The following is a 57671-nucleotide window of genomic DNA, read 5'->3' as shown; positions in this document are numbered from 1 at the left end:
GACACAACCTGATATCGCGGAAACTATTTGCTAATTGAAAATTACGGATATTCAGACATGCGAAATCATTTGCAGCAACTGAAAAATTGAAATGGCAAACACTTTGTACTCGTTCATGAGTTTCAGGATGGCATAAGAGATATTTATGCCATTCTCTGAGGTTTACATAGCTAAGTCCACCTACGATGTTACTCCAACGAACATGCTTTTTTAGGTGCAGGCAGCCTCAACAATCGGCTGCCTGAAACACCTTTGTTTATTGCGCTATTTGCCAAAGCGATATCCAACAGAAAACCTTAGCACTCTGTTTTTGGAAGAATAATCATCTATTGTCATGGCAGACACGTTTGAGAGCCCGAGATCGTATGATAACCCGACCTGGATCATATTGAACTCTACACCTGCTCCAAAAGTTGCCCCTACTTCCATACGTTTGTACATATCATCTTCGCTTGATCCCCAAATTACTTTTTCATCAACTTTTTGGCCGCCAACGTCTCCTTTGATTTTCCCAGATAAGCCGATGCCGAGGTAGGGGCCCGCGGTGGCGAAGATTCTCATATCATTTTCCATCTTTTGAGAAACTTTCAAATTGACAGGGATATCGATATAGTTTAGCCGAATACTGGCATCAATGTCAGTACCCAAAATACTCTGGTTGTATTTCGCCCCTTTTTGATCGAATAGAACTGCTGGCTCAACAGCGAGCCAGGTGTTGATCGGAAATTCTACTGCCATACCAACATGGAAACCAGGATTCATGTTGTAGTCGGGATTGATACCCCCGCCGCCTTTCTCTTTGACATTGCCGAGATTTAAACCGGCTTTGGCGGTAAATGTCTGAGCCTGCACTTTTGAAATGCATAAAGTGGCTGCAAGCAGAAGTAGATAGGTTAATTTGTTTTTCATGGGATTGATGGGGGAGTAGATATAATTTAAAAAATTAAGCTGCAAACCATACAGAGAAACTTGCCCAAGTTTTTTTTGAACTCATTTGTATCCGTTAGTCAACAGCGAAATATAATGAATATTCTAAGTTAGATTTTACAACTGAATGTTAAGTTTCTAATATTTAAATTATTCCGATTATTCTTATGTAAACTCGTCAGCCCAGCACCCAAGTAAAATATACCTGGCTAATTCTTTTAAGAGTAAATTAATATCTATGCGTTACACCTTCTTCAGTCGTTGGATAATTTTCTTTTTACTTCTGGCATCGGGCCTGCTGGCTTATGGACAAAAGACAGCTGTACTTACCGGAAACGTGACAGATGCCACGACGGGGAAACCCATGCCGTTTACCCACGTTTACGTAAATGGATCAACGCAAGGGGCGATTACCGACGAACGTGGCTTTTACAGGTTAACAGGCGTGCCACTGGGTACGGTTGAAATCGCTGCTTCGTTTGTTGGTTATCAGCCTTTTTCTCAAAAAATACGATTTGAAAATACATCTCCGCAAAAAGTCGATTTCCGGCTGCAAGCAAGTGAACAGATGCTGGATGCCGTAACAGTAAGGGGCAATTCGAAGCGGTCGGAAAAACTTTTACGCCAGTTTAAACAGCAACTTTTTGGCGAACCATTTGGCAGACAGTGCCTGCTTGTCAATAGTGAAGTTCTCAACTTTAAAGAAGATAAAGATAATCTGTATGCGACGGCTAATGAGCCGTTAATTATTGATAATCGGGCCCTGGGATACAGGCTAATCTATGATTTGCAACACTTCGATGTTACTCCGTCAGGGAAGGTTTATTTTGCCGGTACTGCCCGCTTTGAAGAACTCAAACCTGAAAGCGAACGCCAGGCCGACCAATTCCGGCGTAATCGGCTGACGGCCTACAGAGGATCTACCCGGCATTTGATGAGCAGCTTAGTAGACGGTTCTTTCGAGCAGGCTGGCTTTCTGGTTTATCAGGAAGATGTCACTAAGCAAATCTCTGTCGAACGCAGGAGCATTACACTAGCTGCCGCGATAAAGGAATACAATCGTTTGGTCCCCATCCAGATTGAAAAATTGATTCAACCAGGCCGGTTAACGAACGAACGCAGATTGGTTTCGCCCATGAAACTCATTGTGTTTTATACGAAAGCATCCTCGGCCTTCTCGCCTTATCCGGATGCCCGATACGCCTATACAGAAATAAAACTGCCCGGTGGGCAGATGCAAATGACTATTGATGGGGTGATTACGATGGCTGAGGGTATGGAAGCGGAGGGCTCAATGGGTGATGACAGGTTATCTACGATGTTACCCGCTGACTGGAAACCCCAGGGCATTGAGCAGGAGCAACTTGCTACCGGACCATTGGCTACTCTTGGAAAACTTGCGCCGTCTGATACCTGCCTTCAAAGTATCAGTGCGACTTTCGATGAGCGATTCAAGTTGCTGGCTCCAACAACGTTTGTGCACATTGATAAACCTTTTTATGCCACTGGGGACCGGGTCTGGATGAGCACCTACTTACTCGACGCCACTAGTCACCAGCGGGTCGGTGGTGAAACAGCTATGCATGTCGACCTGCTTACATCAACAGGGAAACTGGTTCAGCATCAGTGGGTACATATTATTGACGGACGCGGCCAGGGCAATTTTCGTCTGTCTGATACGCTTGTGACAGGAATGTATCGTCTACGCGCCTATACCGATGAAGATGATGGGCAGAGACGTCCCGCTTTCGAACGGTCGGTGGCGATCCATAATTTGTTTCGCAGCGAAATAGCAATGCATAATGATTCTGTTAGTCAGCCTTTGGATATTCAGATTTTGCCAGAAGGCGGTCGCTGGATTTCAGGATTGCCAGCCCGTCTGGGTGTTAAAATTGTACGGTTCAATGGTCAGGGGTTTTCCACTGAGGGACGTATTGTTGACGATTTGGGGGGTGAGGTAGTTCGTTTTAAGACCAATCACCAGGGAATGACCAGCCTGGTAATGGAGCCTATGGCGCAGCGAACATACTACGCAGACTTAACCTTCAATAACCAGGTGCAACACGTTCCTTTGCCTAAACCCGAAAACGATGGCCTGTTGCTTTCAGCCGATGCGATCAGCGACACCACCCGTCTGGTATTGGCGATTACGAGTTCTCGACGTACCGCTACTGACTCAGCGTACATTCTGATTCAGCAACGTGGCGTGTTAGTCGATCAGCGAAAAGTTTTTTTGCAAAAAGGGGTGGCCAGGATAAGTTTGCCAATGACGGGCTGGTTACCTGGTCTTGCGCAAGTCACCCTTTACGATTCAAAAGCTAAGCCACAATGTGAACGAATGTTTTTTGTATCAGATTTTATTTCGCCGGTTAGCGTGACATTGAAACTCAATAAGAACAAATATCTACCCCGTGAACAAGTTCTTCTGAGCGTCAATCTGAGCGATAACGGATCACCTGCGTCGGCGGCTCTATCAGCGTCGATTACGGATATGAGCAAGGTACCTGAGGATGCTGCCAACGCTATGCTGCCAGCGCATCTGCTCCTAACAGGAGAACTGCGGGGACATATCGAAGAGCCCAACCAATATGTCATGAACCACGGAACAGAAACCCGTAAAGCACTGGACGACCTGCTGCTGACCCAAGGCTGGCGAAGGATTAGTGGCACGCCGGAAGCAGATTCGCTCGGTGGGGTATCGCTTGGCGGCCGCATTTTGAATGCAAAAAATCAACCGATACCTGGCGCGAAGATTATTGTCGCGTCCACAAGCCCGGGACAATCGTTCTTAAAATCGGCAGGCGCTGACGAACAGGGACGCTTTCGGCTAGGTGGAATGGCCATTGCGGATACAGTACAATTAATGCTTCAAATCGCGGAGCATAACGGAAAAAAAATGTCTGCGAAAGAAGCCTTTCTGGTTGAGGAAGGTTCTGGCAAACAATGGGAATTTGGTAAAATGGCTACTCAGCCAAACTGGCCAATGCTGGAAGCGCAACTGATGGCTGCACGGATACGACAAGATGCAGATACCGATCTTTACCGGGAGAAAACAGCTGAGCTGCTAAATGAAGTGACTGTTCGAGTGCAGAAATACAAGGAAAGGCCTGAAGATATTCAAATGCGTAGTCTGCACAATAATGCCGATGCTGTGCTCACGTTCAATGAAAAATCGCCAAAATACTCAAATCTATACGAAATGATTCAGGGGAGATTTGCGGGCGTGACGGTCGTGAGAACGACGTCAACGCCGGGCGGTCCACCATCTCCCCCGGGATATCAGGTTTCCATTCGGGGAATGAATAGCTTTAAAAGTGGAACACAACCATTGTTTTTAATGGATGGGGTGCCAGTTCAAGACCCCGATAGAAACGCTTTGATGAATTTTAATCCAAGCGATATTGAACGTATCGAAGTCCTTAAAAATGCTGGTACAGCCGGTATATATGGGGTTCGGGGCGGTAATGGTGTTATTGCTTTTTACACCAAAGGTGCCAGGTACATGCAGGAGGGACCAGATCATAGCGAGGGGATAACGCCGATTCAAATCATTGGCTATCCAAAGGTGCAACGTGAATTTTATGTGCCTCGCTACGACATTGAGGGAACGGCCGGCACAACTTCCGGCCGTGTTGATGACCGGGATGTGATTTACTGGAAACCAATAATACAAACTGATAGTCAGGGAAACAGCCAGCTGCGTTTTCCCCTTTCAGACGTAGTACGAACGCTACGCGTTGTAATTCAGGGTGTCACATCTGACGGTCGTCCAGTGCTGGGCGTAAATTTTTTACAGGTTCAATAATGTCGTGAATACATCCCGGATATCGTAATTTTGTTCTGATCAAACCACAAATAACAATTCTCCAATTTTCTTTTTTATGAAATGTTTTTCTGTCTGTGTTTTGGCTATTGAAAATGCTGTTTCAAAATACTCTTTTGCTTTTATTTTATTGTCGTCCCGGCAAAGTTCACCGAGTAAAATATAATAGAAATGATTGTCGGATAAATTCAACTTTTCTGCTTCAACGATTGCGGTTTGTTTGCTTGTTACTTTTGATAGCGCAAATGTCCTGTTAAGCGCAGCAATAGGCGAATATTCAATCTGCAACAAGTGGTTATATAGTTGCAAAATGTTTTCCCATTTTTCAGTTGAATCCGTTTTAATGGTATGCCAATAGGCAATCCCCGCCTCTAAATAATATTTAGAAATGATGTGCCAATTTGAAGCCTGTGTAAGAAAGTAGTTGCCTTTCATAATTAGTTCTTCGTTCCAGAGATTTTTGTCTTGCTCTTCATACAAAATAATTTCTCCATTTTTAGCAGCCCTTGCATCTAAACGGGAAGAATGAAAGCACATTAAAGAAAGTAGGGCATTTGTTGAATGCTGATTTGTCCGCTCATTTTCGATGAGCAAATAAGTCAATCTCATTGCTTCCAAACAAAGGTCTTTGCGAACGATAGTATCCTGTCTTTCAGAATAGTAACCTTCATTGAAAAGCAAATATAACGTTGTTAAAACGGTTTCTAATCGCTTTTCGATTTCTGTGATATCCGGATATTTAATTTGTATATTTTCAAGTCTTAGTTTTTCTTTGGCTCTAAAAAGTCGTTTGTTAATTGTTTCTTTGTTCGTTAAAAATGCGTCTGCAATTTCGTCAATTCCAAAACCACAAAGTATACGCAGGGCAAGGCCTATTTGGGATTCGACCGAAATAGAAGGTTGGCAGATGGCAAACAGCATTTGTAATTGACTATCGGTTATGTTTTTTTCTGATAAATCAATTTCTATTTCTTCTGTTGTTATGTTTGTGTATTGTAGTTGCTTTAAAATTTTTTCAGCAAATATTTTATTGTGATTAAAATAGTTTTTTGCTTTATTTTTTGCAACCAGATAAAGCCAGGCGGTCGGGTTTGGGGGTATACCTTTATAACTCCATGTTTCAACCGCCAGTAAAAAAGTTTCGCTGGCAATGTCTTCCGCAATTTCAATATGCTCAATACCAAAAAGTTTACAAAGCACAGCAGTGATCTTACTATACTCTGATCTGAATAAATGAGGTATTAATTCCTGTTGTTCCATTTAATCGGAAAGACCTTGATTCTCAAGGACCTTTTTTAAAGTAAATCAGTGCTTTGCAATTTGTCTGACTTCAACAGTATTTCCTTCTCCCTGCAGAACTGGTGAGCCTTTTGCAAATTCTACCGCTTCATCTACGTTTTCCGCTTTGATGATGATATAACCACCCAATGTTTCTTTTATTTCTCCAAATGGACCATTGGTGACGATGCTGTTATGGCCTACAACTTTTGCATGATCAAAAAGTAAGCCCGTTCCGCTAACAAATTTGTTCTGAGCTGTTATGCCTCCAATCCAATCCATTTGTTGTTTCATCCAAAGCTGCATTTGCTCAGGAGAGACTTTTGCTGTTGCATTTTCGTGTCTGAAAATTAAAATAAATTCGTCCATTTGTCTGGATTTTAAGTGGTTATTGAGTTTATATCACTATAACAAATGAAGTTTAATCAATTGGACATTGCAGATCTAATTTTTTAACCGAATCCGGCTATTGTTTGACTGTCGGAAAATTCAAAGTGGCAGGTAAATATAGATAAGATGAAAAGCGTTTCAAAAGGTTACCTCTGTTAGCTTTTCAACGTCAGTTCTATAAAAGGTCAGGGAACTACCGTAATGGTCGGAATACCCGTTGTGATTCTTCCCTAGTTGGTTACCTGATAATAGCCATAGGTCTATTGTCAGAAAGGAAATGATCCTCAATATAATCAGGTAGGCTGCGGGGTATCTGGCAAAGGCAAACCTGAACAATTTTGACCATAAATCGAAGCTTTTCTGCAAAATAGTTCTTTTTGGAGGTACATCGCAGATTGTTAACAAATTGCAGAAACGATTTTATCCAGCTGGATCAAAAAAGATCAAAAGGCTGTTCCATAAAGGTTATTGACAATTAACCAACTGACAGCATATGAAAGGAAATATTAACGGAATATTAGAATCGGCACTATACTTCCCGGATCTCAACCGTGCCAGCGAGTTCTATAAGAATTTGTTTGGATTTGAAGTTTTACTAAGCTCAGACCGGCTGGTGGCATTAAGTGTTGCAGGAAAACAAGTTTTGCTATTGTTTCAAGAGGAGGGCTCTATTAAAGAGGTTCAGCTCCCGACCGGGGGCATTATACCCGCGCACGATGGAAAAGGACCGGTTCATATAGCATTTTCAATTGATAGTGGTGCGATCGATTACTGGAAGGAACGTCTCACTAGCCGCAATATCAACATTGAAAGTGAAATCTCCTTCAATCAGGGATATAGTCTGTATTTCCGCGACACCAATAATCATTTGGTTGAACTTGCCACACCTGGGATTTGGGAAGGACTGGTAGTCTAGTCGGAACTTAACCATACCTGCAAACGAGAATTTTGATGCCTTGATCAATTGTTTCAAGGAGGCCATAAGTCCGGAAAGCGGTAGGTACGCACTTCAAATCAAGCTACAAGCTACAACGAGCCAGATTTTCACCGGCTTGTTGTAATAACAATTATATTCTTTCAAATGACTCAACACATAGCGGGTCGACGTAAACTTTCGGTAACACTTTTCTGAGTGATACAAATACTATGAAACATTCTATTAAAAAAAACCGTCATTTTTGTGACAATCTATTTGTGGCTGCGAATAATTGATTACGAAACGGATGATGTAGTCTAAAGACAAAACGAATGTTACTTTCGCGAGATACTGCTGGTTTTCTTAATGTGATTGAGGCCAATAAAGGAATCATTTACAAAGTTGCCAATGCGTACTGCTATGATGTGGAAAACCGAAAAGATCTGATTCAGGAAATTACTATTCAGCTCTGGCTCTCCTTTCCAAAATACGATGAGCATTTCATGATCACTACCTGGATGTACCGAATCGCTTTGAATGTTTCGATATCATTTTACAGAAAACAGACAACAAGAGATAAGCTCCGCCAGCCGATGACTTCTGAAATACTCAGTTTGGTAACCGACGATGGTCCGTTAGAACCCGACTTCGATTTATCACTCCTATACCATTTTATCAAAGAATTGAATGAGCTCGACCGGGCACTTATCCTGCTTTATCTTGAAGAGCGAAGTCAGCATGAAATAGCTGAAATATTAGGAATATCGACTTCAAACGTCTCTACGAAAGTCGCCAGGATTAAAGAAAAATTGAGAAAGAAATTTTCAACATTGAAATCTTAAAAACATGGAAGATACCGAGCTGATAGCCTTATGGCGGTCTTACGATCAAAAACTTCAGGAAAGTCTTACTTTGAACCGGCAGAATGCTGCCGATATCACACTTATTAAAATCAAGTCGCTGGTAGGCTCTATGGCACCGATGAAAACATTTACAATAATGACCGGCATGCTTTGGGTTGCATTTTTAAGTATTGTGTTGTTCAGTACTTATTCTTTTGCAAGCCCATTTTTCTGGTTTTCAATGTTTATTCACGCATTGACAGTTACGGTTGTGATCGGGATTTATATCTACCAGGTGATCTTGATTTATCAAACAGACATAAGTGAATCACTTTTTAAAACGCAATACAGGTTGGCAAGCTTAAAGAGTTCTACACTTTTGATCGCGCGACTGATGTTTTTACACGCCCCGGTCTGGACGACTTTTAGTATCCAGGATAAAATGTTTGAAAATCCTGTATGGCTGTTTTCACAGGGAATAGTTACCCTGATCTTTTTTGTGGCAGCGATATGGCTATTTATCAATATCAACTACGAGAACCACGAAAAAAAATGGTTCCGGTTTATTTTTAGCGGTAAAGAATGGATTCCTGTCATTGAATCCATCAAAATGCTCCGCGAAATTGACAATTTTCAGAAACGGAGTTAAGGTGGACTTTCCTGAGGGAGTGTAGTTAATAGACCTTTGCCTGACACGGGTACTCGTTGACCTTACCTTTTAATCTCATGATTCATTCTTAATAATTACCATGCAAACTGGAAGCGTTTTGGTCACTCAGACCCAGGATATTTAACTCAAAATTTATTTGATAAATGTCACGCTATGCCGAACCTCTGACCGGTAAGAAACGTGCCGTTTACCTTATATAATATTTAACTGCATTCGTATATAAATTAATCTATAAATTTTATAGACTTTATCAATTACTTTGCTTTTTTTGCAATGCATGTAAGCTGATTGTTTCTGTGTCAAGACCTACTTTCTTCTGTACGAACATTCGTTATCAATTATCGATACTCATTACGCTTTTTTTAGCGGGCATATTGCATGCGCAATCGTCAGATACTTTGCGCCAAGAGTTGACAATTGATTTTGAAGTAAGGCCGCGCGCAGAATATCGTGATAATTTTATGTGGACTCCGGCAGATACTGTTATGCCAGAGCTTTTTACAACGCAGAGAAATCGCCTTGGAATTACCTATCGAACAAATTGGCTCCGATTACATGTTTCTCCGCAGGAAATTCATGTCTGGGGAAAATCCGGAAGATTATCAAAGGTAGGTAGTGTGAATTTTTTTGAATTATATGCCGAACCAAATATCACCAAATCAATTTCGGTCAGAATTGGCAGACAGGCATTATCACTGGATAATGGCCGGATATTTTCAGCAGCGCCATGGGCTCAGCAAAGCCGTGCCCATGAAGGAATACGTTTTATTTACAAAAAAGCGTTGGAAACAGATCTGACAATTGCATTTACCCGGCCATATGCCCGGAATTTTGATCCTGTTTATTCTCCTGTTGCCTCGCATAGTTATAAATATCTCCTGATTCATCACCTTAAATACAAGTTCGATAATCAAATTACGCTGACCACGATCAATGCAGTAGATATATTTCGCAGAACTATCGGAAACAAACAATATTATCCGCGCATCTCCAATGGCGGGCGACTTGAATATACCCATGGGAGGGCGTATGCGACAGTTAGTGTTTACTATCAATATGGCGAGAATGCCGCTTCGGAAAAAATTCACGCCTATTATTTTCAGCCTGAAATCAGTTACAATACGGGCAGAACGCTTTTCAGATTAGGTGCCGAAATTCTGAGCGGTGAGAAAAATACGGTTTCTAAGGGAGTTTCGAATTCATTCGTTCCGCTTTATGGCGTTGCCTGGAAGTTTATGGGCAATATGAATTTGTTCACCCGTTTCCCAGTCGATGTCAACAAAAAGGGGCTATTTAATCCGTACTTGTTCACCATATTTCAAGCTGGTAAGAAGCTTTCCTTGCGTGGTGATGTACATCTATTTTACTCAGAACACCTACTAGTAAGTGGAGGCGACGAAGTTGACGGTAAATATCTGGGATTTGAAAGTGACTTGTCTTTGAATTACAGGCCGGCGAAAGCAGTGGAAATCATCTACGGGTATTCTTTCACCTTGGCTACAAGACGCATGGAATTGCTGAATAAGGTTAATGATGCCGGAAAAATACCAGTATGGAGTTATCTTATGGTTTCTTATGCTCCGCGTTTATTAGCGAAAAGGTGGTCAAAAAGAAGGCAGGGACTTCGTTAGTTTGTAATAATCGAGAGAAGCGGTAGATTTAAATCTTGTTTAAAATTCGGTATATTCACTAGTCAAATTATGATTGGAAATTTTGTTAGAAAATTAAGTAAATCATCTAAATATGGCAAAGAACAAAACCGTTGAAACAGAAAATAGTGTAGCAGTATATTTGCAAAATATTACCGATGAAAAGAGGCGTCAAGATTGTTCTGAAATTATCAGTTTAATCCGGCACCATACCGGTCTTGAACCGAAAATGTGGGGGACTGGTATTGTAGGTTTTGGAAGTTATCATTATGTCTACGCTAGCGGCCATTCGGGAGACGCACCATTGGCAGGAATTGCGGCAAGGACCAATGCAATATCCTTATACCTTGCGTCAGATCCCGAAAAGAGAGAAATTTTATTGCAGAACTTAGGCAAATATAAGATGGCAAAAAGCTGTATTTATATCAAAAAAATTGAAGATATTAATATTGACGTACTATTAGAAATGGTCGATAATTCAATTGAATTTTTACAAAAAAAGTACTGATCAAATTACTTTTATTTCAATTTTCTGAATTAAACAGTAAAACTATGGATAGAATATTTTCCAGACCTATTTACCAGGTTTAAAGGCCGGTCTTTTCTCAAATGTCAAATTTCTGATTGCTTCCTGTTTTGCTTCTTCAGTTTCTTCGAAATAATTTACAACATACATCAAAGGAACAGTAATTCTGTCTGCTGCATTGGAAAGTTGTATCACTGCCCTATCTACAGATGATTCATCGAATCCTATAAAATTGCCCGTAACAGCCTCAGCTGGCGGGTTTGAGTATGATATTGTCCGGTCGATAAATTTTTCAGCACGTCTCTGTAGGCCGGTAAGCTGGGGTTCTGTCATGATTTCTATGGTTAATATTCGATTTTAATCTTTTAAAGGTAACACACTGGCTTGAAAATGGGATAACAAAAATCGATTTTAGTAACTAGCGGCTAATTAATCAAAGCATAACCTGGACTTAACGGGAGGGTAACAATGCGAAACTACTTTTGCACTCAGTTAAGACAGGAGGAAATAGCCATAACAAGCATTGGAATTCTTCTCAAAAGGTAATAATTATTTGTAACGTATATATATTAACGTTTGAATTTAGATTTGATATCACTGCATTCATGTAAATGTAAAATAAAATTTGCCTTACCTATTTCAAATCCATCTATTGCTGTTTAAAAAAACCTCCTCCTTATTGACTGCCAGCTTTCTGAAATAAATTCAGCAGTGGCTCCATGCTCAGAATACTTACTACTCTAACATAAATTACAAACAAACAAAATGAAACAATTATTTACAGGCTTATTCCTGCTGTGTTCGCTGCTCTGTTTTACGACGCCGAGGGTGTATGGGCAGGGAAATGAAGCAACCGTTATCGGGAAGGTAACCGAAGCAGCGGGTCCAATTCCGGGTGCCACCGTTTTGGTCAGAAACGAATCTACTGGCTTCCAGGCCGGTACCGTTACCGACATCAATGGTGACTACATTATCAAGCAGTTACCATTGGGCTCGCCTTACTCTATTACTGTTTCTTTCATCGGATTTGGGGAACAAAAGAAAACAGGTTATTCTTTGAACCAGGGCGATCAGTTAAAGTTGAATTTCGTGATGGAGAATAGCGCAACGGAACTGCAAGCTGTTGATATTAAGGCAAACTCATTGAAAAACACAGTGGTATCATTGGGTGCATCAACGCCGATTACGGCAAAGGACATTACTAAGTTACCAGTAAATGGTCGTAGTTTTGGTTCTCTCATCGAACTGTCACCGTTGAGTAACGGATCAAGTTTGGGTGGACAACTTGCGTCTTCTACCAACTTTACATTAGACGGTATGACTTCGCGCGGAACCATTGCTGGTGGATCTACGCAGGGCGCATACTCCGTTTCTATGGAAGCAATTCGTGAATTTAAAATTGTAACCAACGAATACGACGTTACTATGGGCCGAGCGGGTGGTGGTACAATTAGTACAGTAACAAAATCCGGTACTAACAAGCTTTCAGGTAGCGCGTTTACCTTTATGCGTACAGACTGGCTTTCAAGTCCTTTTGATTTGAGAGGTAATAAAAGGGTGCAGGACTTTTCTACCTACCAGTATGGAGCGTCATTAGGCGGAGCAATCAAAAAGGACAAAGTCCACTTTTTCGTAGCATGGGATCACCAGGCCGACTCGCGTCCTTTATACATTGCGAATATTCAATCCCCTGCGGATGAAGCTGCTAACAAGGTAACGCAGCAGACTTTGGACAGATTTTCAAACATCGCCAGAGCAAAATATGGGGTTTCCAACAATCCTCAGTTTGGTGCTTTTGGTAAGAAAAAAGGAACCGACGCCATTTTTGCAAAGATCGACTGGCAGTTGAATTCGAAGAACCTTTTGTCAATTCGCAATAATATGGTGATTGAAAATGATATGCTTTCCGAAGGTGACAACAGCAATATCAATGCTTATGAATCTTACATTGATCGTAAAAGATTCGATAACAGCATCATGGCCTCGTTGCGGACAATTATTAATTCTAAAATGACGAATGAGTTGAAATTGCAACATTTCTATGAGGACCAGGCTATCATACCTAGCTCAGAACTTCCTGCTGCCGGGATTCCACGTGCTATCGTAGAAAACGTTTCTTCTGTTTCTGGATCGAATACTTATAACGCATCGATCCAGATCGGTGGCCAGCGTTTTTCTCCTGAATGGTTTAAAGGAACGGTAGTTCAGATGGTGGATAACTTTTACTATAATACAGGAAAGATCAACTTCACTTTCGGTCTGGATTTGATGTTCAACCGTATGAAGTCAGTTTACGGAAGTGAAATGAACGGACGTTTTTATTTTACAGGTCTGGATAATTTTGAGAATCAGACGCCTTATCGTTATGCAAGAGAAATCAATTTGCTGGATGACCCTAGTAATGTTGTAAACTCTATGAGCACAGGTGTTTATGCGCAGATGGATACAAAACTGGCGCTTGGACTTGAAATGATGGCAGGTTTACGTTTGGATAATACACAATATCTGAATAGCGCGAATTTCAGTCAGGTGGTTTTCGACGAACTTGGCTTACGCACTGATAACGTAATTAACACAACCCAACTACAGCCTCGTGTACAATTTACGTGGGATGTAAATGAGCGTAGCAAAGATATCGTTCGTTTCGGTGCGGGTGTTTTCGGCTCAGCGCTGAATCCTTATTCGATGATCAACAACATGCTGTTTGACGGAACAAGAGTTGCATCTGTTGATATACAGGGTGCTCTGGTCCCTAAACCAAACTTCCCGGGCTACCGTGCAGATCCTTCAACCGCACCGGGTGCAGAACTTTTCAATATTCAGGGTGTTGAAAGATTGATAACCATCAACACGAACAGCAAAGACGCTAAAATTCCGGTGGTGTACAAAACCAACTTCTCCTACAACCACTTCTTCAGTGATCGTATGCGTGTGGGTGTGAGCGGATATGCCTCATGGGCTCGCAACAATTATATGTATGTAGACCGTAATATGGTGGAAGATCCATTCTTCCGTATTGCCGCAGAAGCTAACCGTGGCGTATTTGTGCCAGCCAGCAGTATTACGCCAAGAAATGGTGCAACAAACTGGTTGGAAAGCCGCAAAACCAAAAACGTTGGCCGCGTGCTTGAACTGAACAGCGAAGGGAAGAAAAACCAATATGCTGTGGTGATCGACGGAACATACCGATATTTCAAAGATGGTCAGATTACTGCTTCCTATACATTGAATGATTCAAAGGATAATACTTCTTACAACGGAAACGTAGCCAATACAGCAACGCTTGACCTGATGGTTGCGGATGATCCACGTGATTTGAGCAAAATGAATTATGCAAACAACCAGTTCCGTAATAAAATTGTATTCTACGGAACGGCTCCAAGTATTTATGGTGTAACGATCGGTCTTCGGTATTCCGGAATCGGAGGAACGCGCTATTCTATGGCAGTGCAAGGCAATATGAACGGTGACTTCGTATCGTCGAATGACCTTGCTTACATTTACAATCCGAACAGCCCTGAAACACCAGAATATATCCGCAAAGGAATCCAGGCCATCCTGGATAATCCGGAAGCAGAGCAGAGCATTAAGGATTATATCACGAGAGATATGGGCAAAATAGCAGAGCGCAACGGTGGTGTCAATGGTTTCTACGGGGTATTTGATTTGCGCCTTGCGAAACGCTTCAAGCTGTTCGGTGGCCATGGTCTGGAAGCTTCTGTTGATGTCTTCAATGTCGCTAACCTTTTGAATCATGACTGGGGTGTAGGTAAAAATTTGTTAAAGCAAAACCTTTATTCGATCAAAAGCTTTGATGCTGCGAAACAAGAATTTGTCTACAATGTGAGTGGCGGAACAGGGGTTTCCAATCTGAACGGCAATCCTTATCAGGTTCAGCTTGGTTTGAGATATGGATTCTAATTTTTAAGTTAAAATGATAAAGCATGGATAATATCATTGATTGTTGTCCATGCTTTTTTAATTATCTAATCGCTCACTTTACAAATTTCATGAAAAAATTATTTTCAACGCTTGTGTTATCTGTGTTGTCTGTGGCTAGCGTCATGGCTCAGGATGCACATGTTATTTTGATCAGTATCGATGGGTTAAGACCTGAATTTTATAAAGACGCGTCCTGGTCGATGGTAAATCTTCGTCAGGCTATGAAAACCGGATCCTATGCTGACGGTGTTACGGGTGTTTTTCCAACGGTAACTTATCCTTCACACACTACGATGATTACCGGTGTGAAACCGATCAAACACGGCGTTTATTATAACGTACCATCTGAACCGCTGGAAGTGACCGGAAAGTGGAATTGGGATTATTCTAATATTAAAGTTCCGACCCTATTCAGTGCAGCGAAGGAAAAGGGTTTAAAAACTGCATCGGTTTTTTGGCCGGTTTCAGTTGGCGGACCAGCGACTTATAATATTCCGGAATACTGGTATTTGCCGGAAACTAAAGGCGGAAAAAGGAATATGACCAAAGCACTTTCCGAGCATTCATTTCCAAAAGGCTTTTATGAAGAAATTCAGCAAAATGCGGTTGGTAAGCTTGAAGAAATCGATTTTGACGGCGATTATTTGAGTATCGATGATAACCTTTCCAGAATGAGCAGTTACATTATCAGACAATACAGACCTGCTTTTTTAGCAGTTCACTTGGTCGCTGTTGACCATTTTGAACATGAAGAAGGGAGAGACGGAGATAAAGTTCGGGCAGCGCTTTCAAGTGCGGACAGAGGAATTAAATCAATTTTGGAAGCTGTTGAAAAGGCGGGTATCAAAGAGAAAACTACGATTATCGTGACGGGCGACCATGGGTTTGTTGATATTCATTCGTCAATCTCGCCAAATGTTCTGCTTGCTCAGGCAGGTCTTTATAATCCAAATGATAAAGATAACTGGAAGGCCTATTTCCACGCTTCCGGAGGTTCTTCCTTTTTGCATTTGAAAGATAAAAATGATAAAGCAACTTTGGACAAGGTAAAGTCAGTTTTAAATAAATTGTCCGTGTCAGAGCAGTCGATGTTTTCTGTAAAAGACAGAGATGCCCTTGATATGGTAGGTTCTGATCCTAACGCGAGTCTTGCGCTCGCACCCAGACAAGGATTTACTTTTGGTAATGCGGCAACAGGAGATTTCATACGTCCCGCGAGTGGAGGAACGCATGGGTTTTTCCCTGATTTTAAGGAAATTCAGACAGGCTTTGTTGTTTTTGGAAATGGTATAAAAAAGGGAACGGTGATTCCGGAAATGGGATTACAAGACATCGCTCCACTCATTGCCAAACTGCTGGGAATTAATTTTCCATCCGCTGACGGAACATTATATCCCGGACTTCTGGAAAAGGATAAGTAAGGGTATAAGTAAAGAAGCATTCAAAATTTTAAACGATAATCGTCTGACGGTTATCGTTTTTTTATGGTCAAAGCGGATTGAAGTTGAATTATTATGATGTTGTTTAACAGAAAAGCCATGCTGCGATGTTTAATTTTTAGAATGAGATTAAGATGTTATTTATATTTGTCACAAACGTTTTGAAAATCACACAACGAGGGATGATGTCTACTGAGGAAAAACTTGCTTCTGATATTGGTAAAGTAAACAAAATACCAATTGTTCCGATGATCCTGGATGTGATCTGCAAGGCAACAGGTATGGGATTTGCCGCCATTGCCCGGGTTACACAGGACAGATGGATTGCATGCAGCGTGCAGGATGATATCAATTTTGGTTTGGTTTCCGGTAGTGAATTAGAAATTGAAACAACCATTTGTAATGAAATTCGGGATAGTCAGCGCGCTGTTGTGATAGATAATGTTGGAGACAGCGACTATGTTAATCACCATACGCCCAGGATATATGGCTTTAAAAGTTACATCTCTGTTCCCATTTTTCTGAAAAACGGAGAATTTTTTGGTACGCTTTGTGCAATAGATCCCAATCCTGCGAAACTTAGCGATGCGAAGATTATCGGTATGTTTAACCTTTTTACTGACTTGATTGCCTACCATTTGCAAAGTATGGATTTGTTAAATCAGAGCAACTTTGCAGTTCAGGAATTAAGTCGCCAACTCACACATTCTACCGACGAAAATCGCCAGTATAAGCACATCTCAGATCACAACCTTCAGGAGCCACTTCGAAAGATCCGTATGTTCAGCGATATGCTGATCGCCGCGACAGAGTCATCCGATCTTCAAAAGGCGAAGGAACTCGCTGTCAAAGTTTCTTCCAGCGCGCAACGTTTTTCCATGATGATCAAAGATCTCTCCGAGTTTTCAGAACTGGATTACAAGGAATCGGCATTTGAAACGGTAGATTTAAATAAAATTATCACAGACGTCTGTGTGCAGTTAAACAGTGAATTGCGTAGCCAAAATGCGATTCTGAATGTTGGATTTTTACCTTCTGTGCCGGCGATACCGTTACAATTGGAGCAATTGTTTTTTCATCTGATCAGTAATGCTTTAAAGTTTTCCAGAAAAGATCGAATCCCTGTGATTGACATATTTGCCAGGGAGATTGAAGTGGACTTGTTAGAATATCCGCTATCAAACGATAAGGAAGGGAAATATTTCGAGATCACGTTGAAAGACAATGGGATAGGTATTGAACAATCGCAGCTTGAAAAGATCTTTGACATCTTCGCGCATCTGCCTTACGATCAGGTTCCGGAAGGAAAAGGTATAGGTTTGTCCTATTGTCGCAAGATTATCCGTAACCATGGAGGCGTTATAAAGGCGCATTCTGATTTAGAAAAAGGTACTTTATTTTCAATTATTTTACCGGTCAGGAGAATAACGAGCATCGATCTTGTGCCGGATAATGCTAGTTTCGGTTTGTAAATTTAAAAGGATTTAATTATAAATTTTTAATTTAATTCTCTGGCTGCATCTTCATAATTCCGGTTTCATAAACGAGTATTTATAATCGTCGTTCAGCTTATATAAAAACGATTATTCCTGCCACACTTAATGCTCGTGTTATGTCCGCATTTCGTTTTCTCTTCTCTTTTTCTTTCTCAATTGCTCTGTCGATCGCTTGCGAAGCCATTCCGCAGTCCAGGTCAGTTTCAGACACGACAAAATTTGATCGTGATTATGCTTTGGAAGCAACAATGCTGGGATTTTTTGCACCTGACGGCGCAAGAAATCCAACGCTGAAAGCTAATAGGGGTGATCGTGTCAGAATTAAGATAACCAACGGCGAGTTGATGACGCATGATATTTCTCTGGAAAAGCTGGGATTAAAAAGTAAAGTGATCATCGAGAAGGGCGCTACAACAAGTATTGAGTTCAAAGCCTCGCAAAACGATATATACTACTGCTCCGTGCCCGGGCACCGCGCCGCTGGAATGGCCGGAAACTTTGAAGTAGTGGATGGTTTAATTTCTGAAAAAACAATTCCCGGCCAGCTGCCCATGAAAAACGGTAAGCCGCTAAACCTGAATTTTGAAACAGGAAACCTGCAAGACTGGACAGCGACCGGTGAAGCTTTCACAAATGCCGTGGTCAAAGAGGATCCTTCGCCGCTGCACGAAAAGGAAATGCATATAGGTTTCAAAGGGAAATATTTTTTGAGCAGTGGAGGAACAGTTAATTCCAGGCTGACAGGAACATTGACTTCGGCTCCATTTAAAGTGACGCAGCCTTTTGCAGCTTTTCGCGTTTCGGGCGGCGCATTGCAGGATACCCGTATCGAGCTGGTACTTGCGGAAGCGGATCGAGTGATTTACCATATAACAGGGCAGGGGCGGGGAACTTTGCAGCCGGCTGTTGTGGACTTGCAGGCCTATCTGAATCAGGACATTTTTATTCGTATTGTTGATAATGAAACCGGAATATCCCAGATACCTTACATTCCGAACGACAAATGGGCGCATATCAATTTCGACGAATTTTTATTGTATCCCATCCGTCCGGATTTTCCAAATGAACTGAAACCAAAAGATATTATCATTCTTCCTTCATTGGACCCTGTGCCGAATGCAGGTCTTTCCGGATCGGAAGCCGCAAAAGCGATGACTTTGGCAAAGGGATTTAAAATCACGCTGGCAGCATCTGAACCTGAAATTATCCGTCCGATCAGTTTTACAATTGACGCAAAAGGACGTCTGTGGGTGGTTGAGGGGCATACCTATCCCGTCCCGGCTCCGGAAGGACAGGGGAGGGATCGTATTTTGATTTTTGAAGATACGGATGGTGATGGAACGCTTGACAAAAGAAAAATCTTTACCGAAGGACTTAACTTGGTTAGTGGAATTGAGGTGGGTATGGGCGGTGTTTGGCTGGGAGCTGCGCCGTATCTTTTATTCATTCCAATTGACGCAAAAAACGACAAACCCGCCGGTCCTCCGCAGAAATTGCTCGACGGCTGGGGAACCCAGGATACGCATGAGGTACTTAATAATTTAAGGTGGGGACCTGATGGTTGGCTGTATGGAACGCATGGAATTTTCACCCATTCAAATGTTGGAAAACCTGGCACTACGGATGCTGAAAGGACGAAAATTAATGCCGGCGTGTGGCGATATCATCCGACCAGTCGTGCATTTGAGGTGTTTGCAGAAGGTTCAAGTAACCCCTGGGGAATTGATTTCAACGACTACGGTCATCCGTTTATCACCGTTTGTGTAATTCCGCACATGTATCACGTGATCCAGGGCGCCAGGTATCAGCGACAGGCGGACCAGCATTTTAATCCCTATACTTATGATGACATCAAAACCATTGCCGATCATGTGCACTGGGTAGGCGACCGTGGTCCACATGCCGGAAACTTTCGGTCTGCTTCTGCGGGTGGTGGTCATGCGCATGCAGGCGCAATGATTTATTTAGGCGGCGATACCTGGCCGAAGGAATATCGAAATGATATTTTTATGAACAACATCAATGGTGCGAAGTTAAATATCGATCATTTAGCACGCTCCGGATCAGGATATGAAGCAACGCACAAAAACGATTTTTTATCCATGAACGATTCCTGGTCGCAATGGCTGAATTTTAAATATGACCCGGGTGGCTCGGTTTATGCGATCGATTGGTATGACAAAAATCAATGCCACAGCCCGAACCCAGACGTGCATAATAAAACGATGGGAAGAATATTTAAGATCACGCACGACAATGACAAATGGGTGAAAATTGATCTTTCCAAAGCGTCGGATACGGAGCTTGTAAAGTACCAATTGAATGCCAATGAATGGTATGTCAGACAGGCAAGAACGATTTTGCAGGAGCGTGGGTCCAATAAAAAAGTCCACAAAGCACTGAAAGAAATTCTTTCCGAAAATCCGGATCCGACAAGAAAATTGAGAGCGCTCTGGACTTTGCATGTGACAAATGGATTGACCGAAAAAGACTTGACAAATTTGCTCGCCCATGAAAATGAATATTTGAGAAGCTGGGCAATTCAGCTTTTGTGTGAAAATAAAAAGGTATCTCCCGAAACGTTAAAACTTCTTGCAGGACTTGCAAAAACTGATAATTCAGCATTGGTGAGACTATACCTGACTTCGGCCATGCTTCGATTAGAGCCTTCAATGCGCTGGGAAGTGATGGAGGCATTGGTTCAAAAGGCAGAAGATAAAAATGATCATAATCTGCCATTGATGGTTTGGTATGCGTTTGAACCCATGGCAGCCGTCGATATGAAACGTGCTTTGCAAATGGCGGAAAAGGCAAAATTGCCTAAAATTTTACCGTACACGATCCAACGCATTGGAGCAATCGGGACGGAGGAATCAAAAAAAGTACTGAAAGAATTTAACGACCGCCTGGGTAAAACGAATTCGCATGAACATCATGAAACACAAATGCTGATCGGAAAGGTTTTAGGAAAATAGCGGTGTGAAAATTTTAATAAGCACTAACTTATTTTCCTTTAACTATTTACCGACATTCTTTTCCCAGTTGATGTGCTTTTGCAATCCATCGTTGTCTGTTGTCAAGGTTAGCAGTTTTTACAATGCCGAATCGGGTAACTTTAACAGGATTTATCCCGCAAAATTGCAGCGTTGATTTTTTCAATTGATTAATACTTGGCTGCCCATAAACCAGATAATAATACAAGCCCGGCTGATCCATAGTCGTGATGATATGCCCTGATTTTCCTTTAAGTAATTTGTCCCACCATACAGAATTTTCTCTATAACGGAATGCCATACCCGGCAGAAAAAGCCGGTCAATAAAACCTTTCATAATCGCTGGCAGCCCTCCCCACCAGACAGGATGAATCCATACAATATGGTCTGCCCATTTGATCTTTTCCCAGGCATCCAGAAGGTCAGGTTCAAGTTCCATCCGTTGTTGATATCCGTGACGAAGATTAGGGTTAAAATCCAGCTCAGATATGATTAGATATTCAACGTGAGCACCTGAAAGATTTGCACCTTTTATATAAGCATCGGCTAAGGCGTGGTTCAAACTTGCCGGATTTGGATGACCATTTATCACAAGAATCTTTTTCATTTCAGTGGGTTGAATTTATTTTAAATCAGATCAAAAATGATCTGTTGCAATATTAAGCAACCACTCTGGCTAAAAACATGACATTTGTCCTAAAATGCACTTTGGCTGATTTCTCTGCGCAATCTGCTTAGATGCCTTGGGGTGATGTTCAGGTATGAAGCGAGATACTGCACCGGAATGTTCTGAATAAATTCAGCTTGTTTGGTCATCAACTCTACATAACGCTTTTTGGCAGTGTATTTCTGATAACCGAAAATCCTGTTTTCCAGTCCTATATATTGAAGTTCAGTCAGATGTTTTCCCAATTTTAGCCACGCGCTTCCATTTTGGTATAGATGTTCGAGATGTTCTTTTTTTATCACGACCAGTTCAACATCCGTCAATGCCTGAATACTTTCTTCGGTTGGATTTCCGGTAATGAACGACGAAAATGCGGTCATCATATTGCCGGGAAATGTCAGACAATAAGTAATTTCTTCTGCTGAATCGGAAAAATAAAAGGAACGCAGAATCCCCGTTTTTATAAACACCACTTCATCGCAGATCTTTCCTTCCCGAATCAGGAAGTCTCCTTTTTTAAGTTTTCTATCTATTAATAAATGATCAAGTTGATCCAGCTCGTCAGAGGAGAGTATATTAAAATTTTGGAAAAATGATTTCATCTTTAACGGTCTTTGGGAATTTTGAAACAAATATAATAGCCGCCGGAGTGTTTTGACTGATGCTTCCTTTTATACTCATAATCATTACACCCGTGAAAAACCGTTTTCGAGTAGCATTAATATTTTGCTTCAATTGGATTTATTTTCATAATTTCATTGACGCGAAACTTACGTGAGGAAATAAATTATTTCTAATTATTACATGTTCAAAAGATGAAAATAATTGGCCGTCCCAAGCTGGAAGATGCTCCAAAATGGTATCCATATTTCCTGAATCTGGTACCGGGGGACAATTTAATTGAGGCACTGGAAAATAATAAAAAGCAGATGCTGGACATAATCGCATCTGTCCCTGTCTCGCTGCAAGATTATGCTTATGCAGAAAATAAATGGACGGTCAAACAGGTTTTTATCCACCTCGCAGATGATGAGCGTTATTATGCATACAAGGCTTTTTGTTATTCCCGGCGGGTAAATGTCTTACTCGAAGTTCCCCAGGGGCAGGAATACAACAAAGATTTTAACGCGCAAAACAGAACTTTAAAAGATATCGCTGAGGAATTTTTGTCGGTCAGAAATGCGACGATTACACTTTTTAGTAGTATGACGGATGACATGCTTGACTTTAAGGGTTTCGTCAGCGAAGTACCCTATTCCGCCAGAAGTTTAGGCTGGATGGCGGTCGGGCATAATATTCATCATTGTAACTTGCTGAAAGAGGTGTATTTCAAGCATTAATAACACGGAATGGTTTCGTTGAAACACACATTTTCATTACAAAGCTACCGTGACTTAAAATTTTGTTGAAAATTAATAGGGAAAAAGTTACGTAAGTTCGTCTATCAGAAAAGGTATTAATTCACAAAATATCTTTAATCACTTATACTTTCAATATGAAAATTAAACACTTAACTTTCCTTGCGCTTGCCTTCGCTTTGGGTAATGATCATCTCTATGCACAAAAAGGAAAACCTCTTTTTACCGAGCAGCCTGGAATGGTTTCATATACTTTTCGTAAAAGTTTAAGTAAAGACGCGGCTGCTACTTTGGATACTTTGAAAGGTCTGGGAATAAAGGATATGGAGTTTTCGAGTTTGTTTGGTAAAACGGCTCCGGAACTTCGCAAACTGCTGGATGAAAGAGGGATTAAATGTTCGTCTTTTGGAGTTAGTTATGACGATGCGCTTAATAAAACGCAGGAAGTAGGACAGAACGCGAAAGCATTGGGCGCCAAGTTTGTTCGGGTGGCATGGATACCTCACAAAGGCCCTTTCACCCTGGAAATGGCTCAGCAAACCGTGGCTGATTTTAACAAAATGGGAAAGCTGCTCAAAGACGAATTCGGGTTGACTTTTTGTTACCACAACCACGGCTATGAATTTGAAAAACATGAAGACGGGACGTTGATGGATTATATTATACAGAAGACTGACCCGAAATATGTCAGCTTCGAGCTGGATATGTTGTGGGCGTTTTTTCCTGGGCATGATCCAGCTGCTTTGATCAACAAATATCCAACGCGTTTTAAATTGGTTCACATGAAGGATTTGCGGAAAGGCGTACAGGGCAATCTTTCCGGAGGGACGCCGGTTGAAAACGACGTTGCTTTAGGAACAGGGCAATTGGACATTCCGACGATATTGAAAGCGGCTAAGAAATCCTCAATTCAGCATTATTACATCGAAGACGAAAGTCCAAGTTATGCCACGCAGGTTCCTCAGACGATTGCTTATCTGAAAAGTCTGACTTATTGATTACGAATCTGGGCCAATATATTGAAATTGTTTTTGTAACGGATATGAAAAGGGAGAGTCATCGGGCTCTCCTTTTTATGTTCAGATCGAAGGTGCCTACTTTGGTTGCAGCATCTGCGGAATTCCAATTTTTCTCGCTGAGGCGGCGGTACTGTCGATACCCAGATTCTTCATGATTTCTGAGGAAAGATTTGACGTCGAGTCCCGTGCAAATAATACAACCGGCCAGATATCGCCGCCGTCAGGGTTTAGGTCCATTCGTAAAATAAAAGAATAACCTTTCTGCCGGCCTGCAAAAACAATGGCGTCATTCACTTTTTGTTTGATCGGAGTGAATTTTTTGGCGTAATAATCCCGGAGTTCTTTCATTGCATTGGCTTCAAATTCATCAAAAGATTTTTTTAGATTATCAAGTTCCAGCGCTTTGTCCCGCAAAATCATTTGCTCGGCCTTACTTGCAACCAACTTATCCAGGGCCGCTGACTTCGCTTCATAGTCATCATATTTTCCTTTTAAGATTTTTTCATACTGTTGACTTTTCAATGTGATTTCCTGATTCAGTTTCTTGAATTCAGGCATTCTTTCAATGATCAGCTGCTGGTCTACATACCCGATTTTTTCACTGGTATTCTGCCCGAAACCTACCGACAAGCCGAGATAAAAAAGTAAACTAAGTACAGTTAGTAATCTCATAATGATTTGATTGGATAAAGTGAAACATAAAATCCAAACGCCATTGTGAGTCACCTATTGTATTAATAAATGTTAAATAACTAAGTTTTTAGTAATAGATGTATGCTGTTGTAAATCAATTTTTTCCAAACGCACTGGTAAACCGGAATTTTGACTGAGTTTTAAATCATCATAGGTAATTCCTGGTCTGCTTCTACAAAGGCAAAGTGGCGAAAATGTGTTCTAAAAATTTGTCCATATAAATTGTTGCGTTCGTATTCAGGAAAATTTAGTGAACAGAAAGTAAACAATTATCTGAAAGTTGAAGAATTAAAGGTCACGGCCGCGATAGGCAGCCATGTTCCTGAGAAATATAAAAGGTTGAGCGTAATGTATGGAGGAGGGTAAGCTGGTGTCAATCGAAAGTGCCTGAGCTTATGGATTGGAATGCAGTACAAAAGTAGTGTTATATTCAAACTTCTCACAATTTGAAAATATGATATCTATCATGTTTTTCTGTCTGCAACTTTAACAATATTTACTTGTAGCAGAAATATTTAACATTTTTTTTTGCATCAAAATGGTATTTATTTTGGACAAAGTCTTTACTAACGAAGCAGGTCATTAGTTTAATTTAAGTTTACCGCCTAACCTTAGCTTATCAGGATTTCGAACTTTGTATAGTATATGTTGAAAATGCGCATCGCTGATGATCATACCGTAATTTCCTTAGGCACAAGTATATCGATCAGCGTGACATTCGTACTCCTTCTGCACCCTAAACACTTGTATATCAAAAATCCTTGAAAGCTATTCCTGCTGAACAAAATTCACCCAACCGAAGCTTGTGCTTTTCTGTGTTGTCTGGATACTTTAACCATTTGCAGCACAACCGATAGGATAATCAGTCCAAGACCGATGTAAAAGGGCCATGTTAATTCCCGGTTTTCCTTGTAGATCAGAATAGCCAGAATGATCGTGTAAATTGGTTCCAGGTTGAAACTTAGATTTACTGTAAATGCGGAGATTTTGTTGAGCGCCTGAATAAGCAACATGTACAAAAGAACAGTGCAGAAAAGCGAAAGCATTACCAGATAACCCAAATCCTGCCAGGAAGGAATCATGGTTTCGACGGGGAAATAATGAAGGTAAAATGGCATCAGAAAGGCGAGACCTATACTGCCGCCTATCATTTGGTATACTGTGATAACTTCACTTTTAAATGAATGCGCAAGTCGCTCGTTAGCGATTGTGTAAAATGCAACCAAAAGCGAAGACATCGTACCAAGTAATATTCCTATTCGATATTGTGAATCAAAACTAAAAATCAGACCAATTCCCAATAATGTTAATCCGCTGAGCAGCAATTCGGAAGCTGCAAATTTCTTTTTATTCAGGATAGGGGCAAGGATTGCTGTGAAAAATCCGGTTAAAGAAAAACAAACTACGCCAACCGAAATATTCGAATACTTAATGCTCCCGTAAAAGAAAATCCAGTGAAGTCCAAGCAAGCAGCCAGTCAGGGCAATGCGTTGGAAATCCTTTCTTGAAACAGCTTTTAACTTTCGTGAAGCACCCAAAATCAGGAGAAGTAATATTCCTGAAATAAGCATTCGGTACCAAACCAGCAGGCCTTCATTGAGTGATATCGCCTTCCCGAAAACGCCCGTGAAACCGGCAAGGATAATGGATATATGTAGTTGAATAAAAGCTTTTTTCATTTTATCGTTTTAGAAGAGCGGGCTATTCTTCGAAATTATCGTAATAAGTAAAGTCTTCTGTTATTAGTCCTTTCTCAATTTTAAAAATTGTACAAATCGGTAATTCAAATTTCGAACTGTCGGGAGCGGTTCCTGTGGAAACAAATTCAACGATCACATGATTTTCGCCTGAAGGATAGACGTTCAGCACTTTGTCTGCCACATCCGGGAAAGTCTGACTTAATTCCCCGTATTTTTTAATAATCTGCTCCCTGTTTTGTTTGACTATTCCCTGACCTAATGATGGATCTTTAAAATCGGCTGTTTCGGTATACATATTCGCAAGACTCTTCCAGTTATGCTTATTGAAATATTCAAAATATTGACGAATTAATTTTTCATTTTTTTCTTCATTTTGCTGCTTCTGGGCGCAAGAAAATAGCGTTAACATACAAAAAGAAAGGGAAAGAATATTCTTCATGATTCAGATATTAAGGGGGTCAAATGAAACTTGGTTTCTCACCTAAATGTATTTAAAAGTTTGCGAATGTAACAGGTCGATCGGACAAACTTCCATATTGCGAGGAAATCGTCAGGAGATCAAGTAGAAACCGGACTTAACAAAATCGCAGCTCACAAAATAAACGCGTAAGACCTATCGTAAAATTTTGATTTTTTTCCTTAATTAATTTCCGAGATTATTACCGTATTCGTCGCCCGGTTCAGGCCGTAAAGCAATTGTTTTTTCTGAACAGAACGGTCGATGGCAATACCTTGTCCATGAATTGATGCAGGAAGTGTTGCTATATGTTCAAGGGTGTACCCGGATTTTGGGAGTCTCATAACGTATACTTCCGGCCGGTCGTGACCGGTGCAGTACAATAAACCATCATTTCCCCAGGCACCGCCGGAGTTGCTTTTTGGTGTAAAAGCTTCGATAATATTTTTAGGGAAAATCCACGATTCGAGTTGTCTGAATTCTTTATCATACCGAACAAGCGAAGTCCAGCGAACATCTCTTCCTTCACTGGATTCTTTGCCGCCATAATGCGCAAAGCCGATCCACCAATAGCCGTCCTTCTGGTCAATCCAGGTTAATGAGCCATGTTCTGCAATGCCAAAGCTATGGTTACCAATATGTTGTAACGTCTTGGTGTCAAAAATTTCGATGCTGCTCGCCATCGGGATCTCGGGATAGTTGGAGTTGGCGCAATACAATTTTCCATCAAATACAACACCACTGTTAAGATGTTTAATGCCATCTTTGGTCCCGTCCCAACTTGTCACCTGTTTGCCATCCGATTTGGTAAACTTTAAAATTGTACTGTTATTAATTACATAAAAGTACTGCTCATCCACTGCAACGGCTTGCTTGGCCTCAGATATCTGAAATTTTCGTATCTCTTTGATTGTCTGGGAATAAGATTTAGAAAATAGTAAAGATGCTGTCAGGCTCACACAGAGAAGTAGTGATTTTGAAAATGTCATATTGCGGCAGATAAATGGAATGCTCAAATTACTAAAATATTAAATTTTTGTGTTTAAGACAGTATTATTTTATCAAATACCATTTAAACACGATTAATTAATAGCCAAGGCGAGATAATCGAAATAATTCTACTTTAATTTATGGCTTCACATAGTTTTAATTGTGATTTCTGGCTTAAATTTGCTTCCCAAAGCCCTTTTTAACACCATCCTCAAAATTGTTAGTTTTTTATGTATAATCTTTTGATTTTAGAAAGTGAATCGATCTTCAAAATCGGTATATCCAGTCGGTTAGAAAGAGAAAATAAAAACATCAAAATTGAAACGGCAGACAGTATCAGCCAGATTTTGCAATCCTCACTTTTCAAAGTAAATGAAGTGAAGCAAAACTATGATCTCTTCATTGTTTCGTTAAACAAGCAGGAAGAGCAGGTGCTGTCATTAATCAAATATACCATTAAACATAAGCCAGGGATCCCGATTTTAATCTTTTCTTACGAAAGTGCTGACTGGCTTTTCAAGCAGGGCATCAATACCAAACCAGTACCGGGCCGCTATATCAAGAAAGTGACATGTTGGGCGGATATTCAGCAGGAAGTAAATAAGCTTTTTAATGAACCTGTTAAGTTGACCTCTGCACCCATTCGGGAAATTACGACTGATTTTGCTTTGCCGAGCCGCAGAACCGGCGAAGTCTGACCGGCTGTTTAAATTTTACCTACGACACCCATCACCATGATCGCTGCATTTTCTGCGGCGATCTGATAAAAATTCTTTACGTCAGCGGAAGCTTTCTGGTTCGCATTATCGCTCAGGCTTCGGATGATCAGAAAAGGTACCTTTTGCTGATAACAGGTTTGGGCGATCGCAGCTCCTTCCATTTCTGTAACGGCGGCATCAAGGTCTTTTCTTAACCGTTTGGTAGCAATTTCAGAGGCGACGAAAACGTCACCAGTAACAATAATTCCTTTTGTAATGGTTGGGGGGAAACTTCCATTTTCTCGTTTGACTTTTTCAAAAGTTAAACCTTTTGAGATAGAAACCGCTTTCTGGATCAGCACCGAATCACATTTAAAAGTGATGGGATTTTCGGCCATATCATACGGGTTTTTTGTCGGTGTGTAGATCATGCCCGTATCTTCAATAGCACCATAGTCGTGGTATTTTACTTCTGTTCCGATCACGATGTCGCCTGGATTAAGAGAGGTATCCACTCCTCCGGCAATCCCGGAAAATACGATTTCGGCAGGCCTGAAATGTTCGATCATCAGCGTCGTAGTGATTGCTGCATTCACTTTTCCGATTCCTGTTTGAGCAAGGACAACCGATTTCCCGTTCAGCATGCCTTTGGAGAAAAGCGTTTGGGCGATGACGGTATCTTTCCTGTTTTCCATTTTACTCCGAAGTAAAACAAGTTCAGGTGGAAATGCGCCGAGGACGCCCGTGATATTTTGTGAAAAAGTACAGAAAGATGAAACCAAAAGTAATAGCGAAAGCAGGTATTTTCTTCTCATATAAGTTGTTATAAAATCAAAGCTAAAATTGCAAATAAGTCAATAATCCAAAGCGCTAAACTGATTTGCCGGGTTTTACCGGTTGCGATATGTAAGGCAGTCCAGCTCAAAAAACCCCAGATGATTCCCTGCGTGATGGAATATGTAAATGGAATAAGCACCATCGCAAGAAAAGCCGGAAAGGCCTCACTCAGATCATTCCAGTTAATTTTTACGACAGGTTTCATCATAAATACACCAACCAAAACAAGCGCAGGCGCTGTCGCAATAGATGGAACCGCACTGATAATGGGCGATAGAAATAGAAACGGAAGAAACAGCAAAGCTCCAACCATGGCAGTCAAACCGGTTTTGCCACCTTGCTCAATGCCCACAGCGGATTCAATGTAGGCAGTACCGGGACTGCTTCCCGTAAGTCCGGCAAGGGTCGTTGAAAAGGCGTCGACGATTAGTGATTTCCGGATGTTTTTTGGTTCACCATTTTCGTCTAAAAGATTCGCTGCTTCGGCAAGGCCAACGAAAGTGGACAAACTGTCAAACATATCGGTAAAGACAAATGCAAGGATAATAGGGGCAAGGCTCCATTGTAACGAATTGATCAGATCAAGTTGAAATAACAAACTGAAATCAGGTCTGGCAACTAGTTCGGTGATCGTTACCAAGGTTTCACTTCCTCCGTAGTATCTTCCAATGGGCCAGGCAAGAATACTGGTTATAATAATACCAATCAGAATACTGCCTTTCACATGTCGTTTTAAAAGGATCACAGTGACCAACAAACCAACCAGAAATGTACATGTGGACGCATTCAGGTTTCCGAGGCTAACCATCGTAACTGGATTTGCTACAATAAATTTTGCATTGGAAAATCCGATCAGCGTAATAAAAAGCCCAATTCCTGATGCTATGGCATAACGAAGTGGTTTCGGAATGGCTTTTACAATGTAGGACCGGACATTAAAAATTGACAATAGCAGAAAAAATATTCCCGACCAGAAAACGGTACCTAACGCCACCTGCCAGCTGAGCTTTTCGGTGAAAACTGCTGTAAAGGTAAAAAAAGCGTTTAGCCCCATTCCGGGCGCAACCAGAATCGGGTTGTTCGCATACCAGCCCATCATAAAACTGCTGAAAAACGAAACCAGAATTGTGGCAGTAAGGACGGCCGAAAATGGCATCCCTGTTTGACTCAAAATGGATGGATTGACAACAATGATGTAAGCTGTTGCTAAAAATGAAGATACGCCGGCAAGAATTTCTGTTGAAACTGTTGTGTTATTTTCTTTTAATACGGAGAGGGAAAACATAGCGCTGGGGTTTATTTCAAAGATATTGATTAACCAGCGTTTTTAAAAACAGTGGATTGTTTACCCGGAAAATTGTTCTTTGATTCCTATTTTTCCCACTAGAAATACCGGGACTTTTTAAAGCGTGTGAAGATCTGGCCTGTTCAATTTGAAATGTAAGTCCTAATTGATTTAATAGATACCGGAAAAGCAGCCATTTTGATGATTGCCGCGCTTCCGGACCTGGCTGAAAATCATTTGCGCGATTTCCTTTTTGTTTTCCGCTTTCTGTTTTTCGTGCTTCTTTTTTTACCCCAGTCATTTTGCATTTTGCTGTAAGCCTTTTTACTGACTGTTTTCTTCTTCTTGGGCCGTGAAGTTCCTTTTTTCTTGCGGGCATTGATGTTGTTAACCAGAGAATTTTTAACACCCAGTTTGTTCTTTTTCGTGTTACGTTTCTTTTTTGATGCTGCCATGGTTTGTATTTTAACGATGGCAATATCAAAATTTATGCCTGTGAAAATTTATTCCGAAACCCGGTTATTTAAGGACAACGACCAGTTGTAAATAAAAGGAAATTAAGTGGTTACTCGGAAGAAATAAACCAGATTAAATGTGTGCTTCTCAGTATTTGGACTAGATGCGGAAGAAAGTATCAAAGCAATAAAAATCCCGGCTGAAAAATTCAGGCCGGGATCTTTTCACAGTGTTAACCAGGACTAACTTATGTCTTGCAATGCGCTTACAAAAAGTTTCATTTCTTCTTTGGTACCAATACTAACCCGGCACCAGGGTTTTTCCTGAATGTCCATTGCTTTAATAATGATTCCTTTATCTGACATTTTCGTAAGGAATTCTTTCCCCGGCATATTAATCGGGAAGATCACAAAGTTGGTATATGAAGGAACATATTTATAACCCATCGTAGTCAGGTTTTCGTATAAATAGGTTTTCGCTTCTGTGTTCAATTTGCGGGTGCTGTTTTGGAATTCGATATCATCCATCGCTGCCGAAGCTGCATAAACAGACGTGCAGGCAATTCCACTTCCGCCACCTTTGGTCACTTTTTTGATACTGTTCAAAGTCGAAGGGAGCGCAGCAACATAACCGACGCGAAGACCGGCCATTCCCATAATTTTCGAGAAAGTACGTGCCACGATGATGTTTTTCTTATCTTTCAACAAGGAAACCATGCTTTTGTTATCGGCCCCTTCGATTAATTCGAGATAGGCTTCGTCGATAAAAATGGGCACTTTATCAGCAACTCTGTTACAAAAATCGGTAAGTGCTTTCGTCGAAGTTACGGAGCCCACCGGATTATTTGGATTGCATAAGTATACCAGTTTAGTGTCCTTATCAATCGCTTTTTCCATGGCATCCAGATCGTGAGACCAGTCGGCTTTGCAGGGAACGGGCTTCCAGGTTGCGCCAACGGATTCAGCTACACGAATAAGTGACATGTAAGTTGGGTCGGCAGAAACAATATTTCCACCTTTGTCAAACATCGCAAGTGCTGTTTTTTCAAGAAGATCGCCCGATCCGTTTCCCATCATGATGTTCTCGGGAGCTACTTCTTCTTTAACCGCGATTTTACTGATCAGATCACGAAGTTCAGTTCTGGCATAGCGATTACCCTTTTCGATTGAATCGGAAATCGCTTTACGAGCCATTGGAGGCGGTCCGTAAGGGTTTTCGTTCGAGCCGATTCTTGCCACAACTTTCGCAAAATTAGGCTCCTGATCCAGATAATGCGCACGTACCATCGGACTTAGAAAAAGCCGGTTAGACTTGTCCAGTCTAAGTGGAGTTTCTGCGAACGCCCCGTCGCTTAAAAATGGTGCAACTGCCATTGCGCCAAGTGATGCAAACCCTGATTTTAACAGACTTCTACGGTCAATTTTCACGCCCATAAAGTTAAATTTTTGATGGTTGATAATTTTTGGGGATTAATTCCCTGAAAATAAAAAATCTGGCTTGCGGCGATCTGAAACGGGTAGTTGCATAACTACTTGCTAATCATAAATATAGTAAATCAAAAACCGATCTGAAAATGAAAATCATAAAAAATAAGTCTGAAATTTTAGATTAATGAAAATGTATATTTTTGTCTCAAAATGTTTACATTTTATTTTGTAATATTCTCTTTGTGGGAAATAAAATTGTGCTTATGAGTTTTTTTGCAGTGATTTAATTTTAAAGAAAGGCTCAATATGTCGATAGTCATTGGTTCAAAGTGACGTGAATCTCTTCGAGATACTCCATTACCCGCAGTTCCGCTTTTGTTCGATATTGTATTTTATTTGTTTTCAGAGAATTTCTGAGTGTCCGGTAAAAAGCAACGGCATTTTTTAAGGAATGCAGGCACGTCTCCTGGTCGTACGAAGCATTGGTTTTTAACATTGCTTCAAGATCACTTGCGGGCAAAATCATTTCCAGTTTTCTCACACCCTTTGGTAAATGGCCATTGCTAACAAGTGCAAGCGGGCCAAGAACGGTTTGCTGTAAAAATGAAATAAAGGTTAGTACTTCGAATAGCTCGCCCCGGCCAATTTTCGCCGCTGCATAGTGAATCCATACCCAAAAACGATCCTCAATCCATTGGATATCCGGTTGGGGGAAACTGGATTTCGATGATACGATCATATCAGATAACAAGTTCCCGCGTTCCCATAACACAACAGGATCTTCGACGCGCTCCGTCATATCCTCCGAATGCACGAATTTTAAATCGACATGAGTCAGCGGGTTGTCATACAGGCAAATTATCAAACGTGGTTCACCAACGTGTTCTCCGGTGAATGCCGAAAGCAGATCTCCCGCAGATTCCGCTAATTGAATCCGATGGTCAACTGATAAACTTTTGGACTGATGTACAATGACCAGGTCTATGTCCGAAAAACGGTCTATTTGTTGATCAACCCAGGAGCCACCCGCAGCAAGAGCCAGGTACTCATGGTCTTTCTGAAGAATTGAAATAAGGTTATTTGCAAAATTCTGGAAATGGACAGGAATCATTAGTAAAAACTTTAAGTAAAAACCACTTGTTGACAAGACAAATAAATAAGATGTTCAGGCAATGTCAAAGGCATGATTCTTTCTAAACTTCGTACATGGATAATTATACTGTAACGATAACGCTGATCGGAGTTGCGGCATTGGGAATGGCCTGGATGCCATCTTTCACAAAAAAGACCGGTATATCTGATTCTGTGGTTTATGTACTTTTGGGGGTTATTGCCTATTCTTTTATGGATATGCTTCCCAAGCCGGACCCGGTTCGGTATGAGGATTATGTGAAACACACAACTGAGTTTGTGGTTATCATCTCACTTATGGGAGGCGGGTTGAAAATCGACCGGCCGTTTTCTTTGAAATCGTGGGAAGTTCCTTTTCGGATGCTGACAGTGACCATGGTGCTTTGTATCGCACTGCTTGCTTTTGTAGCCTTTACATTCCTGCATTTTGATCTACCCTCTGCTTTGCTTTTGGGGGCTGTCCTTGCGCCCACGGATCCGGTTCTGGCAGCCGATGTGCAGGTCGGGCCGCCTATGGAAAAGACAAAAGATGACGTGCGGTTTTCTTTAACTGCTGAGGCCGGTATGAATGACGGAATGGGCTTTCCCTTTACCTGGCTTGCAATAACCGTTGCTTCACTGGCACCGAATGATGCAAGTCACCTTTTTGAGTGGTTCGCCTATGACTTTGTTTACAAAATAATTGCCGGTGTTCTTTCCGGAATACTTTTGGGAAATTTGCTTGGTTATTTGATTTTTAACGTCTCTAAAAAGAAAGAATTCATTAATATCAACGATGGTTTTATCGCCGTCGCTTCCGCACTTCTTGTATACGGACTCACCGAGTTGATCCATGGATATGGTTTTATCGCTGTATTTGTTGCAGCGGTGACGTTACGTAACTACGAATTTGAAAATGAATTTCACAAAGACCTTCATGATTTTTCAGACCAGGTTGAAAGGATTCTGGTAGCTGTTGTTCTGCTCGTATTTGGAGGGAGCCTGGTCCATGGAATTCTGGATTCTCTCACATGGCCAATGGCGATCGTAGGAATTATCTTTATACTTGTCATTCGCCCGGTTTCCGGAATGATTGGACTGATCGGAACGAAATTACACAACAAAGAAAAACTGGGAATCAGTTTTTATGGTATACGCGGACTGGGTTCGTTCTATTATCTGTCCTTCGCGTTCGCCGAAAAAGATTTTTTATATAGCAAGGAATTATGGTCCATGGTTTCATTTATTGTATTGCTATCTGTTATTATCCATGGTCTGACAGCCTCAACCGTGATGAAACATCTCGAAAGGAATTTTTCAAAGGAAATTTAGAATAACGTAAAAAGTTAAAAGGAGACGCCATGATCTGGTATCTCCTTTTTTTGACCTTTTATTTCGCTCTCTGATTAACTTCGATCAGATATCCGTCCGGATCTTCAAAGTAAATTTGCGTTACCTTGTCAAAACGAACCTGCTTGTGGAATTTCAGATTTTTCGAAGTCAGAAACTTTTCAGTCTGGTCGATAGAATCTACGAAAATCGAGAAATGACTTCCGTTTTTATCATTGACCACGGGTGCAGTTCTACCTGCCAAGAGGTGGATCATCTGGCCATTTCCAATATCAAACCAACCGCGAATTGCCTTCAAATCATCCGGAACCTGTACTGGTTTCAGGCCGATAATGTCTTTGTAAAAAGCCTTACTGGTCTCAATGTCTTTTACCTGAAGAGCCAGGTGGTTCCAGGTTACGCGGCCGAGTGGCTGTGTGTCCTGAGCGGACGAATCAAATACGATGAATAGCTGAGCAAACAGTATCAGAGAAAATAAACGTTTCATTTTTGAAAATGGATTGATAAACTTTAAATACAAAGGTAGGTCGGGACTAACTACTTTGTCATTTAAATTTGATTAAAACTTGAAATAATACCTCTCATAGTCATTTCGCGAACAATTCGATGGCGGGTTCAAATTTTAATCTAAAAGTCGATAAGCAGCGTCAGGGAAGATATTGACTTTTAGTTTGTCAGAAAGAAAAGATATTTGTAACTCGAAACTGGTTAAAAAGAAGTCCTCACAGAAACCTGAAGAATATTATTCCGGGTTTTGGTTTCGTCAATAATGTAGCGAAACATATAACCCGCCTCCGCTTCGAACAGCTTATTGAACCGGCAACCAAGCCCCAGATATGACCGGTTTTGGTCATAAAGTTTAGTGCCAAGTTTTTTCTGACCCTGCACATTTAGAAACAACTCATTTTGAACCGTCATGAAAATTCCTTTTTCGAAAAGCGGGTCGGTAACCAATGGAATTTGCGTGGTGATATAATATCTAAATCGCTGTGCGAAAAAATGATCACCTTCCTGATTCAGAAAACGTTGTTCGAACCTGAACCGGTTTGTGATTTCAATGCGCTGGATTTTTTTTTCAATTTGAAACTGCTCAAAAGCCCGATGTTCGTTTTCATGAACAGATTCATTGTTTTCTCTTTCCCATGTTCCAAAATAAGTATAACCCACTGTAACGGTCTGATCCGCTTTTAGCTTGTAGCCGACGCCCGGACGTATCAAAAGTGTATTCGCATAACCAAACCTATCAGCTGACCGGACTTGCACGTCGGAACTAAACTGCCATCTTTCTGATAATTTTTGTTGGTGCGACCAAAACAGCCAGCCATTTCTCTCAACAGCCTGACCCGAAGCTTCGTGTATTCCTTGAGACAGGAAGATCAGAAATGATAGGAAAATAGATCGTTTCATTTATTTATTGATTAGCAGCGCGGTATCTGTTAATCAATCGTGCCAGTGTAATTTTCATATCTACTCCGATGGCATGAATATTTATTTAACAGGGCTACGAAATAAAGTCTACTTAAAAGATATCTTATGGTTAAGGTTAAATTTTTCTTTTCCGTCTTCAAGGAAAGTTTCTCAGAATTTATGGATGATAACGGCCTGAAGCTGAGTGCTGCCTTATCATATTATACTGTGTTTTCGCTCGCTCCTATGTTGCTGGTAATCATCTCTATGGTTAGTATTTTCTTTGGAAGGGAAGCATTTCAGGGAGAATTGTTCGGTCAGATTTCCGGGTTAGTAGGTAAGGAGGCGTCGCTGCAACTTCAGGAGATCATCAAAAATGCGGCAATTTCTAATAAATCTTTTACGGCCGCCACAGTTGGTGTAGTGACGCTCTTGATTGGTGCAACGGGAGTTTTTGCTGAAATTCAGGACTCGATAAATTACATCTGGTCAATTAAATCAAAACCGAAAAAAGGCTGGCTGCAATATTTGAAAAATCGTCTTTTATCGTTCTCCGTCATTATCACACTTGGGTTTCTTTTATTGGTATCATTGGGTGTGAATGCGTTGGTCGACCTTTTGAGTGGAAGATTGGAACGATACTTCTCAGAAGTTTCTGTAATCATCTTCTCAGTATTGAACGTGGCTTTGGTGGTTGTGATTATTACTGCACTGTTTACGGTTATCTTTAAAATACTTCCCGACGGGCATTTAAGATGGAAGGAATGTATCGTCGGCGCAGCTTTCACAGCATTATTGTTTTTAGTAGGAAAATTTGGGATCACATTTTACCTGGGCCAGTCAGACCTCGGAGCGACTTACGGAACCTCCGCATCGATCGTGATTTTGCTCACCTGGGTTTATTATTCCTCGATTATTCTTTATTTCGGGGCGGAATTTACCAAGGTATACGCCCGCTCTGATGGCCGCGGAATTGAACCAAACGAGCATGCTGTCCTGGTCATAAGAAAAGAAGCAGAACATGCAGATGTTGCGAGCTCAATTGATCTTGCCAAAAAACCGGTTGCGACAGTCGCCAAAGTGAAGAACCAACTGTTCGATAAGGTAGGCGATTTTGTTGATAGTAAACTTGCAATTATTCGGGCAGAGATTGAAGGGATGATATCAAAAATGATAACGCCGGCTGTATATTATGCCGTCCTGGTAATTATCGGGTTTGGAATCGTTATCTCACTGACTCTAATCACGGGATATTTTCTTAACGTTTGGCTTGACAGTTATTTCCTTGGATATGTTATTTTACTCGGACTGTGCATTCTCCTCATTGGAATCGCTTTGACATACCGAAAAAAAATTACAGAATCTATTCGGTTATCACTTTTACCAAAAGAAAAGACAGTTTGATTACATTTGGAATCAACATTCGAAATGAGTTTTCATAAAAAAAGGATTCTGAAATCAGTTCAGAATCCTTTTTTTATGGTTGAAGTAATGATCAGAGCGCAGTTTCCTGTTCCAATATGGCAATAGCTTCTTCGTTTCCCTGCTGGGCAGCTAAGTCGATCACTGACAACCCCCTGTTATCAACTATATATTTATCGGCACCATGATCCAACAGCAACTTTACCATGTTGTTCCGGCCGAACATGGCTGCGAACATTAGCGCCGTGCCTCCGTTTCCATGTTGAAGATTTAGATCTGCACCATGTGCGATGAGCAGTTCTGCAATTTCGGGATAACCTTTGAACGAGACGCCCATTAAAGCTGTATTGCCTCCAAAATCCATCGCGTTCACATCCGCTCCCGCCTCAAGAAGCAGTTTGGCAGCCTCAAAATGGTTGTTATAGCAGGCGATAATCAGTGGCGTATATCCTTTTTCATCCTGGCAGTTCACATCTGTATTTCTTTCAATAAGCTCTCCGATCACTTCCGCGTTACCAACTCGTGCGGCCTGAATGATTACTTTATCTATGTAGTCCATAATTTTTATTGATGAGGTATCTGTTTAACGTAATGTTTCCGGAACAACCGTAAAAATTTCTTAATCGGCTTGTACTGTTATACATAGTAAAAATTGTTCCAAATGCTTTTAGTCGTAGTTTATGATCTTTTGGCGTGTAGGAACAAGAATTGTATATTCTGCGAAATTTCAACTTGATATGGCAAAACATAGCGCAGGAATCCTAGTTTATCGGAAAAATAATGGGGTCGAAGTTTTCCTGATTCATCCGGGTGGGCCATTTTTTGCCAAGAAAGACAATGGAGCCTGGTCTGTCCCAAAAGGTGAGTTTGGCCGGGATGAAGATCCGCTCCATGCAGCCAGGAGAGAGTTTGAAGAAGAAACAGGCCACAAAATCAGCGGCGATTTTATTCCCCTTCCAACTGTCAGGCAAAAGGGAGGCAAGATTGTCCATGTTTGGGCAGTTGAGGGAGATATTGACGCCGATTCTATAATTAGTAATACTTTTCAGCTGGCGTGGCCACCTCGTTCTGGTAATATTCAGGAATTTCCGGAGGTAGACAAGGCTGCATGGTTCGATTTGCAGATCGCAAGGGAAAAAATTAATGTGGGGCAAATTTCGCTGCTTGACGAGCTGAGTGCATTGATTGCATAATTTTTTTAAATGCTTCATGATTTAAGCAAGAATCGTCTGAAATTGTCTAAATTTCTGGCACGTTATTTAAACGATTATTTTTAAAATTGACATGAAAGCTGACAAAGCTGTTTAACGACGTTTGGTCATAAATTAACTTAAAGAGAAATACTATGCGTTGGTCTGATTTACGAAGGAGTGGAAATGTTGAAGATCGTCGCGGCATGTCCGGCGGTGGTAAGGTTGCCATTGGAGGAATCGGCATGATCATCGTTCTGGCAATAGGGTTGCTAACCGGGCAGGATCCTACTGAAATCTTGTCGAATTTGCAGCAGGGTCAACAAACGGAACAAGTCCGGACAGCGCCCGCAGGGCCCCGGCCGGATGATAAAACAGCCGATTTTGTAACCGCTGTTTTGGGAAGTACGGAGGACGTCTGGGGGCAAATTTATGCTGAAAATGGTGGACAATATGAACAGCCTAAGTTACAGATTTTTGAAAATTCAACCCAGAGCGGGTGTGGAGGAGCATCTTCCGCGATGGGGCCATTTTACTGTCCGGCCGACCAGAAAGTATATATTGATTTGTCGTTCTGTGATGAATTACGAGAAAAATTCAATGCGCCGGGCGACTTTGCTGTGGCATACGTCGTAGCCCATGAAGTTGGTCATCACGTGCAACAATTGTTGGGCATTTCTGAGAAATTGCAAAGACAGCGGGGAAGGATCAGTGAAGAGGAGTATAACAAATTATCTGTCAAACTTGAATTGCAGGCAGATTTCCTTGCCGGCGTTTGGGCTAACCATGCGGACAAAATGAGCAATATTCTCGAACCAGGCGATTTGGAGGAAGCTTTAAATGCTGCCAATGCGATCGGCGATGATAAACTGCAAAAGCAATCGCAAGGTTACATCGTTCCTGATGCATTCACGCATGGTACTTCTCAACAGCGCATGTACTGGTTTAAAAAAGGATATGATACAGGAGATCTTAATCAGGGAAAATACGAGGATATCCAGTAAATAGAATAAACAGAAGGTAAAAAGATCCCGGGATAGCTAAACTTAAGCTGTTCCGGGATTTTCGATTTTATATTAGTCATAAATTCGATTTCAACATTTTTGATGTCTCTTGTATATATAATTCCCGGAAATTACTGTGGCATAATTGTTTAAAATCTTGCTTATAAAGGAACCATCACTCAAAAATCATTTCATCAACTTCACCATGGATACGATAACAAAACACCCGAAATCAGCCCGAAATGTGTTACAACCCAGGATACTATCACTCAGGGTTAACGGCGTAGCGCAAATTCTTGAAGTGTCGCCCTGGGTTAGTTTATTAGACGGACTAAGAGAGCATCTGGATTTGACAGGAACTAAAAAGGGCTGCGATCACGGTCAGTGTGGCGCGTGCACAGTAATCTGTGACGGAAAGAGAATATTAAGCTGCCTGACGCTGGCTGTAATGAAAAACGGCTCTGAAATTACAACCATTGAAGGTATTTCAAGCGGAGAAAATCTTCATCCGCTTCAAAAAGCATTCATAGAACACGACGCTTTTCAATGTGGCTATTGTACTCCCGGACAGATTTGCAGCGCAATTGGTATGATCGAAGAAAATAAAGCACATACCAGAACCGAAGTTAAAGATGCTATGAGTGGAAATCTTTGCCGGTGTGGTGCGAACACCAATATAATTGATGCGATTATGGAAGTTAAAGAAGCAAAAAACCATGAATAACTTCGCATACGAACAGGCGGAAAACATCGGCAAGGCCGTTGAATTTTCCTCAAATAATCACGCTTCCAAATATTTAGCAGGCGGCACAAATCTGATTGACCTTTTAAAATATAATATCACAACAGCCGAAATGCTTGTTGATATCAACCATATTTCTGAACACAAAGCGATTGAAGAGACAGCTGAGGGAGGTTTGCGTCTTGGCGCTTTTGTAACAAATGCGGATACAGCTTATCATCCGCAAATTGAAGCTCGATATCCGTTATTGTCAAAAGCGATTTTAGCAGGCGCTTCCGCACAGATCCGAAATATGGCGACCAATGGCGGCAATCTTTTGCAACGGACTCGCTGTTATTATTTCTACGATCCGGCAACTCCATGTAACAAGCGTGAACCGGGCACCGGTTGTTCGGCTATTGGTGGTTACAACCGGATTATGGCGATTCTTGGCACCAGTGAAAATTGTATCGCGGTTTTTCCATCCGATATGTGCGTGGCACTTGCAGCGTTGGAAGCGGTTGTCAAGATAGCTGGTCCAGAAGGAAATCGCAGCTTAGCATTTACTGATTTTCATCGTTTGCCGGGAGATACCCCGCATTTGGATAATAATCTTAAAAATGGAGAAATAATAACGGGTATTGATCTTCCTGAAAAAGGATTTGATAAAAACTATTCATATCTGAAATTAAGGGACCGAAGTTCTTATGCTTTTGCCCTGGTATCGGTTGCAACGGGTTTGGAACTTGAAAATAATTTGATCAAAGAAGCAAGGATTGCCTTGGGTGGACTTGCTCATAAACCATGGCGTGTGAAAGAGGCGGAGGATTTTTTGAAAGATAAGGAGCCAACTATGGCGAATTTTGCTTCTGCCGCTGAGATGATTTTAAACGGCGCAACAGGTTTTGAACACAACAGCTTTAAAATTGAATTAGCCAAAAGAGCTATCGTTAGAAACTGTATGATGGCATTAAAACCTGAATCTCAACAACCTGGTGCACAACCTTCATTATAACGCTCAAAAACTATGATTGATCAACCACAAATAGGACAGCCCATCAGTCGGCTTGAAGGTCGTGCGAAGGTAACGGGCACCGCCAAATATGCAGGGGAGTATCATGTTGATGGCTTGCTTTATGGCTACGTTGTCAACAGTACCATAACAAAAGGAAAGATAGTTCAAATCGATACGGGTGCTGCAAAAGAAATTGAAGGTGTAATCGAAGTGTTTACACACGAAAACCGCCCATCATTGGCCTGGTTTGATATGCAGTATTCAGATATGGATGCGCCTCCGGGTTCTCCGTTTCGTCCGCTGCAAAATGCGGAAGTGAAGTATAATGGGCAGCCTATCGCACTGGTAGTCGCTGAAACTTTTGAACTGGCGCGTTATGCGGCGTCCATTTTGACAGTTTCCTATGAGGAGGAAAGCTTTGTGACAGATCTTTATCAAAATCAGGATAAAGGCAGAGATCCGAAAGTAGGTATGGCTACATTTTTGAAACCTCTACCCCCGAAACCAAAAGGCGATTTTGAAAAAGAGTATGCCGATTCTACAGTACAGGTTTCTGCGGAATATGTTCACGGAACGGAACATCATAATCCAATGGAATTGTTCGCTACTACCACCATCTATGAAGGCGATGGAAAAGTCACAATTTATGATAAAACACAAGGGACTGTTAACTGCCAGCTTTATGTAGGTAGTATTTTCGGTCTGCATTTTAAAGACGTCAGGGTAATTTCTCCATATGTGGGCGGTGCATTCGGGTCAGGTTTAAGGCCACAATATCAGTTGTTTATGTCTGTTATGGCAGCATTGGAATTGAAACGGGCGGTTCGCGTAACGTTGGACAGATACCAGATGTATACTTTCGGGCACAGACCACCAACGGTTCAGCAATTGAATTTTGGTGCGGATAAAAATGGATTAGTAAATGCTATCAAACACACTGCAATTGCGGAAACTTCACAACACGAGGATTACACAGAGGTGGTTGTTAACTGGTCCAACATTCTTTATCCTGCTAAAAATACGAAGCTTGAATATCAGCTGGTACCTTTGGATGTATACAGTCCTCTGGATATGCGGGCTCCCGGCGGAAGTACGGCAAGTCACGCCATAGAAAGTACAATGGATGCTTTGGCTTTTAAACTCAACATCGATCCGGTCCAATTCCGCATTATCAATTATGCCGATATGGATATGGCCGAAAATCGGCCATTTTCCAGTAAAGAATTGAAACAGTGTTATATCCAGGGAGCGGAGCGGTTTGGCTGGTCTAAGAGAAATCCCGAATTAAGGAGCATGCGCCGAGGAAATAAGTTGATCGGTTATGGAATGGCAACCGGTTTTTGGGAGGCTATGACAATTCCGGCAAGGGCGGAAGCTGTTTTGACAAAAGAAGGAAAACTTAGGGTGAGCAGTGCTGTGACTGATATTGGCACAGGAACGCTTACGGTCATGACGCAGATTGCCGCAGATGAATTAGGTTTGCCGTTGGAAGATGTTCAGTTTAATTATGGCGATAGTAAAATGCCTTTTGCTCCTATTCAGGGAGGCTCTTTTACCGTATCCACCGTCGGGTCTGCAATAAAGTCTGCGGGAAAGGCACTCCGCAAAAAAATATTGAAGAAGGCGAAGGAAATGGAAAACTCTCCCTTTAAAAATGCGGAAGATGACGATATCCGCTTTGAGCGGGGCGGAATCTCTTTAAATAGTAACCCTGCTGTGCTGGTTTTCTTTAAAGAAATTATTGCAGCGAGTGGAAATAAAGAGATTAAGACCACGAACATGTCGGTTCCGAATGTCTTTAAGTTAAAAAAATACACGCGGGCAGCGCATAGTGCTGCTTTTGTGGAAGTTGAAATTGATGAGGAACTAGGTACCATACAGGTTACGCGTGCCGTGACTGCCGTTGCTGCCGGAAATATTATAAATCCGAAAACTGCAAGAAGTCAGATTTTGGGCGGTATGGTTTGGGGAATTAGTAAGGCTTTATATGAGGAAACGATCAGTGATCATCGTTTTGGGAAATATATGAATCAAAATCTCGCTGAATATCATATTCCCGTTCACGCGGATATTCACGAACTTGACGTAATATTTGTTGAGGAAAAAGATGAAATTGTTAATGAACTAGGCAGTAAAGGTGTTGGTGAAATTGGTTTGGTAGCTATGGCACCGGCAATTGCCAATGCGATATTCCACGCAACCGGCAAGCGGATTAATCACTTGCCAATTCATTTCGATGAATTAATTTGATGACAAAAATTATGTAAGCCGGCTTCCTGACTAGTTAGGAAGCCGGTTTTTCTTTTAAATACCGCCCAATAGAAATTGATAGTTATATTCATCGTTATGAGGAAAGATAAATATGTTCTGAAAATATAATTTCGGTATTGATGCAGACGGAAAATCAGAATTTATATTTCATTGCCATTATGCTTCCCGAGGAGGTCAGCAGGCGGATTGTCGAGGTGCAGATTGAATTTTCAGAAAGATTTGAAAGTCGCAGGTCTTTACGAATATTGCCTCACATTACCTTAAAAGCTCCCTTCAGATTGCCGCCTTTCAGGCAGAGCGATCTACTTGCCTGGTTTTCGGATATTGTTGTTGACTCTCCATCATTTCAGGTCGAAATAGAAGATTTTGATGCCTTTGAAAATTTGGGACATCCGGTTGTTTTTATTAAGCCGACCCCGAATGACACCCTTTCCAGTTTACAAAGTGTGCTTATTCAGCAATTCTATCGAGCTTTTGATGACGTTGCTCCAAACATCACAGACTCGGTTTTCAGGCCACATATTACTGTTGCATACAGAGATCTGCAACCTGAAATGTTTGAAAAGGCGTGGCTTGAATTTCGGGATAGGAAATTTTCAGGAACATTTGTGGTAAGTAGTTTTCAATTGCTGAAACATAATGGGAAATCCTGGACTATAATCCGGCAATATGACTTGAAATAACGGAACGAATGAATGGCTGCTTTCATATTCTGTCTGATATTATTGACTTTGGTTGCCATCTGCACAGTGATGAGTTTAAGATTCGGCATCGCTGCTGACATCATTACGTGCAATTTTTTGTACAATGCCTGCCCCAAATTACTTCAACAATTCAACACCGAAGGAGTACTCAAAGTCGAAATAAAGCGAAGGAATTCCAGCGTTGGATATGTAAACGTAAGGTGAATTCGCGAATGCACTCTAAGGGAAAATGCAAGCCTAAACGCTGCTCATTAAAGCCTTGCGTTGACGTATACTTGTCTATTTATGAATGTCTGTAATCAGTAAACGTTTTGATTATCAGTCGTATACGTAATTGGGAAATTATTTAGCTAAGTTTTTATCTGCTTTTGTGGTATGGTTATTTATCTGATTCAGGTACAGTCAACAATTTTAAAAACTTAGATAACTGCATTTTTAATCAGAAATTATTATGAAAACGATAAAATTAAATATCATCGCATTTATTCTTTTGGGTTCAATGTCTGCGTATGCGCAAACTACTACAACGCCGTCTTCTACGACGCCGGGTAGTTCATCACAAAATAGTACGCAACCTGGTACAATGAAGTCTGGAACAACAACGCAGGGAACGAGAAGTACAACACAGCCTTCTACAACGCCAGGTAGTTCTACTCAACCGTCGTCGACCCAGGGAACATACCCGTCTTCAACTAGTCCGGGTGGTACGTTGCAGCAATCGACAACGCCAGGTAGCACTTCGTATCCTTCGACTACACAACCTTCATCGACTACTCCGGGTAGCATGAACAATTCGACAACAACACCTGGGAGTATGAATAACTCATCAACAACTCCCGGAACAATCAATAATTCAACAACGACGCCGGGAAGTATGAATAATTCAACGACTCCCGGAACTTTGAATAATTCAACTACTACACCGGGAAGTATGAACAATTCGTCAACTACTCCCGGAAGTACCGTTAATCCGTCGTCAACAACAACGCCTGGAAGCATGACTTCGCCGTCAACAACCAGACCTGGTTCTACGACGACTTTGCCTGGTTCTTCTACAACCACTCCTGGTGGAACAACAAGACCGTAATTTTTTGTAGTAAATAGTTTAGTTGATAAAGTGAGGCCTGCCGTAAATGTTTCGACATTTAATGGCAGGCCTCATTTTTTCGCGCATATTAGGTTTTAAATAAACAAGCAGCGCTCAGCGTATGAATTTTTAGAGTTTCCGATGTTATTTTACACAGGATAGAATTTAACTTCCACAGATATTTGGACTAAATCAAATCAATATTTCGCAGATCGATAAATGATATATTTAACACAACAATAATTAGTATTTTATAACCTACCAGGTCAAATAATTCGATGCGGTTTTACCTGCTTCTTTTTATTCCTCTTCTCCGATTTTAAATTCGTTGTTCAGTGCTCTTGTGTTTTATAATATTTGGTTTATAGTGGTTTTAGTAGTAAACTCGTCTGATTTTCTAGTTAGACAGATGTAAAATGAGCTGTATTGATTTTTTTAACCAAAATTTTATACTTAAAAAGGATAACGGCTCCTTGGACCGAGACGTCTTATGAAATGATATCAAGATTCTGTTGACCCGTCTGAAAATCCGTATTGACTTCTGATTGCTATTTTCCTTAAACTCCTAAAACCTTATCTTTTCAAAAATGAATCGAAGAAATGCTTTAAAAGATTTGTCGCTGCTTCCGCTCGCGGGAGGAATGATGCTTCCCAAGACACCCGTTTTAGAATCTGGCTCTGTCAGCGCAGCTTCTGCCGCCGGTGGGAAAGAAATTTATCAGGCCATTGGCGTTGAACCTATTATTAATTGCAGGGGAACATTTACCATTATCGGCGGTTCAATCGAGCGGCCAGAGGTTCGGGACGCCATGGATGCTGCTGCGCAGGTTTTTGTACAATATGACGAGTTGGCATTTGGCGCAGGTAAGCGTTTAGCAGAATTGACCGGTGCGGAGTGGGGGATGGTTTCTGCCGGATGTGCGGCCGGAATGAAACATGTGACAGTCGCTTGTGTGACTGGTGGAAATCCTGAAAAGTTGATCCGAATTCCTAATCTGGAAGGTTTTGACAAAACGGAAGTCATAATTCCGAGATATTCGCGTAATGTATACGACCATGCACTGCGAAATGTTGGCGTGACTTTGATTACTGTAGATTCGATTGAAGAGCTGAAAAATGCAATCAGCTCACGGACAGCAATGATTTATCTCATGGCGATGGAAGAATCAATGACTGGCCCTATGTCGCTGGAAGTTATTTCGAAAATTGCAAAAGTGAAAAAAGTACCTATCATGGTGGATGCCGCCGCGGAAGACCTGACCATACCAAACGTTCATTTAAAGATGGGCGCCGATGTGGTCATTTACAGTGGTGGAAAAGCTTTATGCGGACCGCAATGTGCGGGGCTTGTTTTGGGTAAGAAAGATTTGCTTATGTCTGCCTGGCAGGCAAGTGCTCCGCATCACGGGCCGGGAAGGGACAATAAAGTTGGTCGGGAAGAAACAATGGGTATGATTGCAGCTGTCGAAGCTTGGACGAAGCGTGACCATGCGGGTGAGTGGAAGAGATGGCTTTCCTGGCTGGATAATATTTCTAAAAAATTGACTACCATCGATGGGCTGAAAACGACTGTGATCGAGCCAAAAGAACTTTCAAACCGTACGCCTCAGCTGAAAATTTCCTGGGATCCATCAAAACTGAATATTTCCGGTGAAGAGATCGCAGAACTCTTTGGAAGAACAAAACCCCGTATTGCATTGGGTGGAGGGACACGCGACGGTGTAACTTTCGTTTCCATAACAACCGGCCAAATGCAGCCAGGCGACGATAAGATCGTTTCTGATCGTCTGTATGAAACGCTAACCCAAAAACGCACACCGGCGAAAACGGAAATGGCGGCAGCTTCGTCAACCGTGAAGGGTCACTGGGATATGGACGTTGAATTTTTCTCAAGTACCAGTAAACAGTCCCTCATTATAGAACAAGATGGAAACTGGCTGGAAGGTACACACAAGGGTGAGTTCAGCGTAAGGGAACTGCAAGGGACGATTGAAGGGAATGAGATCAAAATGAAAAGCTCGGATCGTCAGATTGCTGATAATATTACCTTTATGTTTTCCGGAACTGTGAAAGACAACATCATGACAGGTTCAATTTATATGGGTGAATACATGACTGCCAAATTCACCGCAAAACGTCATACTTTCAAAGCCAAACGAGAGAAAATAATGATCCCTTCAGGCCCACCGTTAGCGACCTGATGCAGGAATGGTTTTAAATGAAATGAGGGCTGTGAAAACAGCTCTTTTTTTATGATTCCACCTTGAAAAAATTGGTTCTTTGATATTGCGAATGTAATTCTAAGCTGCATTTCAAAATAAAATATAATTTTACAAGATTGTTCTGGATGATTTTAATTTATGTATCCTTTGTCTACTTGGCATGGTTTTTGCAGTTGACTAGTCTAATAATCTAAAATAAAAATAGCAAGAATATGAAAATGCAATGGATCGTCAACACGCTGGGAATAATGCTTATATCCCTCTCGTTATCAGCTCAGGTGGTGTCAAAGGATTCTTTAAACACTTTGAAACAGCAGAAAGAGTCTCTTGAAATAAGCAAGAAATTAAATGATCATAAGCTGGAATTGGCTAAGCTTGAAAATCAACTGGCAGAAGCCACTTCCGAAGTGTCAAAAACGGCAGAGCAGGCTCAGAAATCAGCAAACGAAAATAGCCAGGCGGCTGCAAAGCTAAGCAATGACGCGCAGGACAAGAAGCAAGCAAAAAGAGCACGCAAAAGTGCTAACGCCGCGGAACGTGACGCTAAAAAGGCGAGAAAAGCGGAAGACCATCTGGAAGGTCTGAAAAAAGATATTGAATCGTTGCGAAGTAAAATTGCTGACGATGAAGGTAAGTTGTCTTCGATGAATTAATTTTTATTTTAAATTTTTGTTGGTTTAGGGAAAAAAGTTCAGAGTTATCTGAACTTTTTTTGATTTATACTGCCACGTTCCAGGATATAACCCTGTTTTTTACTGAAACAAAGCGAAGGTTAGAATATAAACCGTATGGTAAGTAAATTTTGGAGAACGCTCACTAAGTTATAATAAGTAGTTTAAATTGGATTTAAGCTTACATAACCGGAAGCGTTCCTTATCGGCTTCCCTAAAATTCTTAATTTCAAATCATTTGCTGACTGATATGAAAATCGCAACTTTTACAATTTTGTTTGCCCTTTTGACTGCACTGACTTTTGCTCAAACGGGTAAGGTGCTAGACAACTTGTCTCTCCCAAGTAAGCTTTTGAAATCGGAAAGAAAGTTTGCTATCTATCTGCCACCCGATTATGCCACCTCCGAAAGAAGTTATCCGGTGTTATATCTTTTACACGGTGCAGGTGACAATCACACGGGTTGGGTGCAGTTTGGCGAAGTCTTGCATATCGCTGACAAGGCAATCATGGACGGTCTGGCAACGCCGATGATCATCGTCATGCCTGATGCTGATACAGGACGCAGAGGCTATTTTAATGATGTAAAAGGTGACTGGCCATACGAAGATTTTTTCTTCCAGGAGTTAATGCCGTTCGTCGAGAAAAAATACAGAATCAAAACAGAGAAGCGTTTTCGAGCTGTTGCCGGTTTGTCGATGGGCGGTGGAGGTAGTTTTATGTATGCCCTGCATCATCCGGAATTATTTTCATCAGCATGCCCGCTTTCAGCTTATATAGGGCCTTTGTCATTGGATGATACCAAGAAGAATATGGTAAGAACGAATCCGAATATTGCTGATTCGACCGTAAGCAATTATTTCAATCGCCACAGTGTTCTGCCGCTCGTAGAACAAATGCCAGATGCGCAGAAGAAGGCAGTGCGTTGGTATATTGACTGTGGAGATGATGACTTTTTGTATGAAGGAAATAGTCTGGCGCATATTGCGATGAAAAAGAAAGAAATTCCCCATGAGTTCAGAATTCGTGAAGGCGCCCACACCTGGACATATTGGCGATCGGCACTTCCAACAGTTTTGGAGTTCGTTTCGCAAGGTTTTCATCAATATTAAAAGTCATTGTATCGTATTTTTTCATGGACAATAAAAAATTGCCCGGAATCAAGCTTTTTGATCTGACCGGAAAAAGTGCAATAATCACTGGTGGTTCCCGCGGACTTGGTTATGCCATGGCCGCAGGACTTGCTTCCGCTGGATGTAAGGTGATGCTGGTGAATAGAAATGCAGAGGAAGGAAAGCTGGCAGCGAAGCAGTTGGAGAGGGATTTTGGAACTCAGGTAGTTTCATTTCGTGCCGACATTACCAGCCAGGCAGAAACCGAATTAATGGCACAAACCGCAGTAGATACTTTTGGTAAAATCGATATACTTATCAACAGTGCCGGAATTAACATTCGCGGTCCGATCGACGAAGTGTCTCATGACGATTTCAGTAAGGTCATGAACGTCAATGTGCATGGAACCTGGCTTAGTTCCCGTGCGGTGGTGCCATTTATGAAAGAAAAAAAATGTGGCAGGATCATCAATCTTGCGAGTACTTTGGGTTTGGTCGGTCTGGCGAACCGCACACCGTATACTGCTAGTAAAGGAGCCGTCGTTCAAATGACCCGTGCTTTGGCCATTGAGCTGGCACCTTTTAATATTATGGTCAACGCGATTTGTCCAGGGCCCTTTTTGACTGATATGAACATTCCGATCGCCGATAGCGAAGAAGCTAAAACCATTGTTTTAGGCGCAACGGCACTTGGCCGTTGGGGCCAGTTGGAAGAAATTCAGGGTGCTGCCATCTTTCTATCCAGCGAGGCTGCCAGTTACATGGTAGGCTCCATCCTGACTGTTGACGGCGGATGGACAGCCAGATAAATCATTCCATTTATTTCTCGAATTTTCAGAATCTCCGCCACAAATTGATTAATCGTGCGTATCTACAATGAAAATATCATCGGAGAATAAATACTTTTAATAATACATAGTATCAACGAAAGCGATTTTTTTGAAAAAAACCGCATTGGGATACTTTTAAAAACAGCGGTCCGTTTTTAAACCTGTAATTATTTGGAAATTTACCATTATGACCAAATATTCTAAGTTTTTTCTAATGTATATTGCAAGGCTCATAAATGCCTAAGATTGGTACAAGATATGAAAAATTCAATTTCCGGAGATTATCAAAAAATGAATTAACCTGACTAATATTCTTAATAAATTAATTTAATGGAAGACATCGAAAAAGATAATGTGTTCAAAGAATCGATATCCGAGGCATCCGACTTCAAGTTCGGTCCGAAGGTTGTTAAAGTCTTTGACGACATGGTCAACCGCTCCGTTCCGCATTATGGCGAAATCCAGCGGATGGTAGCGGAATTGGCAGCAGATCATGCACAGGAAGGAACACTAGTTTATGATCTTGGATGCTCAACAGGCACGACAATGATCGGTTTAGATACGCTCGTTTCTGAAGATATTTCTTTTGTCGGCATAGACGAATCCGACGAAATGCTTGCGAAATGTGATGCAAAATTAAAAGATGCGTGTTTTAAGAGATCCTATGAACTACGGGCGGCAGATCTGCACGGAGATCTTGCGATCGACAATTCTTCTGTTGTAATTCTTTGTCTGACGTTGCAATTCGTTCGTCCGATACATAGAAAAAAATTGATCAGAAATATCTATAAAGGCCTGAATCCGGGTGGAACTTTGATTCTTGTTGAGAAAATTCTGGCAGAAGACAGTATGTTCAACCGTGACTTTATTAAATATTACTACGATTACAAGCGTCGCAATCATTACAGCGACCTTGAAATTTCCCAAAAAAGAGAAGCGCTGGAAAATGTTTTGATTCCCTATAAGCTTTCCGAAAATATTTTGATGTTGGAGCAGGTGGGTTTTAGTCACTGCGAAACGTTTTTTAAATGGTACAACTTTGCCGGAATTATAGCGCATAAAAAATGATAACGATAGGAAATTTCTTTTTCAGGTTCAGGAATGTTTTGTTTATTTTTCTTTACCTAATGCTTTTTTTGCCTTCTCCCGATATTTTCACAGCGGAGCGTTTTGGGAATAATTATTACTGGATACCCATCGTCATCGGGCTTTTCGTAACCGTCCTGGGCGAAACAATTCGAGGAGCGACCATCGGGCTTGCATATATCATTCGTGGAGGTCGCGATAAAAAAGTTCATGCTGAAAATTTGGTTACCGAGGGTATATTTAAACATTGCAGGAACCCGCTCTATGTTGGGAATATCCTGATGCTCCTGGGGGTGGGAATCCTTTCGAATTCCTGGATTTATATTGGGATTGTTTTTCCGTTATTTCTATTTATCTACCAGTCCATTGTAATGGCCGAAGAGAATTTTCTTTCCAATAAATTCGGACTGGATTTCACAACTTACTGCCAGCGGGTTAACCGGTGGATTATCAACCCCAAGGGTATTGAGACTACTTTTGCGGAGATGAAATTTAATTATAAACGCTGGCTTATAAAGGAATACAACACATTATTCATCTGGCTGGTCGGTATTGTCGCAATTATATTATTTGAATACAAACATATTATTCCTGATCCTGACACGCGTACGGTGACATTTCTGTGCATTTTTTTCGCACTGGGACTTGTTTATCTGTATGTTAGATATCTGAAAAAATCAGGAAAAATGACAGATCAAATGGCATGAAAGTTGTCTGATTGGTAAAATCTGAATTTAAAAATATACAAATTTCAGATTCATTCGTTAGTTTTAGAGGCAGGTATTGACTAGTTTCAATACCTGTTTTTTTGTTGAAGATCTATCAGTCTGACATCCAATACTCTCACTAAATAATACGCATGAAGCTTTTGCTTATTGAAGATGAACCCAGTGTAATATCACTTATTCAAAGAAGTCTCTCGGCATCCGGTCATGAAATAACCGTAGCAATGGATGGGCAATCCGGTTTACACATGGCCCTGCAACATGACTTTGATCTGATTCTTCTTGATTTGATGATACCTGTTATGAATGGGATGGAGGTTTGTCGTAAAATAAGAAATACTAATTCTTCGGTACCGATTCTGATGCTTACTGCGTTGGGTACGACTGAAAATATCGTTTCAGGACTGGATGCAGGAGCAGATGATTATATGACAAAACCATTCAAGCTCGCGGAACTCGAAGCCCGTATCCGGACATTAACACGCCGCGGGAAAGAACACGAAAAGGAGAAAAGTACGGATGTACTTAGAATGGGGAACCTGGCTTTGGATAAAATTACGAAAACGGTAACACGGGGTTCTGTGCCTATTGACATGACGGCTACGGAATTTCGTTTGCTTGAATTTTTGCTTTCCAATCAAAACCGGGTATTGAACAGAATGGAGATTCTGGAAAACGTCTGGGACATCAATTTCAATCTGGGCACGAATGTTGTGGATGTTTATATTAATTATCTGCGTAAGAAGATAGATAAAAATCAGCCTGTAAAACTTATTCATACGGTTTTTGGAATGGGATATGTGATGCGCCAGACTTATGAAGATCCAAAATAGAATCGCCCTGATTTTTACATTTTTAACGGCAGGAATTATCCTGTCGCTAAGTGTTTTTTTATACATCTTCGCTTCTGAAAGTATTTCCAGCAGCTTTTTCCACCGATTGGAAGTGCGGTCAGATATTGTCGGACATGCCGCACTGCAAAAAAATAAATCCCAGACTTCAATCTATTATGATTTCAAGGAAAAACATCTTGGTGATCTGCCTTATGAACAGCATCAGATTATTTTTAAAAAAGATGTAAAAAAGGCAGACAGTTTAAGGAAAAAACTCCCGCTTCCACAATCATTTTACGATGCAATTGTGAGAAAACAACCTGCCCGTTTTTTTCATAATGATACGTCCTATGTAGGCATGAATATTAATCAGCCTGGCGAAGATATTATTGTGCTTTCGTCGGCCGTAGATCTTTACGGTTTAGCCGAAATGGAAAACCTTAAAAATTTGCTTATCGTAGGATTCTGTATCTCACTTGTTTTCGTTTTCACATTCGGAAAGTTTTTTTCAAACCAGATTTTCCAACCTATTCGAAGCATTATCAGGAATGTGAAGGGAATAAGCGCCCATAACCTGAACCAGCGGCTAACGGTTGATTCCAGTAAAGATGAGATTGCTGATCTTTCCAAAACCTTTAATGACATGCTCGACAGACTGGAAATCACTTTTGAAATTCAGAATAACTTTGTCAGTAATGCCTCTCACGAATTTAAAACGCCCTTAACAATCATTAGCGGCGAAGCCCAGCTCGGGCTGTCTGTCCCAGGCATTCCGGATAATGTAAGAGATTCGTTTCGAACAATTTTCTATGAGTCTGAGAAAATGGAACACCTGACCAACAGTATGTTAAGTCTTGCTCAGACTGGTTTTGATGGGAAGAAAGAGCAGTGGGAGGAAATCAGGATTGACGAATTAATTTTTTCTGTTAAGGAAACGGCAGATCAGATTATTCCTGCAAATAAAGTACAGATAAATTTCGATCACCTCCCGGACGACGAAGAAAAACTGGTTGTCATCGGTAATGAAACACTTCTTAAAGCTGCATTTTCCAATATAGTATTAAATAGTTGCAAATATTCTGACAATGCCCCTGTTCACATCGTGATCAAGCTGGAGGATGCTTTTGTGCTTGTAGAAATAACAGACGAAGGTATAGGCATTCCCAATAGAGAAATTGCGCAAATTTTTGTGCCTTTTTTCAGGGCATCTAACACGGAAAAGTACAAAGGTTATGGAATTGGCCTTCCACTGACAAATAATATAATTAAACTACATCAAGGCTCCATTGTTGTCAAAAGTGAAGTTGGAGTAGGCACTCGCTTCACAGTTTATCTTCCCTATATATAGATCGATACTCTAATCTGAATCTAACAATCTTATCTTATTTTAATAACTCACTTACTGTATTATAACCTCTTTTTTATCCGGTCTTAATCTGTCGGCCGTAACATTGTACTATCAGAATTTCAGAAAAAGCATTGTTAACCAAAAAGATAAGATTATGAAGACGGTGATTATTCCTAGCGATTTCAGTATATCATCATTGCAGGTTGCTGAGACAATTGTAAGAAATGCGAGTGAAGAGGTTAATATTCTTTTTATACACCTTTTCCATGTAGCTGATGATATTCAGGATTTGCTTTTTTCTAATTACCGTAAAAAGGAATATGAATTTGTTTCGGAAGAGTTTCGGCGGGAATGTGAAATTTTAAAAGAAGTTTTCCCGTCAACTTTAAAAAGTATAAAAATTGAATTTTTCTACGGAAGCAAACTGGCTGTCTTCAAAAATTTCCTTGACTACAATAACGCTGACTTTATTGGTTATTCAAAACGTTATGGAATGCCAAAACTTAGCAAGAGTAGTATTGAAGCGCTGCCTGTAATGATGAAATGTGGATTACCGCTTATTGACGCTGATCAAATCAAAGAATCGGTGTTTTCAAATATGGAAAACCTACGCTAAGTATCACACTGACACCAATCGATCACATCAACAAGCAATGAATTATGCTCCTAAAAAAAAATATTCCCATAAAATACGTTTTTGGGAAAATCAAATATGAAGTTCTGGCGGTGACCTTATACGGCTTAATAATTGAGATCGTATACAAGAACTTTGAAATAACGAACATTTCCATTAATATGACCGTGCCAACGGTTTTGGGGACAATCATATCCTTACTTCTTGCGTTCCGCTCGAATCAGGCATATGACCGCTGGTGGGAAGCCAGGATTATCTGGGGGTCGATCGTGAACGATTCCAGGACACTGGCACGCCAGGTTCTTCATCTGATCGACGACCCGTATCAGCCGCACGCTATCAAAGAATTTAAACACCGCATCATCAGACGGCAAATTGCATGGTGTTATGCGCTCGGGATCGGTCTGCGAAAAGACGATCCTATGCCGGCGATAGAAAAATTCTTGCCAAAGGAAGACTGCGATTACATCAGAGGGTATGACAACAAGCATTTGGGTTTAACCCAGCTTCATGCCCGCGACCTTAACAACGCTTTGAAACAAGGGTGGGTAAATCCATTTCAGCAAGTTGAAATTGACAGCACCATCACGCGTCTGACGGATGCCATGGGGAAATGTGAGAGAATCAAAAATACTGTATTTCCTGCAACGTATAGTCTTTACATTCATTTGGCACTTCACTTTTTCATCGTGTTGCTGCCGTTCGGAATGGTAGATTTGTTTGGGTTTTTAATGGTTCCGGTTTTGGTCGTGATAACCGCTTGTTTTTTCCTGATCGAAAAGATGGCAATTCACTTACAAGACCCGTTCGAGAATAAACCTACCGACACACCCGTACTTTCCATTTCAAGAAATATCGAACGCGACTTAAAACAGATGATGAATGAAGAACAAGTTCCGAAAGCATTAGAACCCGAAGCATTTTATATTTTGTAAGTAGTAAGCGTAATAGAAAAGTGGGCTGGCTTCCGGCTCACTTTTCTGGTTTTTTGATTGTGTATTTTGATTATAAAATCACAAATTTCTTGGTAATCGTTCTGTTGTCTATCGTTACTTTGAGAAAATAAATACCTTTCGCGAGTCCTTTGGGAAGAAAAGGAGCCAGATCATTCGTTAAGGTCATTGGTTTGCTAAGTAGTGTTTTTCCTGAAACATCCAGAATTTTTATTTCCGTTACCGCACGATCTTTCCCTAATAACTTCACCTGGACATCGTCGTGAGTCGATGGGTTTGGCACGATGGCAATGTCTAATACTGTGGTGGGATCGGAACCAAGTACTATCTGGTTTAGTTTAACCTGGATTGTTTTTGAAAACTCAAAACTACCCGCCAGATTCAGCATTTTTAAACGATAATAGATCGTGTCAGGCGAATTGATTTGCTGGCTGGACTGATCAAAAAACTCATAGGATTTATTCTCTTTTGAATTCTTACTGCCATTAACTCGGGCAAGATCTGAAAAGTTGGCTCCGTTTAGGGATCGTTCTATCTGAAAATGAGAAAATTCTGTCTCAAATTCCGTCGTCCAGGTTAATCTTACCACGTTCCGGGTATCTGCGACGCCGTCCAGTGAAAGCAGTTTTACGGGAGCTTGCTTCGTTACTTTGACATGAAAAATATCGGTCAGACAATTCTGCACGTCTTTCACAGTATAGTCAGCATCTGCATTGGGCGTCGCTGAAATTGTCTTTGAATTTTCACCAGTACTCCAAACATATTGACCGTTAAATGATGCTTCCAGAGTTACGCTTTTGCCAGATTCAATTTCAAGGGTCCTGTTTTGATTAACATCTTTCACAATCGTAAATTTATCCCGGATCTGACCGTCGATCCCGACCCACTTGGCATCAAGCCTGTTTCCTTCCACTTCCAGCATCATCGAGCCGCCAAGATCGGCATTGGAATAATACATCGCCTTATGTGGATATCCCGGACTTGGGGAACCGAGTTGTCCGGCGGAACCGGTCACTACATAAACCGTTCCTTTGTTTATATTCGAGCTTTTTATGTAGGCACAAGAATTATCAGACCCGTCATATTTTCCGGAAGATTGGCTGACGTTATGCACAGCATTATTAAATGAACCGGAATAGTTATAAAACCCCTGGATTAATCGTGTCCTTTCATAAACATGGCTATGGCCGCAAAGAATCAGATCTACACCATTTCGCTCCAAAATCCTGATAAAATTCTCACGAATTTTGATCATATCGTTTTCAGTCTCGCCATTTCGAGAGCCAAGAGAAAAGGGAGGGTGATGCCAGTAGGCAACAACCCAGTCCTTGTTTTTATTCGCTGCCAGGTCAGCTTTTATCCATTGAACCTGCTTACCGAGCGTGTCGTATAACCGGGTAGATTGGTCTTCTTTCCCGTAAGAATCCAGGGAGAGAAAATGAACGTTACCGTAGTCATAAGAATAATAAGCTTCATTTCCCGAAGGGACGCCGCCTGAT

General features: G+C 41.2%; 51 protein-coding genes (1 of these 51 only partly in view). 32 read left to right on the top strand and 19 right to left on the bottom strand.

What is annotated here, in order from left to right; all coding sequences use genetic code 11:
* Nucleotides 1–264 precede the first annotated feature (264 nt).
* The gene (locus AC1XUO_RS23095) at nt 265–909 is read right to left on the bottom strand and encodes a porin family protein (protein WP_483332200.1); all 645 of its coding nucleotides are present in this window, start codon (nt 907–909) and stop codon (nt 265–267) included.
* Nucleotides 910–1165: 256 nt separating this feature from the next.
* Between AC1XUO_RS23095 and AC1XUO_RS23090 the strand changes: the two genes are divergently transcribed.
* Nucleotides 1166–4732 carry a carboxypeptidase regulatory-like domain-containing protein gene (locus AC1XUO_RS23090; RefSeq protein WP_483332199.1) on the top strand — a complete coding sequence of 1189 codons (3567 nt, stop codon included), beginning with the start codon at nt 1166–1168 and terminating at the stop codon, nt 4730–4732.
* Nucleotides 4733–4771: 39 nt separating this feature from the next.
* Here AC1XUO_RS23090 and AC1XUO_RS23085 read toward each other — a convergent pair whose 3' ends face one another.
* Both AC1XUO_RS23085 and AC1XUO_RS23080 read right to left on the bottom strand, forming a co-directional pair.
* Nucleotides 4772–6010, bottom strand: a complete 1239-nt coding sequence (locus AC1XUO_RS23085; RefSeq protein WP_483332198.1) for an RNA polymerase sigma factor — start codon at nt 6008–6010, stop codon at nt 4772–4774.
* A gap of 45 nt (nt 6011–6055) precedes the next feature.
* Entirely contained in the window at nt 6056–6397 is a 342-nt protein-coding gene (locus tag AC1XUO_RS23080; protein WP_483332197.1) for a YciI family protein, read from the bottom strand.
* A gap of 514 nt (nt 6398–6911) precedes the next feature.
* Here AC1XUO_RS23080 and AC1XUO_RS23075 point away from each other — a divergent pair.
* The 5 genes from AC1XUO_RS23075 to AC1XUO_RS23055 all read left to right on the top strand — a co-directional run bounded on the left by AC1XUO_RS23075 (nt 6912) and on the right by AC1XUO_RS23055 (nt 11003).
* On the top strand, nt 6912–7334 hold the full coding sequence (locus AC1XUO_RS23075) for a VOC family protein (protein ID WP_483332196.1): 423 nt from the start codon (nt 6912–6914) through the stop codon (nt 7332–7334).
* A gap of 332 nt (nt 7335–7666) precedes the next feature.
* Complete coding sequence (locus AC1XUO_RS23070; RefSeq protein ID WP_483332195.1) at nt 7667–8176, top strand: RNA polymerase sigma factor; 510 nt, start codon at nt 7667–7669, stop codon at nt 8174–8176.
* Between the two features lie 4 nt (nt 8177–8180).
* Nucleotides 8181–8825 (top strand): hypothetical protein, encoded by a 645-nt coding sequence (locus AC1XUO_RS23065; RefSeq protein WP_483332194.1) that lies wholly within the window; start codon nt 8181–8183, stop codon nt 8823–8825.
* Between the two features lie 317 nt (nt 8826–9142).
* Entirely contained in the window at nt 9143–10477 is a 1335-nt protein-coding gene (locus AC1XUO_RS23060; protein ID WP_483332193.1) for a hypothetical protein, read from the top strand.
* Nucleotides 10478–10589: 112 nt separating this feature from the next.
* Nucleotides 10590–11003, top strand: coding sequence for a DUF1801 domain-containing protein (locus AC1XUO_RS23055; RefSeq protein ID WP_483332192.1), 414 nt, complete (start codon nt 10590–10592; stop codon nt 11001–11003).
* Nucleotides 11004–11069: 66 nt separating this feature from the next.
* Here AC1XUO_RS23055 and AC1XUO_RS23050 read toward each other — a convergent pair whose 3' ends face one another.
* Nucleotides 11070–11354 carry a hypothetical protein gene (locus AC1XUO_RS23050; protein WP_483332191.1) on the bottom strand — a complete coding sequence of 95 codons (285 nt, stop codon included), beginning with the start codon at nt 11352–11354 and terminating at the stop codon, nt 11070–11072.
* 432 nt (nt 11355–11786) lie between these two features.
* Between AC1XUO_RS23050 and AC1XUO_RS23045 the strand changes: the two genes are divergently transcribed.
* The 4 genes from AC1XUO_RS23045 (at nt 11787) to AC1XUO_RS23030 (ending at nt 20873) form a co-directional block, all read left to right on the top strand.
* Complete coding sequence (locus AC1XUO_RS23045) at nt 11787–14942, top strand: TonB-dependent receptor (RefSeq protein WP_483332190.1); 3156 nt, start codon at nt 11787–11789, stop codon at nt 14940–14942.
* An 89-nt stretch (nt 14943–15031) separates the two neighbouring features.
* Nucleotides 15032–16384 (top strand): alkaline phosphatase family protein, encoded by a 1353-nt coding sequence (locus AC1XUO_RS23040; protein WP_483332189.1) that lies wholly within the window; start codon nt 15032–15034, stop codon nt 16382–16384.
* A gap of 152 nt (nt 16385–16536) precedes the next feature.
* Nucleotides 16537–17874 (top strand): sensor histidine kinase, encoded by a 1338-nt coding sequence (locus AC1XUO_RS23035; RefSeq protein ID WP_483332188.1) that lies wholly within the window; start codon nt 16537–16539, stop codon nt 17872–17874.
* Between the two features lie 140 nt (nt 17875–18014).
* On the top strand, nt 18015–20873 hold the full coding sequence (locus tag AC1XUO_RS23030) for a PVC-type heme-binding CxxCH protein (protein ID WP_483332187.1): 2859 nt from the start codon (nt 18015–18017) through the stop codon (nt 20871–20873).
* Nucleotides 20874–20919: 46 nt separating this feature from the next.
* On the opposite strand, the gene AC1XUO_RS23025 is transcribed toward AC1XUO_RS23030, so the two are convergent.
* Both AC1XUO_RS23025 and AC1XUO_RS23020 read right to left on the bottom strand, forming a co-directional pair.
* Nucleotides 20920–21498: an NAD(P)H-dependent oxidoreductase gene (locus tag AC1XUO_RS23025; protein WP_483332186.1), complete on the bottom strand. Its 579-nt coding sequence runs from the start codon at nt 21496–21498 to the stop codon at nt 20920–20922.
* 89 nt (nt 21499–21587) lie between these two features.
* Nucleotides 21588–22160, bottom strand: coding sequence for a Crp/Fnr family transcriptional regulator (locus AC1XUO_RS23020; RefSeq protein ID WP_483332185.1), 573 nt, complete (start codon nt 22158–22160; stop codon nt 21588–21590).
* Nucleotides 22161–22373: 213 nt separating this feature from the next.
* On the opposite strand from AC1XUO_RS23020, the gene AC1XUO_RS23015 reads away from it, so the two are divergent.
* Nucleotides 22374–22898: a DinB family protein gene (locus AC1XUO_RS23015; protein WP_483332184.1), complete on the top strand. Its 525-nt coding sequence runs from the start codon at nt 22374–22376 to the stop codon at nt 22896–22898.
* A 155-nt stretch (nt 22899–23053) separates the two neighbouring features.
* Nucleotides 23054–23914 (top strand): sugar phosphate isomerase/epimerase family protein, encoded by an 861-nt coding sequence (locus AC1XUO_RS23010; RefSeq protein ID WP_483332183.1) that lies wholly within the window; start codon nt 23054–23056, stop codon nt 23912–23914.
* Nucleotides 23915–24010: 96 nt separating this feature from the next.
* On the opposite strand, the gene AC1XUO_RS23005 is transcribed toward AC1XUO_RS23010, so the two are convergent.
* The 4 genes from AC1XUO_RS23005 to AC1XUO_RS22990 all read right to left on the bottom strand — a co-directional run bounded on the left by AC1XUO_RS23005 (nt 24011) and on the right by AC1XUO_RS22990 (nt 27774).
* Nucleotides 24011–24607 (bottom strand): OmpH/Skp family outer membrane protein, encoded by a 597-nt coding sequence (locus tag AC1XUO_RS23005; protein ID WP_483332182.1) that lies wholly within the window; start codon nt 24605–24607, stop codon nt 24011–24013.
* An 809-nt stretch (nt 24608–25416) separates the two neighbouring features.
* Entirely contained in the window at nt 25417–26307 is an 891-nt protein-coding gene (locus AC1XUO_RS23000; protein WP_483332181.1) for a DMT family transporter, read from the bottom strand.
* Nucleotides 26308–26329: 22 nt separating this feature from the next.
* On the bottom strand, nt 26330–26767 hold the full coding sequence (locus AC1XUO_RS22995; protein ID WP_483332180.1) for a nuclear transport factor 2 family protein: 438 nt from the start codon (nt 26765–26767) through the stop codon (nt 26330–26332).
* A gap of 200 nt (nt 26768–26967) precedes the next feature.
* The gene (locus AC1XUO_RS22990) at nt 26968–27774 is read right to left on the bottom strand and encodes a hypothetical protein (protein WP_483332179.1); all 807 of its coding nucleotides are present in this window, start codon (nt 27772–27774) and stop codon (nt 26968–26970) included.
* A gap of 231 nt (nt 27775–28005) precedes the next feature.
* On the opposite strand from AC1XUO_RS22990, the gene AC1XUO_RS22985 reads away from it, so the two are divergent.
* Complete coding sequence (locus AC1XUO_RS22985; protein WP_483332178.1) at nt 28006–28473, top strand: hypothetical protein; 468 nt, start codon at nt 28006–28008, stop codon at nt 28471–28473.
* Between the two features lie 8 nt (nt 28474–28481).
* Here AC1XUO_RS22985 and AC1XUO_RS22980 read toward each other — a convergent pair whose 3' ends face one another.
* From AC1XUO_RS22980 to AC1XUO_RS22960, 5 genes are all read right to left on the bottom strand, one after another.
* Complete coding sequence (locus tag AC1XUO_RS22980) at nt 28482–29288, bottom strand: 5'-methylthioadenosine/adenosylhomocysteine nucleosidase (protein WP_483332177.1); 807 nt, start codon at nt 29286–29288, stop codon at nt 28482–28484.
* Nucleotides 29289–29296: 8 nt separating this feature from the next.
* Nucleotides 29297–30595, bottom strand: a complete 1299-nt coding sequence (locus AC1XUO_RS22975; RefSeq protein WP_483332176.1) for an NCS2 family permease — start codon at nt 30593–30595, stop codon at nt 29297–29299.
* A gap of 233 nt (nt 30596–30828) precedes the next feature.
* Complete coding sequence (locus AC1XUO_RS22970; protein WP_235153541.1) at nt 30829–31050, bottom strand: hypothetical protein; 222 nt, start codon at nt 31048–31050, stop codon at nt 30829–30831.
* A 243-nt stretch (nt 31051–31293) separates the two neighbouring features.
* The gene (locus AC1XUO_RS22965) at nt 31294–32484 is read right to left on the bottom strand and encodes a pyridoxal phosphate-dependent aminotransferase (protein ID WP_483332175.1); all 1191 of its coding nucleotides are present in this window, start codon (nt 32482–32484) and stop codon (nt 31294–31296) included.
* Between the two features lie 310 nt (nt 32485–32794).
* Complete coding sequence (locus AC1XUO_RS22960) at nt 32795–33589, bottom strand: aminoglycoside 6-adenylyltransferase (protein WP_483332174.1); 795 nt, start codon at nt 33587–33589, stop codon at nt 32795–32797.
* A 95-nt stretch (nt 33590–33684) separates the two neighbouring features.
* Between AC1XUO_RS22960 and AC1XUO_RS22955 the strand changes: the two genes are divergently transcribed.
* Complete coding sequence (locus AC1XUO_RS22955) at nt 33685–34920, top strand: cation:proton antiporter (protein ID WP_483332173.1); 1236 nt, start codon at nt 33685–33687, stop codon at nt 34918–34920.
* Nucleotides 34921–34978: 58 nt separating this feature from the next.
* On the opposite strand, the gene AC1XUO_RS22950 is transcribed toward AC1XUO_RS22955, so the two are convergent.
* On the bottom strand, nt 34979–35425 hold the full coding sequence (locus tag AC1XUO_RS22950) for a VOC family protein (RefSeq protein ID WP_483332172.1): 447 nt from the start codon (nt 35423–35425) through the stop codon (nt 34979–34981).
* A gap of 221 nt (nt 35426–35646) precedes the next feature.
* Entirely contained in the window at nt 35647–36345 is a 699-nt protein-coding gene (locus tag AC1XUO_RS22945; protein ID WP_483332171.1) for a DUF2490 domain-containing protein, read from the bottom strand.
* Between the two features lie 126 nt (nt 36346–36471).
* On the opposite strand from AC1XUO_RS22945, the gene AC1XUO_RS22940 reads away from it, so the two are divergent.
* Nucleotides 36472–37749: a YihY/virulence factor BrkB family protein gene (locus AC1XUO_RS22940; RefSeq protein ID WP_483332170.1), complete on the top strand. Its 1278-nt coding sequence runs from the start codon at nt 36472–36474 to the stop codon at nt 37747–37749.
* A gap of 91 nt (nt 37750–37840) precedes the next feature.
* Here AC1XUO_RS22940 and AC1XUO_RS22935 read toward each other — a convergent pair whose 3' ends face one another.
* Nucleotides 37841–38326 (bottom strand): ankyrin repeat domain-containing protein, encoded by a 486-nt coding sequence (locus tag AC1XUO_RS22935; RefSeq protein WP_483332169.1) that lies wholly within the window; start codon nt 38324–38326, stop codon nt 37841–37843.
* A gap of 178 nt (nt 38327–38504) precedes the next feature.
* On the opposite strand from AC1XUO_RS22935, the gene AC1XUO_RS22930 reads away from it, so the two are divergent.
* From AC1XUO_RS22930 to AC1XUO_RS22850, 17 genes are all read left to right on the top strand, one after another.
* Nucleotides 38505–38960, top strand: a complete 456-nt coding sequence (locus AC1XUO_RS22930) for an NUDIX hydrolase (protein WP_483332168.1) — start codon at nt 38505–38507, stop codon at nt 38958–38960.
* Nucleotides 38961–39112: 152 nt separating this feature from the next.
* On the top strand, nt 39113–39961 hold the full coding sequence (ypfJ, locus tag AC1XUO_RS22925) for a KPN_02809 family neutral zinc metallopeptidase (protein WP_483332167.1): 849 nt from the start codon (nt 39113–39115) through the stop codon (nt 39959–39961).
* Nucleotides 39962–40166: 205 nt separating this feature from the next.
* Nucleotides 40167–40685, top strand: a complete 519-nt coding sequence (locus AC1XUO_RS22920; protein ID WP_483332166.1) for a (2Fe-2S)-binding protein — start codon at nt 40167–40169, stop codon at nt 40683–40685.
* Nucleotides 40678–41697 (top strand): FAD binding domain-containing protein, encoded by a 1020-nt coding sequence (locus AC1XUO_RS22915; protein ID WP_483332165.1) that lies wholly within the window; start codon nt 40678–40680, stop codon nt 41695–41697. Before AC1XUO_RS22920 ends, AC1XUO_RS22915 begins: the two co-directional genes overlap by 8 nt.
* Nucleotides 41698–41709: 12 nt before the next feature.
* Entirely contained in the window at nt 41710–43947 is a 2238-nt protein-coding gene (locus AC1XUO_RS22910) for a xanthine dehydrogenase family protein molybdopterin-binding subunit (RefSeq protein ID WP_483332164.1), read from the top strand.
* Between the two features lie 140 nt (nt 43948–44087).
* The gene (locus AC1XUO_RS22905) at nt 44088–44651 is read left to right on the top strand and encodes a 2'-5' RNA ligase family protein (protein WP_483332163.1); all 564 of its coding nucleotides are present in this window, start codon (nt 44088–44090) and stop codon (nt 44649–44651) included.
* A gap of 472 nt (nt 44652–45123) precedes the next feature.
* Nucleotides 45124–45759: a hypothetical protein gene (locus AC1XUO_RS22900; protein WP_483332162.1), complete on the top strand. Its 636-nt coding sequence runs from the start codon at nt 45124–45126 to the stop codon at nt 45757–45759.
* Between the two features lie 587 nt (nt 45760–46346).
* The gene (locus tag AC1XUO_RS22895; RefSeq protein WP_483332161.1) at nt 46347–47960 is read left to right on the top strand and encodes an aminotransferase class V-fold PLP-dependent enzyme; all 1614 of its coding nucleotides are present in this window, start codon (nt 46347–46349) and stop codon (nt 47958–47960) included.
* 233 nt (nt 47961–48193) lie between these two features.
* Nucleotides 48194–48634, top strand: a complete 441-nt coding sequence (locus AC1XUO_RS22890) for a hypothetical protein (RefSeq protein ID WP_483332160.1) — start codon at nt 48194–48196, stop codon at nt 48632–48634.
* A gap of 268 nt (nt 48635–48902) precedes the next feature.
* On the top strand, nt 48903–49763 hold the full coding sequence (locus AC1XUO_RS22885; RefSeq protein WP_483332159.1) for an alpha/beta hydrolase: 861 nt from the start codon (nt 48903–48905) through the stop codon (nt 49761–49763).
* Between the two features lie 23 nt (nt 49764–49786).
* Nucleotides 49787–50572: an SDR family NAD(P)-dependent oxidoreductase gene (locus AC1XUO_RS22880; protein ID WP_483332158.1), complete on the top strand. Its 786-nt coding sequence runs from the start codon at nt 49787–49789 to the stop codon at nt 50570–50572.
* A 351-nt stretch (nt 50573–50923) separates the two neighbouring features.
* The gene (gene cmoA, locus AC1XUO_RS22875) at nt 50924–51661 is read left to right on the top strand and encodes a carboxy-S-adenosyl-L-methionine synthase CmoA (protein ID WP_483332157.1); all 738 of its coding nucleotides are present in this window, start codon (nt 50924–50926) and stop codon (nt 51659–51661) included.
* Nucleotides 51658–52386, top strand: coding sequence for a methyltransferase family protein (locus tag AC1XUO_RS22870; RefSeq protein ID WP_483332156.1), 729 nt, complete (start codon nt 51658–51660; stop codon nt 52384–52386). The genes cmoA and AC1XUO_RS22870 overlap by 4 nt, the downstream gene beginning before the upstream one ends.
* A gap of 152 nt (nt 52387–52538) precedes the next feature.
* Complete coding sequence (locus AC1XUO_RS22865; RefSeq protein ID WP_483332155.1) at nt 52539–53237, top strand: response regulator transcription factor; 699 nt, start codon at nt 52539–52541, stop codon at nt 53235–53237.
* Nucleotides 53221–54585: an ATP-binding protein gene (locus AC1XUO_RS22860; protein WP_483332154.1), complete on the top strand. Its 1365-nt coding sequence runs from the start codon at nt 53221–53223 to the stop codon at nt 54583–54585. Before AC1XUO_RS22865 ends, AC1XUO_RS22860 begins: the two co-directional genes overlap by 17 nt.
* Before the next feature lie 154 nt (nt 54586–54739).
* On the top strand, nt 54740–55201 hold the full coding sequence (locus AC1XUO_RS22855) for a hypothetical protein (RefSeq protein ID WP_483332153.1): 462 nt from the start codon (nt 54740–54742) through the stop codon (nt 55199–55201).
* 44 nt (nt 55202–55245) lie between these two features.
* Entirely contained in the window at nt 55246–56154 is a 909-nt protein-coding gene (locus tag AC1XUO_RS22850; RefSeq protein WP_483332152.1) for a bestrophin family protein, read from the top strand.
* Between the two features lie 70 nt (nt 56155–56224).
* Here the strand turns inward: AC1XUO_RS22850 and AC1XUO_RS22845 are convergent, their stop codons facing one another.
* A protein-coding gene (locus tag AC1XUO_RS22845; RefSeq protein ID WP_483332151.1) for a metallophosphoesterase crosses the window boundary here: on the bottom strand, nt 56225–57671 show its 3' portion. It continues 653 nt past the right edge of the window; the window shows 1447 of its 2100 coding nt (coding positions 654–2100); its start codon lies off the right edge, out of view — the gene reads right to left on this strand; the stop codon is at nt 56225–56227.

It is taken from the genome of Dyadobacter sp. HNCC25DJ186 (genome assembly GCF_056895235.1).
The sequence above is the reverse complement of the archived record's forward strand: the minus strand, read 5'-3'. Positions and strand labels throughout refer to the sequence as shown.

Bases quoted from the DNA above. Each gene is read 5' to 3' on its own strand.
- ypfJ (WP_483332167.1), top strand. From the start codon at position 39,113: ATGCGTTGGTCTGATTTACGAAGGAGTGGAAATGTTGAAGATCGTCGC.
- AC1XUO_RS23020 (WP_483332185.1), bottom strand. From the start codon at position 22,160: ATGAAATCATTTTTCCAAAATTTTAATATACTCTCCTCTGACGAGCTG.
- AC1XUO_RS23005 (WP_483332182.1), bottom strand. From the start codon at position 24,607: ATGAGATTACTAACTGTACTTAGTTTACTTTTTTATCTCGGCTTGTCG.
- AC1XUO_RS23065 (WP_483332194.1), top strand. From the start codon at position 8,181: ATGGAAGATACCGAGCTGATAGCCTTATGGCGGTCTTACGATCAAAAA.
- AC1XUO_RS22930 (WP_483332168.1), top strand. From the start codon at position 38,505: ATGGCAAAACATAGCGCAGGAATCCTAGTTTATCGGAAAAATAATGGG.
- AC1XUO_RS22975 (WP_483332176.1), bottom strand. From the start codon at position 30,595: ATGTTTTCCCTCTCCGTATTAAAAGAAAATAACACAACAGTTTCAACA.
- AC1XUO_RS23095 (WP_483332200.1), bottom strand. From the start codon at position 909: ATGAAAAACAAATTAACCTATCTACTTCTGCTTGCAGCCACTTTATGC.
- AC1XUO_RS22935 (WP_483332169.1), bottom strand. From the start codon at position 38,326: ATGGACTACATAGATAAAGTAATCATTCAGGCCGCACGAGTTGGTAAC.
- AC1XUO_RS23055 (WP_483332192.1), top strand. From the start codon at position 10,590: ATGGCAAAGAACAAAACCGTTGAAACAGAAAATAGTGTAGCAGTATAT.
- AC1XUO_RS22945 (WP_483332171.1), bottom strand. From the start codon at position 36,345: ATGAAACGATCTATTTTCCTATCATTTCTGATCTTCCTGTCTCAAGGA.
- AC1XUO_RS23025 (WP_483332186.1), bottom strand. From the start codon at position 21,498: ATGAAAAAGATTCTTGTGATAAATGGTCATCCAAATCCGGCAAGTTTG.
- AC1XUO_RS22895 (WP_483332161.1), top strand. From the start codon at position 46,347: ATGAATCGAAGAAATGCTTTAAAAGATTTGTCGCTGCTTCCGCTCGCG.
- AC1XUO_RS23070 (WP_483332195.1), top strand. From the start codon at position 7,667: ATGTTACTTTCGCGAGATACTGCTGGTTTTCTTAATGTGATTGAGGCC.
- AC1XUO_RS22860 (WP_483332154.1), top strand. From the start codon at position 53,221: ATGAAGATCCAAAATAGAATCGCCCTGATTTTTACATTTTTAACGGCA.
- AC1XUO_RS22910 (WP_483332164.1), top strand. From the start codon at position 41,710: ATGATTGATCAACCACAAATAGGACAGCCCATCAGTCGGCTTGAAGGT.
- AC1XUO_RS22985 (WP_483332178.1), top strand. From the start codon at position 28,006: ATGTATAATCTTTTGATTTTAGAAAGTGAATCGATCTTCAAAATCGGT.
- AC1XUO_RS22890 (WP_483332160.1), top strand. From the start codon at position 48,194: ATGAAAATGCAATGGATCGTCAACACGCTGGGAATAATGCTTATATCC.
- AC1XUO_RS23010 (WP_483332183.1), top strand. From the start codon at position 23,054: ATGAAAATTAAACACTTAACTTTCCTTGCGCTTGCCTTCGCTTTGGGT.
- AC1XUO_RS23080 (WP_483332197.1), bottom strand. From the start codon at position 6,397: ATGGACGAATTTATTTTAATTTTCAGACACGAAAATGCAACAGCAAAA.
- AC1XUO_RS22850 (WP_483332152.1), top strand. From the start codon at position 55,246: ATGCTCCTAAAAAAAAATATTCCCATAAAATACGTTTTTGGGAAAATC.
- AC1XUO_RS22970 (WP_235153541.1), bottom strand. From the start codon at position 31,050: ATGGCAGCATCAAAAAAGAAACGTAACACGAAAAAGAACAAACTGGGT.
- AC1XUO_RS23050 (WP_483332191.1), bottom strand. From the start codon at position 11,354: ATGACAGAACCCCAGCTTACCGGCCTACAGAGACGTGCTGAAAAATTT.
- AC1XUO_RS22855 (WP_483332153.1), top strand. From the start codon at position 54,740: ATGAAGACGGTGATTATTCCTAGCGATTTCAGTATATCATCATTGCAG.
- AC1XUO_RS23090 (WP_483332199.1), top strand. From the start codon at position 1,166: ATGCGTTACACCTTCTTCAGTCGTTGGATAATTTTCTTTTTACTTCTG.
- AC1XUO_RS23075 (WP_483332196.1), top strand. From the start codon at position 6,912: ATGAAAGGAAATATTAACGGAATATTAGAATCGGCACTATACTTCCCG.
- AC1XUO_RS23040 (WP_483332189.1), top strand. From the start codon at position 15,032: ATGAAAAAATTATTTTCAACGCTTGTGTTATCTGTGTTGTCTGTGGCT.
- AC1XUO_RS23030 (WP_483332187.1), top strand. From the start codon at position 18,015: ATGTCCGCATTTCGTTTTCTCTTCTCTTTTTCTTTCTCAATTGCTCTG.
- AC1XUO_RS22865 (WP_483332155.1), top strand. From the start codon at position 52,539: ATGAAGCTTTTGCTTATTGAAGATGAACCCAGTGTAATATCACTTATT.
- AC1XUO_RS22920 (WP_483332166.1), top strand. From the start codon at position 40,167: ATGGATACGATAACAAAACACCCGAAATCAGCCCGAAATGTGTTACAA.
- AC1XUO_RS22915 (WP_483332165.1), top strand. From the start codon at position 40,678: ATGAATAACTTCGCATACGAACAGGCGGAAAACATCGGCAAGGCCGTT.
- AC1XUO_RS22965 (WP_483332175.1), bottom strand. From the start codon at position 32,484: ATGGGCGTGAAAATTGACCGTAGAAGTCTGTTAAAATCAGGGTTTGCA.
- AC1XUO_RS22885 (WP_483332159.1), top strand. From the start codon at position 48,903: ATGAAAATCGCAACTTTTACAATTTTGTTTGCCCTTTTGACTGCACTG.
- AC1XUO_RS23000 (WP_483332181.1), bottom strand. From the start codon at position 26,307: ATGAAAAAAGCTTTTATTCAACTACATATATCCATTATCCTTGCCGGT.
- AC1XUO_RS23035 (WP_483332188.1), top strand. From the start codon at position 16,537: ATGTTATTTATATTTGTCACAAACGTTTTGAAAATCACACAACGAGGG.
- AC1XUO_RS22880 (WP_483332158.1), top strand. From the start codon at position 49,787: ATGGACAATAAAAAATTGCCCGGAATCAAGCTTTTTGATCTGACCGGA.
- AC1XUO_RS22870 (WP_483332156.1), top strand. From the start codon at position 51,658: ATGATAACGATAGGAAATTTCTTTTTCAGGTTCAGGAATGTTTTGTTT.
- AC1XUO_RS22950 (WP_483332172.1), bottom strand. From the start codon at position 35,425: ATGAAACGTTTATTTTCTCTGATACTGTTTGCTCAGCTATTCATCGTA.
- AC1XUO_RS23015 (WP_483332184.1), top strand. From the start codon at position 22,374: ATGAAAATAATTGGCCGTCCCAAGCTGGAAGATGCTCCAAAATGGTAT.
- AC1XUO_RS22960 (WP_483332174.1), bottom strand. From the start codon at position 33,589: ATGATTCCTGTCCATTTCCAGAATTTTGCAAATAACCTTATTTCAATT.
- AC1XUO_RS22955 (WP_483332173.1), top strand. From the start codon at position 33,685: ATGGATAATTATACTGTAACGATAACGCTGATCGGAGTTGCGGCATTG.
- AC1XUO_RS22990 (WP_483332179.1), bottom strand. From the start codon at position 27,774: ATGACATTTTCAAAATCACTACTTCTCTGTGTGAGCCTGACAGCATCT.
- AC1XUO_RS23045 (WP_483332190.1), top strand. From the start codon at position 11,787: ATGAAACAATTATTTACAGGCTTATTCCTGCTGTGTTCGCTGCTCTGT.
- AC1XUO_RS22905 (WP_483332163.1), top strand. From the start codon at position 44,088: ATGCAGACGGAAAATCAGAATTTATATTTCATTGCCATTATGCTTCCC.
- cmoA (WP_483332157.1), top strand. From the start codon at position 50,924: ATGGAAGACATCGAAAAAGATAATGTGTTCAAAGAATCGATATCCGAG.
- AC1XUO_RS22995 (WP_483332180.1), bottom strand. From the start codon at position 26,767: ATGAAGAATATTCTTTCCCTTTCTTTTTGTATGTTAACGCTATTTTCT.
- AC1XUO_RS22940 (WP_483332170.1), top strand. From the start codon at position 36,472: ATGGTTAAGGTTAAATTTTTCTTTTCCGTCTTCAAGGAAAGTTTCTCA.
- AC1XUO_RS23085 (WP_483332198.1), bottom strand. From the start codon at position 6,010: ATGGAACAACAGGAATTAATACCTCATTTATTCAGATCAGAGTATAGT.
- AC1XUO_RS22900 (WP_483332162.1), top strand. From the start codon at position 45,124: ATGAAAACGATAAAATTAAATATCATCGCATTTATTCTTTTGGGTTCA.
- AC1XUO_RS22980 (WP_483332177.1), bottom strand. From the start codon at position 29,288: ATGAGAAGAAAATACCTGCTTTCGCTATTACTTTTGGTTTCATCTTTC.